Annotated in this window: 54 protein-coding genes and 1 pseudogene (2 of these 55 running past the window's edge); 25 read left to right on the forward strand and 30 right to left on the reverse strand. The window is 65.1% G+C overall.

The window, feature by feature from the left end:
* The 4 genes in view from CSC74_RS00255 to CSC74_RS00270 are tightly spaced (at most 21 nt apart) and all read right to left on the reverse strand, a layout consistent with a single transcriptional unit that may run on beyond the window.
* Window positions 1–255, reverse strand: partial view of an alpha/beta hydrolase gene (locus CSC74_RS00255; RefSeq protein ID WP_162312437.1) — the 5' portion only. It extends 1047 nt beyond the left edge of the window; only the first 255 of its 1302 coding nucleotides appear in the window; the start codon lies at window positions 253–255; its stop codon lies beyond the left edge, outside the window.
* 1 nt (window position 256) lies between these two features.
* Window positions 257–427 carry a DUF4177 domain-containing protein gene (locus tag CSC74_RS00260; protein WP_162312438.1) on the reverse strand — a complete coding sequence of 57 codons (171 nt, stop codon included), beginning with the start codon at window positions 425–427 and terminating at the stop codon, window positions 257–259.
* The gene (locus CSC74_RS00265; protein WP_162312439.1) at window positions 424–609 is read right to left on the reverse strand and encodes a type II toxin-antitoxin system antitoxin; all 186 of its coding nucleotides are present in this window, start codon (window positions 607–609) and stop codon (window positions 424–426) included. Before CSC74_RS00265 ends, CSC74_RS00260 begins: the two co-directional genes overlap by 4 nt.
* Before the next feature lie 21 nt (window positions 610–630).
* Window positions 631–1431 (reverse strand): SPFH domain-containing protein, encoded by an 801-nt coding sequence (locus CSC74_RS00270; RefSeq protein ID WP_425501427.1) that lies wholly within the window; start codon window positions 1429–1431, stop codon window positions 631–633.
* Window positions 1432–1633: 202 nt separating this feature from the next.
* Between CSC74_RS00270 and purT the strand changes: the two genes are divergently transcribed.
* Window positions 1634–2818 (forward strand): formate-dependent phosphoribosylglycinamide formyltransferase, encoded by a 1185-nt coding sequence (purT, locus tag CSC74_RS00275; RefSeq protein ID WP_162312441.1) that lies wholly within the window; start codon window positions 1634–1636, stop codon window positions 2816–2818.
* A 16-nt stretch (window positions 2819–2834) separates the two neighbouring features.
* A complete protein-coding gene (locus CSC74_RS00280) occupies window positions 2835–3128 on the forward strand; it encodes a hypothetical protein (RefSeq protein ID WP_162312442.1) in 294 nt (97 codons plus the stop codon).
* Between the two features lie 66 nt (window positions 3129–3194).
* Here CSC74_RS00280 and CSC74_RS00285 read toward each other — a convergent pair.
* From CSC74_RS00285 to CSC74_RS00295, 3 genes and pseudogenes are all read right to left on the reverse strand, one after another.
* Window positions 3195–4298: pseudogene (locus CSC74_RS00285) on the reverse strand (endonuclease/exonuclease/phosphatase family protein); the annotation flags it as partial.
* Window positions 4299–4560: 262 nt separating this feature from the next.
* Window positions 4561–5286 (reverse strand): arginyltransferase, encoded by a 726-nt coding sequence (locus CSC74_RS00290; RefSeq protein ID WP_162312444.1) that lies wholly within the window; start codon window positions 5284–5286, stop codon window positions 4561–4563.
* Between the two features lie 3 nt (window positions 5287–5289).
* Window positions 5290–5868: a hypothetical protein gene (locus tag CSC74_RS00295; protein ID WP_162312445.1), complete on the reverse strand. Its 579-nt coding sequence runs from the start codon at window positions 5866–5868 to the stop codon at window positions 5290–5292.
* Between the two features lie 143 nt (window positions 5869–6011).
* On the opposite strand from CSC74_RS00295, the gene CSC74_RS00300 reads away from it, so the two are divergent.
* Window positions 6012–6587: an EF-hand domain-containing protein gene (locus tag CSC74_RS00300; RefSeq protein ID WP_162312446.1), complete on the forward strand. Its 576-nt coding sequence runs from the start codon at window positions 6012–6014 to the stop codon at window positions 6585–6587.
* 150 nt (window positions 6588–6737) lie between these two features.
* Here CSC74_RS00300 and CSC74_RS00305 read toward each other — a convergent pair whose 3' ends face one another.
* From CSC74_RS00305 to CSC74_RS00320, 4 genes are all read right to left on the reverse strand, one after another.
* Entirely contained in the window at window positions 6738–7925 is a 1188-nt protein-coding gene (locus tag CSC74_RS00305; RefSeq protein WP_162312447.1) for an RNA polymerase sigma factor, read from the reverse strand.
* Window positions 7926–8096: 171 nt separating this feature from the next.
* Window positions 8097–8609 carry a putative signal transducing protein gene (locus CSC74_RS00310; protein ID WP_162312448.1) on the reverse strand — a complete coding sequence of 171 codons (513 nt, stop codon included), beginning with the start codon at window positions 8607–8609 and terminating at the stop codon, window positions 8097–8099.
* A gap of 3 nt (window positions 8610–8612) precedes the next feature.
* Window positions 8613–9521, reverse strand: a complete 909-nt coding sequence (tesB, locus tag CSC74_RS00315; protein WP_162312449.1) for an acyl-CoA thioesterase II — start codon at window positions 9519–9521, stop codon at window positions 8613–8615.
* A gap of 450 nt (window positions 9522–9971) precedes the next feature.
* The gene (locus CSC74_RS00320; protein ID WP_162312450.1) at window positions 9972–10535 is read right to left on the reverse strand and encodes an N-acetylmuramoyl-L-alanine amidase; all 564 of its coding nucleotides are present in this window, start codon (window positions 10533–10535) and stop codon (window positions 9972–9974) included.
* 109 nt (window positions 10536–10644) lie between these two features.
* Here CSC74_RS00320 and CSC74_RS00325 point away from each other — a divergent pair, with 109 nt between their 5' ends.
* The 4 genes from CSC74_RS00325 to CSC74_RS00340 all read left to right on the forward strand — a co-directional run bounded on the left by CSC74_RS00325 (window position 10645) and on the right by CSC74_RS00340 (window position 15686).
* Entirely contained in the window at window positions 10645–11133 is a 489-nt protein-coding gene (locus tag CSC74_RS00325; protein ID WP_162312451.1) for an MOSC domain-containing protein, read from the forward strand.
* Window positions 11130–11678, forward strand: coding sequence for an alpha/beta family hydrolase (locus tag CSC74_RS00330; RefSeq protein ID WP_162312452.1), 549 nt, complete (start codon window positions 11130–11132; stop codon window positions 11676–11678). The genes CSC74_RS00325 and CSC74_RS00330 overlap by 4 nt, the downstream gene beginning before the upstream one ends.
* 121 nt (window positions 11679–11799) lie before the next feature.
* Window positions 11800–13935 (forward strand): bifunctional 23S rRNA (guanine(2069)-N(7))-methyltransferase RlmK/23S rRNA (guanine(2445)-N(2))-methyltransferase RlmL, encoded by a 2136-nt coding sequence (gene rlmKL, locus CSC74_RS00335; protein ID WP_162312453.1) that lies wholly within the window; start codon window positions 11800–11802, stop codon window positions 13933–13935.
* A gap of 116 nt (window positions 13936–14051) precedes the next feature.
* Window positions 14052–15686, forward strand: a complete 1635-nt coding sequence (locus CSC74_RS00340; RefSeq protein ID WP_162312454.1) for an ATP-binding protein — start codon at window positions 14052–14054, stop codon at window positions 15684–15686.
* A gap of 549 nt (window positions 15687–16235) precedes the next feature.
* Here the strand turns inward: CSC74_RS00340 and ald are convergent.
* Window positions 16236–17351: an alanine dehydrogenase gene (gene ald / locus CSC74_RS00345; protein ID WP_162312455.1), complete on the reverse strand. Its 1116-nt coding sequence runs from the start codon at window positions 17349–17351 to the stop codon at window positions 16236–16238.
* A 62-nt stretch (window positions 17352–17413) separates the two neighbouring features.
* Window positions 17414–18712, reverse strand: coding sequence for an omega-aminotransferase AptA (aptA, locus tag CSC74_RS00350; protein WP_246192975.1), 1299 nt, complete (start codon window positions 18710–18712; stop codon window positions 17414–17416).
* A 247-nt stretch (window positions 18713–18959) separates the two neighbouring features.
* On the opposite strand from aptA, the gene CSC74_RS00355 reads away from it, so the two are divergent.
* The 3 genes from CSC74_RS00355 (at window position 18960) to CSC74_RS00365 (ending at window position 22801) form a co-directional block, all read left to right on the forward strand.
* Window positions 18960–19508, forward strand: coding sequence for a cupin domain-containing protein (locus CSC74_RS00355; RefSeq protein WP_162312457.1), 549 nt, complete (start codon window positions 18960–18962; stop codon window positions 19506–19508).
* Between the two features lie 387 nt (window positions 19509–19895).
* On the forward strand, window positions 19896–21398 hold the full coding sequence (locus CSC74_RS00360) for an aldehyde dehydrogenase (RefSeq protein ID WP_162312458.1): 1503 nt from the start codon (window positions 19896–19898) through the stop codon (window positions 21396–21398).
* 131 nt (window positions 21399–21529) lie between these two features.
* Entirely contained in the window at window positions 21530–22801 is a 1272-nt protein-coding gene (locus CSC74_RS00365) for an MFS transporter (protein ID WP_162312459.1), read from the forward strand.
* Between the two features lie 143 nt (window positions 22802–22944).
* On the opposite strand, the gene CSC74_RS00370 is transcribed toward CSC74_RS00365, so the two are convergent.
* Together CSC74_RS00370 and CSC74_RS00375 are read right to left on the reverse strand one after the other, a co-directional pair.
* On the reverse strand, window positions 22945–24234 hold the full coding sequence (locus tag CSC74_RS00370; RefSeq protein ID WP_162313661.1) for an NAD(P)/FAD-dependent oxidoreductase: 1290 nt from the start codon (window positions 24232–24234) through the stop codon (window positions 22945–22947).
* Window positions 24235–24376: 142 nt separating this feature from the next.
* Complete coding sequence (locus CSC74_RS00375) at window positions 24377–25771, reverse strand: glutamine synthetase family protein (RefSeq protein WP_162312460.1); 1395 nt, start codon at window positions 25769–25771, stop codon at window positions 24377–24379.
* Window positions 25772–25981: 210 nt separating this feature from the next.
* Between CSC74_RS00375 and CSC74_RS00380 the strand changes: the two genes are divergently transcribed.
* The 11 genes from CSC74_RS00380 to CSC74_RS00430 all read left to right on the forward strand — a co-directional run bounded on the left by CSC74_RS00380 (window position 25982) and on the right by CSC74_RS00430 (window position 37777).
* On the forward strand, window positions 25982–26737 hold the full coding sequence (locus CSC74_RS00380; RefSeq protein WP_162312461.1) for a gamma-glutamyl-gamma-aminobutyrate hydrolase family protein: 756 nt from the start codon (window positions 25982–25984) through the stop codon (window positions 26735–26737).
* 10 nt (window positions 26738–26747) lie between these two features.
* On the forward strand, window positions 26748–28130 hold the full coding sequence (locus tag CSC74_RS00385) for a glutamine synthetase family protein (RefSeq protein ID WP_162312462.1): 1383 nt from the start codon (window positions 26748–26750) through the stop codon (window positions 28128–28130).
* Between the two features lie 118 nt (window positions 28131–28248).
* The gene (locus CSC74_RS00390; protein WP_162312463.1) at window positions 28249–29628 is read left to right on the forward strand and encodes an aspartate aminotransferase family protein; all 1380 of its coding nucleotides are present in this window, start codon (window positions 28249–28251) and stop codon (window positions 29626–29628) included.
* A gap of 83 nt (window positions 29629–29711) precedes the next feature.
* Window positions 29712–30836 carry a polyamine ABC transporter substrate-binding protein gene (locus tag CSC74_RS00395; protein WP_162312464.1) on the forward strand — a complete coding sequence of 375 codons (1125 nt, stop codon included), beginning with the start codon at window positions 29712–29714 and terminating at the stop codon, window positions 30834–30836.
* Between the two features lie 75 nt (window positions 30837–30911).
* Window positions 30912–31544, forward strand: coding sequence for a DJ-1/PfpI family protein (locus CSC74_RS00400; protein WP_162312465.1), 633 nt, complete (start codon window positions 30912–30914; stop codon window positions 31542–31544).
* Between the two features lie 33 nt (window positions 31545–31577).
* Window positions 31578–32720 carry an ABC transporter ATP-binding protein gene (locus CSC74_RS00405; protein WP_162312466.1) on the forward strand — a complete coding sequence of 381 codons (1143 nt, stop codon included), beginning with the start codon at window positions 31578–31580 and terminating at the stop codon, window positions 32718–32720.
* Window positions 32717–33628, forward strand: a complete 912-nt coding sequence (locus CSC74_RS00410) for an ABC transporter permease subunit (RefSeq protein WP_162312467.1) — start codon at window positions 32717–32719, stop codon at window positions 33626–33628. Before CSC74_RS00405 ends, CSC74_RS00410 begins: the two co-directional genes overlap by 4 nt.
* Complete coding sequence (locus CSC74_RS00415) at window positions 33625–34467, forward strand: ABC transporter permease subunit (protein WP_162312468.1); 843 nt, start codon at window positions 33625–33627, stop codon at window positions 34465–34467. Before CSC74_RS00410 ends, CSC74_RS00415 begins: the two co-directional genes overlap by 4 nt.
* A gap of 202 nt (window positions 34468–34669) precedes the next feature.
* Window positions 34670–36031 carry an NAD-dependent succinate-semialdehyde dehydrogenase gene (locus tag CSC74_RS00420; RefSeq protein ID WP_162312469.1) on the forward strand — a complete coding sequence of 454 codons (1362 nt, stop codon included), beginning with the start codon at window positions 34670–34672 and terminating at the stop codon, window positions 36029–36031.
* 177 nt (window positions 36032–36208) lie between these two features.
* The gene (locus CSC74_RS00425) at window positions 36209–37072 is read left to right on the forward strand and encodes a pirin family protein (protein WP_162312470.1); all 864 of its coding nucleotides are present in this window, start codon (window positions 36209–36211) and stop codon (window positions 37070–37072) included.
* A gap of 57 nt (window positions 37073–37129) precedes the next feature.
* Window positions 37130–37777 (forward strand): NAD(P)-dependent oxidoreductase, encoded by a 648-nt coding sequence (locus CSC74_RS00430; protein ID WP_162312471.1) that lies wholly within the window; start codon window positions 37130–37132, stop codon window positions 37775–37777.
* Window positions 37778–37875: 98 nt separating this feature from the next.
* Here CSC74_RS00430 and CSC74_RS00435 read toward each other — a convergent pair whose 3' ends face one another.
* From CSC74_RS00435 to CSC74_RS00495, 13 genes are all read right to left on the reverse strand, one after another.
* A complete protein-coding gene (locus tag CSC74_RS00435) occupies window positions 37876–38340 on the reverse strand; it encodes a hypothetical protein (protein ID WP_162312472.1) in 465 nt (154 codons plus the stop codon).
* 246 nt (window positions 38341–38586) lie between these two features.
* A complete protein-coding gene (gene aqpZ / locus CSC74_RS00440) occupies window positions 38587–39327 on the reverse strand; it encodes an aquaporin Z (RefSeq protein ID WP_162312473.1) in 741 nt (246 codons plus the stop codon).
* Between the two features lie 249 nt (window positions 39328–39576).
* Window positions 39577–40440: a pirin family protein gene (locus CSC74_RS00445; protein ID WP_162312474.1), complete on the reverse strand. Its 864-nt coding sequence runs from the start codon at window positions 40438–40440 to the stop codon at window positions 39577–39579.
* A 213-nt stretch (window positions 40441–40653) separates the two neighbouring features.
* Entirely contained in the window at window positions 40654–41376 is a 723-nt protein-coding gene (gene nfi / locus CSC74_RS00450) for a deoxyribonuclease V (RefSeq protein ID WP_162312475.1), read from the reverse strand.
* Between the two features lie 63 nt (window positions 41377–41439).
* Window positions 41440–42303, reverse strand: a complete 864-nt coding sequence (locus tag CSC74_RS00455) for a DNA ligase (protein ID WP_162312476.1) — start codon at window positions 42301–42303, stop codon at window positions 41440–41442.
* Between the two features lie 277 nt (window positions 42304–42580).
* Window positions 42581–43033, reverse strand: a complete 453-nt coding sequence (locus tag CSC74_RS00460; protein WP_162312477.1) for a SixA phosphatase family protein — start codon at window positions 43031–43033, stop codon at window positions 42581–42583.
* A 127-nt stretch (window positions 43034–43160) separates the two neighbouring features.
* On the reverse strand, window positions 43161–43364 hold the full coding sequence (locus CSC74_RS00465; RefSeq protein WP_162312478.1) for a hypothetical protein: 204 nt from the start codon (window positions 43362–43364) through the stop codon (window positions 43161–43163).
* Window positions 43365–43504: 140 nt separating this feature from the next.
* Window positions 43505–47104, reverse strand: coding sequence for a transcription-repair coupling factor (gene mfd, locus CSC74_RS00470; RefSeq protein WP_162312479.1), 3600 nt, complete (start codon window positions 47102–47104; stop codon window positions 43505–43507).
* Window positions 47105–47231: 127 nt separating this feature from the next.
* Window positions 47232–47507, reverse strand: coding sequence for a DUF4242 domain-containing protein (locus CSC74_RS00475; RefSeq protein WP_162312480.1), 276 nt, complete (start codon window positions 47505–47507; stop codon window positions 47232–47234).
* Between the two features lie 36 nt (window positions 47508–47543).
* Window positions 47544–48596 carry a class I SAM-dependent methyltransferase gene (locus CSC74_RS00480; protein ID WP_162312481.1) on the reverse strand — a complete coding sequence of 351 codons (1053 nt, stop codon included), beginning with the start codon at window positions 48594–48596 and terminating at the stop codon, window positions 47544–47546.
* A gap of 188 nt (window positions 48597–48784) precedes the next feature.
* A complete protein-coding gene (locus tag CSC74_RS00485; protein ID WP_162312482.1) occupies window positions 48785–49330 on the reverse strand; it encodes a GNAT family N-acetyltransferase in 546 nt (181 codons plus the stop codon).
* Between the two features lie 77 nt (window positions 49331–49407).
* The gene (locus CSC74_RS00490; protein WP_162312483.1) at window positions 49408–50367 is read right to left on the reverse strand and encodes a DUF808 domain-containing protein; all 960 of its coding nucleotides are present in this window, start codon (window positions 50365–50367) and stop codon (window positions 49408–49410) included.
* A 155-nt stretch (window positions 50368–50522) separates the two neighbouring features.
* Window positions 50523–51377 carry a 23S rRNA (adenine(2030)-N(6))-methyltransferase RlmJ gene (locus CSC74_RS00495; RefSeq protein ID WP_162312484.1) on the reverse strand — a complete coding sequence of 285 codons (855 nt, stop codon included), beginning with the start codon at window positions 51375–51377 and terminating at the stop codon, window positions 50523–50525.
* On the opposite strand from CSC74_RS00495, the gene creB reads away from it, so the two are divergent.
* From creB to CSC74_RS00515, 4 genes are all read left to right on the forward strand, one after another.
* Window positions 51376–52101 carry a two-component system response regulator CreB gene (creB, locus tag CSC74_RS00500; RefSeq protein ID WP_162312485.1) on the forward strand — a complete coding sequence of 242 codons (726 nt, stop codon included), beginning with the start codon at window positions 51376–51378 and terminating at the stop codon, window positions 52099–52101. The two genes, CSC74_RS00495 and creB, sit on opposite strands and share 2 nt — an antisense overlap.
* 1 nt (window position 52102) lies before the next feature.
* Entirely contained in the window at window positions 52103–53533 is a 1431-nt protein-coding gene (creC, locus tag CSC74_RS00505) for a two-component system sensor histidine kinase CreC (RefSeq protein WP_162313662.1), read from the forward strand.
* Between the two features lie 175 nt (window positions 53534–53708).
* A complete protein-coding gene (creD, locus tag CSC74_RS00510; protein WP_162312486.1) occupies window positions 53709–55082 on the forward strand; it encodes a cell envelope integrity protein CreD in 1374 nt (457 codons plus the stop codon).
* Between the two features lie 14 nt (window positions 55083–55096).
* Window positions 55097–55489, forward strand: a complete 393-nt coding sequence (locus tag CSC74_RS00515; protein ID WP_162312487.1) for a hypothetical protein — start codon at window positions 55097–55099, stop codon at window positions 55487–55489.
* A gap of 396 nt (window positions 55490–55885) precedes the next feature.
* Here the strand turns inward: CSC74_RS00515 and CSC74_RS00520 are convergent, their stop codons facing one another.
* The gene (locus CSC74_RS00520; RefSeq protein WP_162312488.1) at window positions 55886–56437 is read right to left on the reverse strand and encodes a phosphatase PAP2 family protein; all 552 of its coding nucleotides are present in this window, start codon (window positions 56435–56437) and stop codon (window positions 55886–55888) included.
* Window positions 56415–56553: the 3' end of a glycosyltransferase family 4 protein gene (locus CSC74_RS00525; RefSeq protein WP_162313663.1), read on the reverse strand. Its footprint extends 1010 nt past the window's final position; 139 of the gene's 1149 nt are visible here — the last part of the coding sequence; the start codon falls outside the window, past its right edge; its stop codon occupies window positions 56415–56417. The genes CSC74_RS00520 and CSC74_RS00525 overlap by 23 nt, the downstream gene beginning before the upstream one ends.

The following is a 56553-nucleotide window of genomic DNA, read 5'->3' on the forward strand; positions in this document are numbered from 1 at the left end:
CGTCACCTTCGCTTCGCCACGCCCCTTGGCCGCACCGAGCTGCGCGGGCAGCGATTCCCAGACGGCCTTGAGCTTGTCGGCAGGCACGGCGGCGGCCATGTCGGGCGTGAACGATGCTTCGGCCGCGGCGTAATCCTTCGCGTCCATCTGGTCGAGCAGGCGTGTGGCAATGGATTCCGGCGCATCGGCCGCGTAGGCGGACGGTGCGGCGAAAGCCAGCAGGGTTGCGAACAGGACGGACAACAATTGTTTCATCTCATTGCTCCTTCTTCAGGTAAAGCCATGCTCCCAAACCGGCATGCAAGACGCTGACGAGTTCCCAGCCTTGCAGTCCCAATTGGTTGAGTTGTTCTTCGATCGATGCGCTCTTCAGGCCGGTGAAAGCCGGTTTGACCTCCATCACCTTGTAACTCCAACGTTTGCTCACGATTTCTGCTCCCTGGTTTTTTCATCCGTGCCTTTCGGCAACCGTCCAGCCTTGCGCAGCGCGTCGCGCAGCACGTATTCGATCTGCGCATTCATCGAACGAAGTTCGTCGTTCGACCAGCGTTGCAGTGCCTCCAGCACCTCGGCGCTGATCCGCAGCGGATAGGCTTTCTTTTCGGCCACGATAGGGTCCGTTGCGCCGGCTCAGTACAACGTGCCGGCGTTGACGATCGGCTGGGTGCCGCGTTCGGAACACAGCACCACCAGCAGGTTGCTGACCATGGTCGCCTTGCGCTCCTCGTCCAGGTCGACGACTCCTTTCTTCTGCAGTTCGTCCAGGGCCATTTCCACCATGCTGACAGCGCCGTAAACGATGCGCGTGCGCGCGGCGACCACCGCATTGGCCTGCTGGCGCTGCAGCATCGCCTGGGCGATTTCCGGCGCGTAGGCCAGGTGGCTGATGCGCGCGTCGAGGATCCGCACGCCGGCATCGGCCAGCCGATCCTGCAATTCGTCCAGCAGGTGCTTGGAGACTTCGGTGGCGTGGCTGCGCAGGGCCAGCTGGCCGTCTTCGTGCTGGTCGTAGGGATAGCTGGTGGCCATGGTGCGCAGGGCCGACTCGGACTGGATGTGGACGAAGCTTTCGTAGTCGTCGACGTTGTAGACGGCCTCGGCCGAATCCACCACCTGCCACACGATCACCGCGGCGATCTCGATCGGGCTTCCGTCCAGTTCGTTGACCTTGAGCTTGCCGCTCTCGAAGTTGCGCACGCGCTGGGAAACCTTCTTCTTGGAATAGAAGGGGTTGTTCCAGCGCAGGCCGTTGTCCTTGACCGTGCCCACGTACTTGCCGAACAGGCTGAGCACCGCGGCCTGGTTGGGCTGCACGGTGTACAGGCCGATCAGGCTCAGGAAGGCGAGGATGCCGACCACGATGCCGGCCAGGATCTTCACGGCCGACGTGACCCCCATGGCTTTCGAATCGGGGCCGATGCCGGTGACCATCAGCCAGCCGGCTAGCAAGCCGACCACTAGGACGCCAAGCAGGAAGGGAATGCCGGGAAGGGAGCGGAATGGGTTTTCTTTCATGGCGGTGTCCTCAGGGTTCGAACAATAAGATATCAATTTGATATCAAAACTCAACAGCCGTTCGTCGGCTGGCCAGGCAGGCCAGTAAAATGCCGCTCTTTCCACGTCCGGCTCGCCCATGACCACATTCGGTACTCCGCTTTCTCCCTCCGCGACCCGGGTGCTGCTGCTGGGATCGGGCGAATTGGGCAAGGAAGTCACGCTGGAGCTGCAGCGTTTCGGAGTGGAGGTGATCGCCGCCGACCGCTACGCCGATGCCCCGGCCATGCACGTGGCCCATCGTTCGCACGTGCTGGACATGCTCGATCCTGCCGCCTTGCGCGCCCTGATCACGCTGGAAAAACCGCACCTGGTCGTGCCCGAGATCGAGGCCATCCACACCCAGACCCTGGTCGAACTGGAAGCCGAAGGCGGCGTGCGGGTCATTCCCACCGCCCGCGCCGCGCGCCTGACCATGGACCGCGAAGGCATCCGCCGGCTGGCCGCCGAAACCCTGGGTCTGCCGACTTCGCCCTATCGTTTCGTCGACACTCATGCCGACTATCGCGAGGCCGTCGCTGCCATCGGCCTGCCGTGCGTGGTCAAGCCGGTGATGTCGTCCTCCGGCAAGGGTCAGAGCACCCTGCGCACGGAAGCGGACATCGACCCGGCCTGGGATTACGCACAGACCGGCGGCCGCGCCGGCGCGGGCCGGGTGATCGTGGAAGGCTTCGTCGATTTCGATTACGAAATCACCTTGTTGACCGTGCGCCATGCCGGCGGCACTTCATTCTGCGATCCGGTCGGACATACCCAGGAACACGGCGACTATCGCGAAAGCTGGCAGCCGCAACCGATGTCGACGCTGGCGCTGCAGCGCTCGCAGCAGGTCGCACGGGCGATCACCGACGACCTCGGCGGCTGGGGCGTGTTCGGCGTCGAGCTGTTCGTGAAAGGCGACGAAGTCTGGTTCAGCGAAGTCTCGCCGCGTCCGCACGACACCGGCCTGGTCACGCTGGCCTCGCAGGACCTGAGCGAATTCGCGTTGCATGCGCGCGCGATCCTCGGCCTGCCGATCCCGGCGATCCGCCAGCTCGGTCCCTCGGCGTCCTGCGCGATGCTGGCCCAGGGCCATGGCGTGCCGGTGTTCTCCAATGTGGAAGCCGCATTGCGCGAGCCGGATTCCGCATTGCGCCTGTTCGGCAAGCCACGCGTGGAAGGGCAGCGTCGCGTCGGCGTGACCCTGGCGCGCGGCGATACTCTCGACGCGGCGCGCAGTGTCGCGTGCGCCGCGGCCGCAGCGATTACCATCGAACTGGAATGACAAGGGAAGACGAGCGATGAATGGAAACGAGGGATATGCGGTGTTCTTCTTCCCGCCCGCACTGGAAGCGCTGGGCGAGGCGATCAAGCCTTACCTGGCCGAGGGCCCTGCCGGCGCGCATGTGTTGTGCAAGGAAATAGACACGGCCGGCGCCCTGATCGAGATGACCCTGGAAGCGCCCACTGTCGACGGCAAGACCTCACTGGTCGAACTGATGGTGCCCGGCAGCATGGTGCGCATGATCGTGTCGGCGCACAGCGACGGCAGTTTCGGCTTCGGCCCGCGCAAGGCGCCGACACCCGCGACGTAGGAGCGGGCCTTGCCCGCGATGCTTTTGCGCGATCTGGTCGAAAGGCATCGCGCCCAAGGGGCGCTCCTACAAAGACACGTCTACCCAGACCAGGTGATGGTCGCTGCCATCGGCGATAGCCGCATCGGCGTTGTCGTGCGCGGGCCAGAACACGCCGCTGTCGATCAATCCGAACCCGGTCGAAGGCAGCACGTAATCCAGCCGCATCGCCCCGGTCTTGGGGCCGAAATCGCCGGTCACGTGCTGCGGCGAGCCGCGATGCGCGATGCCCTTTGCCGCGTAGGCCTGTACGGTTTCGGCGCCGCCCTCGCTGCGCGGAGTGGCATGGCGCAGCACGCGTGGATGCTCGAGCAGCTCGACGATCGCTTCATGCAGCCCGTCGCCATCGACCGGGTCGTTGTTGAGGTCGCCGGCGATGACGAACCGCACATCGGCCGCCAATCCGCCGCAGCGTCCCTGGTCGTCGCACAGCCAGTCCTTGCCGCTGGGCGAAAGGTATTCCGACCACAGGCGGATCTCGTCGTGGTTGCGCTTGCCGTTGCGGTCCTCGGGCCCGTCGAACACCGGCGGCGTGGGATGCGAGACGAGGAAATGCACGACGCCGCTGGGAGTTTTCACCGGCACGTCCCAATGCGATTTCGAGGACAGCCGCAACTGCCTCCATATCGCATCGGGGTAGAAGAATCCGCCTGAAGCTGGGTCGGTCGGGCGCAACGCGCCGGGCATCGCGCTCCAGCGCAGCAACTGGAAAGTGCGGACCTGCGAAGCATCGATCGGATACTTCGACAACACCAGCATGCCGTACTGGCCGGGATGCAGGCCGTAACCCCAGGCATCATTGCCGCGTGCGCGGCCTTCGCCACCGGCCTCGCCATTGCCATCCAGGTCCAGTCCGCTGGCGACACCGGTATTGACCGGGGCGAGGTAGCGATAGGGGTACTTCAACGCTTCGCCGCCGCCGGGTTGCGCCACTTCCAGGTAGCGCTGCTGGAACAGGTCGGCCGCGCGGTGCGCTTCGTCGTAGTCGAATTCGTTCAACAGCACCAGGTCGGGCCGCACCCGCTGCAGCACGGCGGCGATCTTGCGCGCATGCGCACTGTCGCCTTCCAGCTCGCGGACCAGGCCGCCGGCTTCGTCGGAGAACAACGAGGTGTTGTAGGTGGCGACGCGCATGGGTTTTCCAGCAGTGTAGGCGGAAGGATCGCCATGCACGTTGACCCGCACGCAGGCGGCGAGGAGGGGAAGCAAGATCAGGAGGAAGGATAGTCGGCGCATGCGGCGATTCTGGCATGGTCGCGTGGACCAGAGATGACGAGTGCGGCTCGTGGGAACGGCGTCCCCGCCGCGAGCTCTCGATCCTGCATCTGCATCCCGCAACAACGGCAACGGCAAAAGCTCGCGGCGGGGACGCCGCTCCCAGGGACTTCGTGCATTACAGCGGAGTGCGGTTCCAGTTCCTGCCGTCGAACGACTCCAGCGGCTGGAAGCGTCGCTTGTAGTCCATCTTGCGGTGGCCCTGGATCCAGTAGCCCAGGTACAGGTGCCGGCGCGATTCGCGCCGCGCCCATTCGATCTGGCGCAGGATCGCCAGCGTGCCCAGGCTGCGGCGTTCCAGATGGGGATCGAAGAAGGTATAGACCGCCGACATCGCTCCCGGGGTGAGGTCGGTGACCGCCACCGCGATCAACCTGCCGTGTTCGCGCAACTCGAGGAAACGACCCTCGGACCAGCTGCCGACCAGGAACTGCTCGAACTCGATCGCGCCGTGGTCGTCCATACCGCCATCGCGATGGCGTGCGGTCAAATAGTGCTGGTAGAGCTCCAGGTGTTCCTCGGTACGTTCGGCGGCGACCACGCGCGCCTCCACTCCGGCATTGCGCGCGGCGCAGCGCCGCTGGCTGCGGTCCGGTTTGAAATCCGCCACCGGGATGCGCACCGCCACGCAGGCGCGGCAACCTTCGCAATGCGGGCGGTAGACCAGGTCGCCGGAACGGCGGAAGCCCCAGCCCAGCGCGGTCGGGTAGAACGCGGCCAGGCGCGGATCGCGCGGATCGAGGACCAGGTCGCGGGCGATGCGCTCCGGCCAGTAGCCGCAGGGGTGTTCGCCGGTGTGGAACAGGCGCAGGTCGTCGGACGGTTGCAGGGAGTCGGTGCCCATGGCTCAAGCCATCCCGGACGCCAGCAGGAAAGCGATGCCGGCCAGCAGTCCGGTGACTGCGCCGGCCAGCAGGTCGCGGGGCACGTGGCGTTGCAATTGCAGCCGCGACCAGGCGACCGCCGCGGCGCAGGCGAAACCCGCCAGCCCCGCCCACCACGCCACGCTCCACAGCAGGGTGGCGGCGAAGACTACGAAGGCCATGTGCAGCGACAGCTTCCACCAGCGCGCGGTCAGCATCGCCAGCGCGATCATCGCCGCCGACAGCCCGAGCCCGAGTGCGAGTTCGCGATTATGGCCGTAGCGCATCGCAAGGATCGCCGCCACGACCAGCGCCACCACCAGGAAACGGTTGAGCGATCTGCGCTCGCCCTTGTTGCTGGCATCCACATGCGCCCAGCGGCCGCGACGCACCTGCCACCACGAATACGCCATGACCACGGCCGCGAACAGGGCGAAGCCCAAAGCCATCCATGCCGCCGCCCAGCCTTGCCCTCGCGAAATGGCCACGGCCAGTGCCGCCAGCGGCAGCACCAGCATCGGGTGACCGAAAATGGAAACGGCGCGGGCGAAGGCCTGGTTCATGCGGTCAGCATACTGCGGGGGACGTATCGCGTGGGTTGCGACTGTCTGCCGAATGAATGCGCATGGGTCGCCGTCAACGCCTCCGGGGTAGGGGCGTTAACCGTGGCAGTGGCGGAAACGCGCCACGCCTCCCGGAGATCCACATGACCCGCAAGACCCTGCTTATGCTCGCCGTACTCACCGCGCTGTCCGCCGGCACCGCCTTCGCCGCGACCGCGCCCGCAAGCGATTCCCCGCACGCGCCGCGCGCCAGGCTCGACGCCAATGGCGATGGCGTCATCGACCGCAGCGAAGCGGCCCAGCATCCGCGCCTGGCCGGAAAATTCGATGAACTGGACAAGAACAAGGACGGCAAGCTGGCGAAAGAGGAAATGCCGCGCCGCCACGGTCGCGGCTTCGGCAAGAACGGCCATGGCCAGCATGGAATGATGACCAGGTTGGACACCGACAAGGACGGTCGTATCAGCCGCGCCGAATCGGCCGCTGGCGAAGGCAAGCTGGCTTCGCATTTCGACAAGATGGACGTCAACAAGGATGGCTTCATCGATCGCGCCGACCATGAGGCCCGTGCCAAGCAGCGCACCGACGAATGGTTCGCCAAGGCCGATGCCGACAAGGACGGCAAGCTCAGCCGTGCCGAAGTGGATGCGTCGCGCGCGCATCGGATGGAGCATCGCGGTCCGCGCGGACCGATGCCGGCGGAAAAGCCGGCTAACTGAAACCAGTTGCCTTGCGATCCCGACCCATGCCTGTGAAGGCATGGGTTTTTTGTGGCTCCCCCGTAGGAGCGCCCCTTGGGCGCGAGCTTTTCGTTCCGATCGCGAGAAGATCAAAAGCTCGCGCCCATGGGCGCTCCTACGGGGAAGCGGTCACCGCAGGAACGCCCAGCCCAGCGCCAAAACCACGAAGGCATTGGCGATGATCACGCCGGTGCGGCCATACATGCTTTCGTAAAGCCAGTGTTTGCCGGAGCGACCCTTCCGTTCGGCGTCGCGTGCCAGCAATGGCGTCATGATCCGTTGCAGCGGCACCAGGCACTGGTAGTTGATGACCGCCATGCCGGCCAGCGTATACAGCAGGAGCGGCAGCGGTTGGCGGGTGACGGCGACCAGTACCAGCACGCCCAGGCTGAAGAGCGCGGCGGTGGCGGGATTCATGAAAACGAAACCCTTGATCCGTCTGCGTTCGTCCGCTGTTTCGGCGAACCGCAGCAGGCACAAGCCGCCCAGGTAGGCACCCAGCATGCCGCCGACCAGCGCGGGTCCGACGATGTGCAACTGGCCGCCGAACACCGCTCCCAGTGCGCCGAACGTCACCCCGCCGTTGACGGCCGAGGCCCCCAATCCACCAGCGCCGAGCTTGCCCGCGCCCGAACCCACCGCGCCGGCGCCCAGCAACGCAGCGGCACTGGCGCCTGGCGCAGCCACCATCAATGCGCTGCTCACGGTCAGCGCGAAGGCCGCACCCGGCGCCGTGGTGCGCGCGAACTCTCCGAAACGTTTCAGCATTTCCTCGCGCACCGTGCCACGCGCGCGCGACAGGCGCTTGCGCACGGCTGCGTCGCTCAATCCGAGCAGGCTCGCTACCTGTTGCGAACTCTGTCCCTCGCGGTAATAGAGCAGCAGGGTTTCGCGACTCTCCTCGGGCAGTGCCGAGATGATCTCGGTCGCCACGATTTCCTCTTCCGTCTGCAACAGGCGTTCACCGGGCGTGGGTGAAGGATCGGCGGCCATCTGGATCGCCACCTCGGCGCCTCCGCCCGACAACGGCCGGTTGCGGTTCGCACGCAGGTGGTCGCGGGCCAGGTTGCGGGTGATCTGCCGCAGCCAGGGCAGGAAGCTGGCCGCATTCTTCAGCCGGTCCAATTGTTGCCAGGCCTTGAGGAAGGCTTCCTGGGCGATGTCCTCGCTGGCGGCCACGTCGCGGGTGATGGCCAGGGCGATGGCGGTGACCGTGTTCTGGCAGGCGGCGACGATGCGGCCGTAGGCGCCGTGGTCGCCACGGGCGGCGGCCGGCAACTCGGTCTGCAGCATCAGTTCAAGGGTTTCGGCATTCATCGGGTAGGCCTTGCTGGGCGATCAATGTTGCAAGGACGTATCCGCGCCGCGAATGTGACCGGCCTGACTTGTGGAAGCGGCGTAAGCCGCGAGCTCTTGCTTTCATCAGCACCATGGCAGGAGCAAAAGCTCGCGGCTTACGCCGCTCCCACAGATCCCACAGGTGCGGCTTCACGGTTTCGGAGGTGGATCGGCCGCGGGAGGCGTGATCCGCACGCGGATGGCTTCTTCTTCCTGTGCCGGCGGCTGTTCGGCTGCGGGCGTGGGAGCTTGTGCGGGAGGTGCTTGCGGTGGCGCGCGATGACGGCTCACCGTGATCAGCGCGGCAATGGCGATCGCGACCAGCAAACCGACCCGGATGCGCCAGGCCAGCGAGCGCTTCTTTGGCTCTTCCGGCAGCTCGGTACCGGAGAACACCAGCGGACTGCCCTGGCCGGGTCGGGTGCTGGCCAGCAATCCGGCCTGGCGCAGGATTTCGCGTGCGCGCGGCTGGTCTTCGGCACGGGTCACCCAGACGCTGGGTTGTTGCTTGAGCTTCATCGGTTCGGCATAGCTGAACTGGCCGCCGCGCTTGCTGTGATAGGAGCGGCCATTGGCCAGGTAGACCTCGATGCCGGCTTCCTTCAGCAACGCGGCCACGCCTTCCACGGTCTCGATGCGCAAACTGGTGAATACCTGGCGCATGGCCTATTCCTTCGCCGGGACCAGGGCGGCGGTTTCACCGTCGGGAACCACGCGGATGAGTCCTTCCTGCGCGGTGCTGGCCACCAGCTTGCCGTCGCGGGTGAAGATCTGCCCGCGCGCAAGTCCGCGCGAGTTCTGCGCGCTGGGACTATCGATGGAATACAGCAGCCAGTCGTCGGCGCGGAACGGGCGATGGAACCACAGCGCATGGTCCAGCGACGCCATCTGCACATTCGGCTGGTAGTAGCTGATGCCGTGCGGATAGTTGGCGGTGCCCAGCAACTGGAAGTCCGAGGCGTAGGCGAGCAATGCATGGTGCAGCTCCGGCGCGTCGCCGACCGGCTCGGTCAGGCGGAACCAGACCTGCTGGAAAGGAGGGCGCTTGGGCGGATTGAGTTCGTCGCGTGGATAGACGTGGCGGAATTCGAACGGTCCGCGCCGCGACAGCCAGCGTTGCACCTTCGGCGGCAGCGTGGCCATGACTTCGGCCGGTACCGCCGGCGCCGGTTCGATGTCCTCGGGGCGCGGCACTTCCGGCATCGACAGCTGGTGCTCGACGCCGGCTTCGTGCTCCTGGAACGAGGCGGCGCAGAAGAAGATGACCTTGCCGTGCTGGATCGCGGTCACCCGCCGCACCGAGAAGCTGCCGCCATCGCGGGTCCGGTCCACGTCGTAGACGATCGGGTGCTCGATGTCGCCGGCGCGCAGGAAATAGGCATGCAGCGAATGGGCCATGCGGCCGCCATCCACGGTGGCCTGCGCCGCCGACAGCGCCTGGCCCAGGACCTGGCCGCCGAACACGTACTTGGTGCCGATGTCGCGGCTCTGGCCACGGAACAGGTTGTCCTCCAGCCGCTCCAGCGAGAGCAGCTCGATCAGTTCGGAAACGACGGGTTCGGGTGTGGAAGACAAGGGGCGGCGCCTGTGCGGTGCGATGTCCAGGAATTATACCGGCCCGTAGGAGCGGGCCTTGTCCGCGATGCTCCTGCGCGATCAGGCCGAAAGGCATCGCGCCCAAGGGGCGCTCCTACACTTGCTTCCGTAGGAGCGGGCCTTGCCCGCGATGCTCCTGCGCGATCAGGCCGAAAGGCATCGCGCCCAAGGGGCGCTCCTACTCTTGCTTCCGTAGGAGCGGGCCTTGCCCGCGATGCTCCTGCGCGATCAGGCCGAAAGGCATCGCGCCCAAGGGGCGCTCCTACACTTGCTTCCGTAGGAGCGGGCCTTGCCCGCGATGCTCCTGAGCGATCTGGCCGAAAGGTATCGCGCCCAAGGGGCGCTCCTACACTTGCTTCGTAGGAGCGGGCCTTGCCCGCGATGCTCCTGCGCGATCTGGCCGAAAGGCATCGCGCCCAAGGGGCGCTCCTACGGGGTCAGGCGCTGCAGGGAGGTCGATTGCATCACCCGATCCCAGGGGAACAACGGCCCGGGATCGAGTTTTCGATGCACCAGCACGCCTTCGTCGTCGCTGGCCGCGACTTCGGTGGTGTCCAGATCCTCGTGGCCGGCGATGAATCGCAACGCAGGCAGTTCGCGTTGCAGCGATTCCAGCAGGCCGAGCAAAGCCACGATCTGCGCCTCCGTATAGGCCTCCTGCATCGACTGCTTGTCCGCCGCCAGCCAGTCCGGATAGCGGCCGATGTTGACCAGTTCGATGCCGACCGAACGCGGGTTGTAGCCGCGCACATGGTGGGCGATGCGTTCCACGCCCACGTACCGGTGCACGCTGCCGTCGCGGTCGATGTAGTAGTGGCCGCTGTTGCCGGTGCCGGAGTCGTAGCGCACTTCTTCGCCGAACCTGCGTGCAGTCTGCAGGTCGGGCAATTCGGTGCAGTGGATCACCGCCAGGTCGATATCGCCGCGTGGGCGTTCTTCCAGCAAGCGCTCATAGGGCAGGGGCGACAGGGTCACGGTCGGGGCGGAAGGCATGGCTGGAATGCTAGCACCCACCCGCCGCCCATCCGGCCGGTCGGCTGCAGCCGGCGGGGTCAAGTAAACTGGCCTCCATCGCGGACATCACCTCCGCCCGGACACGCCGATGCCGCTCAATCCCGATTCCGAACTGGCCAGGCTGATGGCCACGCTGCCACAGGTGGGCAAGGTCGAATGGATCGGCCTGCGTCCGGCCCGCGACGAATGGATGGTCGAGGTCGAATCCGCCCGGGCGGCGACCGAGGGCGGCCTGCAAGGCGACCGCTACAAGGGCGGTAGCGGCAAGCGCGGCGTGACCCTGATCCAGGCCGAGCACCTGCCGGCCATTGCCGCGCTGGCAGGCCGCGAAGTGGTGCCGGCGCTGCTGCGCCGTAATCTGGTGGTGTCCGGCATTCCGCTGATCGCATTGAAGCAGCGCCGCTTCCGGGTCGGCGAAGTGGTGCTGGAGGGCACCGATTCCTGCGATCCGTGCTCGCGCATGGAAGCCGCATTGGGCAGCGGCGGCTACAACGCCATGCGCGGCATGGGCGGCCTGTGCGCACGCATCGTTGCCGGTGGCGACCTGCGCATCGGCGATGAAGTGGTCGCGCTATGAGCCGGTCTTCGACAGGCGTGGGCCACTGCATCCTCTCGCATGGCTTCGAAAGCGGTCCGGACGCGACCAAGGTCACCGCGCTGGCCGAAGCCGCCGAGCGCCTGGGCTGGAGCCACGAGCGTCCGGACTACACCGGTTTCGATGCGCGTCGCGAGATCAGCGAACTCGGCGATGTCGAAGCGCGCCAGGCGCATCTGCTCGCGCTGGCGACCGCGGCCGCGAAGCGCGGCCCGCTGGTGCTGGCCGGTTCCAGTCTGGGCTCCTATATTTCGGCACGCGTGTCGCTGCAGGTTCCCATCGCCGGCTTGTTCCTGATGGCGCCGCCGATAACGATGGGACGCCTGGCCGATCTCGACGCAGCACGCGTGCCGACTTCGATCATCCATGGTTGGGACGATGAGCTGATCCCGGCGCAGGCCGTGGTGGACTGGGCATATCCGCGTCGTGCGCGACTATTGCTGGTGAACGATTCGCATCGGTTGTCGGCGCATGTGCAGGCTTCGGCCGAAGCATTTTCCTCTCTGCTGAAGAGCCTGCACTCTTAAACTCGTCATTCCCGCGCAGGCGGGAACCCAGCGACTTTGGCTTCATGGTCGCGCGAGGAGCAAAGTCACTGGGTCCCCGCTTGCGCGGGGACGACGATTCATTGTTATCGAGGTTTATCCTTTGAAATTCTTCGTTTCCTGCGGCAAAGGCCTGGAATACCTGCTCGTCGACGAGCTGCTGGCGCTGGGCGTGGCCAAGGCCACCGCCACCGTGTCCGGCGCCAATGCCGAAGGCGGACTGGTCGATGCGCAGCGCGCGGTGTTGTGGTCGCGCCTGGCCAGCCGGGTGCTGTGGCCGATCGGAGAATTCGATTGCCCCGACGAGTTGGCCCTGTACGACGGCGTGGCCGCGATTGCGTGGCAGCAGCACATGCGTTCCGACCATACCTTGTCGGTGGATGCGCACGTGTCCGGCGATGCGATCACCCACGCGCGCTACGCCGCGCAGCGGGTCAAGGACGCGGTGGTCGATACGTTGCGCGCGCAAGGACAGGAACGCCCGTCGGTGGATGTCGATCACCCCGACGTGCGCATCAACCTGTCGTTGCGCAAAGGCAGGGCCATGATCTCCATCGATCTTGGCGGCGGGCCGATGCATCGCCGCGGCTGGCGCAACGTGCAGAACGATGCGCCGTTGAAGGAGAACCTGGCGGCGGCGGTGTTGATGCGCGGCGGCTGGCCGAAGACCTACCACGAAGGTGGCGCGCTGCTGGATCCGATGTGCGGCAGCGGCACCTTGCTGATCGAAGGCGCGTTGATGGCGGCCGACGTGGCCCCCGGACTGCAGCGCCACGGGCGTAGCCTGCCTAGTCGCTGGCTGGGTTTCGATACGGACCTCTGGAAAGAGCTGGTCACCGAAGCGCAGCAACGCGAGGAAGCAGGGCGTTCGATCCTGAAAGAAGCGATGTTCGGCAGCGACATCGACCCGCACGCCGTGCGTGCCGCACGAGAGAATGCCGAGGTCGCGGGCGTGGCCGACCAGATCGCTTTCAGCGTGCGCGATGTCGCGGAATTGCAGGCGCCGCCATTCGAGCGCGGCACGGTGGTCTGCAATCCACCCTATGACGAGCGTCTTGCGGCGGACAACGCGCTGTACCGCAAGCTCGGCGACGCGCTGCGGCGCACGGTGCCGCAATGGCGCGCCAGCCTGCTGTGCGGCAATCCCGAGCTGGCCTATGCCACCGGCCTGCGCGCCAGCAAGAAGTACCAGATCTTCAACGGCGCGATCGAGTGCGCGCTGATCGTCTGCGATCCGGTAGGCCCGCCCAAGCAGGAAAGCGCGGTGACGCGCGAACTGTCGGAAGGCGCGCTGATGGTCGCCAACCGCCTGCGCAAGAACCTGCGCAAGCTCAAGTCGTGGACGACGCGCGAAGGCGTGACCTGCTTCCGCGCCTACGACGCGGACCTACCGGAATATGCGGCCGCCATCGACGTGTACAAGGAAGAATCCGGCGCCCTGCGCACGTTCCTGCATGTGCAGGAGTACGCCGCGCCGGAGGAGATCCCGGAGGCCGACGTGCGCCGCCGCCGCAACGAACTGCTGGCCGCCGCGCGCGAAGTGTTCGCGGTCCCGGCCGAGCAGGTCGCGATGAAGTCGCGCGAGCGCGGCAAGGGCGGCAGCAAGTACGGACGCTTCGAACAACGCGGCGAGCTGCTGCAGGTGCGCGAAAGCGGCGCGCTGCTGCAGGTCAACCTGTTCGACTACCTGGACACCGGACTGTTCCTGGACCATCGTCCGCTGCGCCGGCACATGGCGGTCGAGTCGCGCGGCAAGCGCTTCCTCAACCTGTTCTGCTACACCGGCGTGGCCAGCGTGCAGGCGGCGGTGGCAGGCGCCGATTCCACCACCAGCGTGGACCTGTCGGGGACTTACCTGGAATGGTGCGCGGCCAACCTGGCCTTGAACGGTTTCGCCGGTGCCCAGCATCGTCTGGTCCAGGCCGACGCGATGCGCTGGCTGGAAGCGGAGAAGAACCGCTACGAGGTGATCTTCTGCGATCCGCCGACGTTCTCCAACTCGGCCCGCGCCGACGACTTCGACGTGCAACGCGAGCACGTGCGCCTGCTGCGTGCCTGCGTGGATCGCCTGACCACCGAAGGCGTGCTGTACTTCTCCAACAACTTCCGCCGCTTCAAGCTGGACGAGGAAGCGGTGGCGGAATTCGCCAGCTGCGAGGACATCACGGCGCAGACCATTCCGCCGGATTTCGAGCGGAATCCGCGGATACATCGGTGCTGGCGGTTGACCAGGAGCTAATCGTCGAGGCGAATGGGTGTCTGCTTTCGACCCGGAGGCGTACGCGCACCGCGTCTTCCCGCCTCCGCATGGGATCGCGGATAGAATCAGCATCCCACTATTCTTCAAACTGCGAAATGAAAGATACCCCCGGCTGGGCCAATGACTGCTACATCACCGTACACGACGATGACGACTCTCCTTTTGAGGGCGTAGTCGAGTTGCTGCGTCGTTGCGTCGGGTTTGGACTGGATAACGCGCAGGGTTGGGCGCGGCAAATCAGTCGCAGTGGAAGCGCCCGGCTGGGGCCTTGGACGTCGGCAATCGCACATTCCATCCGTGATGAGATGGCGCGTCTGGCGCCGACTTATGGTTGCCGTAAGCTTCGTGTGGCACTGGAGGACCAGTCGGAGCAGGCTGCGCCCGCCATGACCAGTCTGGCCCAGAAAGCGCATCACGTCCTGAGCGAACTCTTTGGCGAGTGGCCGGCCGACAGTCTCGTTATTGTCAGGCGCGAATTTCCCGCTTACCTGCGCGTGGATGTGCAGAGCGCGCTGGATTCGCTGACGACCGGCGCTCGTCGCGTGGGAATCCATAGCCGCAATCGCTATGACGCATCGGACATGGCTGCTCTGATCTCCGAACGCGACCAGGCCAAGCTGGTCGGGGCGCTTCAGTTCGAGGACATCGACATAGGTGAGGGGCAGCCGATACGCCTCGCGACGAACTGTCTTTCGCTGATCAATGACGAAAAAGTGCCGCTAGCGGTTTGGGTCAACTTGCGTTCCGACTATTCGGAGAGTTTGCAGCTAAGCGTAGAGGTTCTTGCGCCTCCGGGCGAAGAGGCGGCCGCAAGGACGGTCGCGATGCTTGAGGCGATCGAGGCGGCCGTGGCGCAGGGCCGAAGCTATCGCGGCAAGATACTCTCGCTGGAAGCGAACGAGACTTTTCGCGGTACGGCCGCGAATGCCTTGACTGTCCACTTCCGCACTCCGGTCGCAGAGCACGAACTTATCCTGCCGGATGTCGTGAAGAATGCGTTGGATAGGCATATCATCCGGTTTGCGGCTGAACGCGACGCCCTTAAGTCGCTAGGCCAGTCCGGACGCAAAGGTGTGCTGTTGTATGGGCCGCCGGGTACGGGCAAGACCCACACCATCCGCTATCTCGCTGAACGCTTGCACGACCACACGACGTTCCTCGTCACGGCTGAGCAAATAGGGTTGATCGCAGTCTATTTTCGGCTGGCCCGGTTGTTCGCGCCATCGATCATCGTGATCGAAGATGCCGACCTGATCGCACGTCAACGCGAAGACATGAATTCGGCTTGCGACGAGGTGATGCTTAACCGTCTCTTGAACGAGATGGACGGCCTGAGGTCCGACGCCGATATCTTTGTCGTCATGACCACAAACCGGCCACGGACGCTGGAAACCGCCTTGATCCAGCGCCCAGGCCGCATCGACCACGCCATCGAAGTGCCGGTTCCGGATGCTGTCTGCCGAGGACGCCTGCTGCATCTTTACGGTGGTTCCTTGGCCATCCAGCCGAAGGAGCATGAGAAGCTGATCGAGCGTACCGAGGGAGTGAGCGCGGCCTTCATTAAGGAAGTTGCACGCCGTCTTGCGCAGCAATCCATCAGTGCAAGGCATCCTGGTCAAATCGACGCGGATGACCTTGAAGTCGTCCTGGAGGAAATGCTTTCCGAACGCGACGGACTGAACTTGCGGCTTCTCGGGGGCGATGTGGAAGCGATTGCGCAGCCGGGTTGATCGTCAGCCAGCATAGCCCGGGTAAGCGCAGCGCACCCGGGGCGCTTTGCACCCTCGGAACTCCAGGAGCCGCGGGTGCGGCCGTTGGCCTTACCCGGGCTGCGCCCGCCCACGGCAGCTGCGAGCCCGCTCCTGCGATGCTTTCAGCGTCTGCGCCGCCCCCCAAGCGCTTCCGCCGACGCTTTTAACGTCATCGTCGAGGTGAAAGGCCTCATCGATGGCGCTTTTTCATCGTCGCCGACGTTTTCCACATTGAAAGCAACGTCGATACCCCTCTCCGCTGACGTTTCAGCGTCGGCAGAGGCGCTCAAAGGGTCGCGGGTGACGCTTTTTTCGTCAGCAATGACGGTAAAAGCTTCGACGCTGAAGTTTTTTCGTGGAGGGCGTCGCAAAAAGCGCCGGCGCTGGCGCTTTTTTACCGGATCAGGCGACCGAGGACAGGAAGCGCCTTGGGCGTTGTGGGAGCGACGTCAGTCGCGAAGGCTTTACCGATTGAGTCGCATCGCGACTGACGTCGCTCCCACAACAACCGCTACGCGATCAGGCGGATCAGCCCAGCGCTTTCGCCGCAGGCACGTATTCGTAGCCCAGCACGTCGGCGACAGCCTTGTAGGTGACCTTGCCGTCGTGCACGTTCAAGCCGTTGAGCAGATGCTCGTCGTCCAGCAGCGCTTGCCGGGCGCCCTTGTTCGCGAGTTGCACGGCGAAGGGCAGGGTGGCGTTGGTCAAGGCGAAGGTCGAGGTGCGGGCCACGCCGCCGGGCATGTTGGCGACGCAGTAGTGGATGATGCCGTCCACTTCGTAGGTCGGATCCTGGTGGGTGGTCGCCTTGCTGGTTTCGAAGCAGCCGCCCTGGTCGATGGCCACGTCCACCAGCACCGATCCGGCGCGCATCAGCTTCAATTGCGAGCGCGCGATCAGCTTGGGCGCGGCGGCGCCGGGGATCAGCACCGCGCCGATCACCAGGTCGGTTTCGGGCAGACGCTCCTCGATCGCGTCGTGGGTGGAATAGATCGTGGTCAGGCGATCGCCGTACAACTCGTCCAGGTATTTCAGCCGGTCCAATGAACGATCCACGACGGTCACGCGGGCGCTCATGCCCATGGCGATGCGCGCGGCATTGATGCCGACCACGCCGCCGCCGATCACCAACACTTCCGCCGGCTTCACCCCGGGTACGCCGCCGAGCAACATGCCGGAACCGCCCTGCGCCTTTTCCAGCGCATGCGCGCCGGCCTGGATCGACATGCGCCCGGCCACTTCGCTCATCGGCGCCAGCAGCGGCAGGCCGCCCTTGCGGTCGGTGACGGTTTCGTAGGCGATGCAGGTCGCGCCGGAGGCCACCAACGCCTTGGTCTGCTCGGGATCGGGCGCGAGGTGCAGGTAGGTATAGAGCACCTGGCCGGGGCGCAGCATCGCGCATTCCACCGGCTGCGGTTCCTTGACCTTGATGATCATGTCGGCGCGCTGGAATAGTTCCGCCGCGCTATCGACGATCTGCGCACCGGCGCGCACATACATCTCGTCGACCAGGCCGATGCCCTTGCCGCCATCGTGCTGGACCAGGACGCTATGGCCATTGGTGACCAGCTCGCGGGCACCGGCCGGGGTCAGGCCGATGCGGTACTCGTTGTTCTTGATTTCCTTGGGGACGCCGATCAGCATTTTTCTCTCCAGTTGCGGTAAGGGCATGCGCGTGGGGAGCGCTGGGCGGACTGTCCGATAATTTACGCCGTCGCGCGCAGGGTGTCCGCCAGCACTTCGAAGATCCGGTCGATGTGCGGCTTCTCCACGATCAGCGGCGGCGACAGGGCCAGCACGTCGCCGGTGAGGCGGGTCAGCAGGTTGCCGTGGTTGAAGGCGCGGGTGAACACGTCGTAGCCGCGGGTGCCGGGCGCGTCCGGGCGCGGGGCCAGTTCGATGGCGCCGATCAGGCCGTAGTTGCGGATGTCGACGACGTTGGGCAGGCCCTTGAGCGAATGGATGGCTTCCTGCCAGTAGTCGCCCAGTTCGATCGCCTTGTCGAACAGGTTTTCCTCGGCATAGGTGTCCAGGGTCGCGATCGCCGCGGCGCAGGCCAGCGGGTGGCCGGAATAGGTGTAGCCATGGAACAGGTCGATGGCGTTGTCCGGACCCTGCATGAAGGCATCGTGGATGTCGTCGGAAACCAGCACCGCGCCCATCGGCACGCAGCCGTTGGTCAGGCCCTTGGCGGCGGTGATCATGTCCGGCTGCACGCCGAAGCGTTGCGCGGCGAAAGCGTTGCCGACGCGGCCGAAGCCGGTGATCACTTCGTCGAAGATCAGCAGGATGCCGTGTTTGGTGCAGAGTTCGCGGATGCGCTTGAGGTAGCCGTCGGGCGGGATCACCACGCCGGCCGAGCCGGAGATCGGTTCGATGATGACCGCAGCGATGGTGGAAGCATCATGCAACGCAACCATGCGTTCCAGGTCCTCGGCCAGTTCGATGCCGTATTCCGGCAAGCCTTTGGAAAACGCATTGCGGCCCAGGTCCAGGGTGTGGCGCAGGTGGTCCACGCCAGGCAGGCCGGGGCCGAACCACTTGCGGTTGTTGGGCAGGCCGCCGACCGAGATGCCGCCGAAACCGACGCCGTGATAAGCCTTCTCGCGACCGATTAGGCGCGTGCGCTGGCCCTCGCCGCGTGCGCGGTGGTAGGCGATGGCCATCTTCAGCGCGCTGTCCACCGACTCGGAGCCGGAGTTGGTATAGAAGACGTGGTTGAGGTTGCCCGGCGCCAGTTCGGCCAGGCGTTCGGCCAGCACGAACGGCAGCGGCGAACTCATGGAGAAGTTGGGGGCGAAATCCAGGGTCTCGATCTGGGTCTTGACCGCTTCGACGATCCGCGGCCGCGAATGGCCCGCGTTGCAGCACCACAGCCCGGCGGTGGCATCGAGGATCTCGCGTCCGTCCACGGACTTGTAGTACATGCCCGAAGCGCTGGCCAACAGGCGTGGCGCGGCCTTGAACTGCTTGTTGGCGGTGAACGGCATCCAGAAGGCGTCCATGGACGCGGGTGCTCGGGTCGCCTGGCTGGCGTAGTGCTCGGCGAAAGCGTGTTCGGCCAGGACGGCATTGCCGGGGGAGGAATCTGCGCTCATCGGACGGGCTCCGTGGGGTGCCGGGGGAAAGGTTCGCGCAGCTTATCGCGTTGAAAAAACTTTACAACTGGCCCGATATTCGACTGGAAATTGACCGTATCCTTACGCCATGTAAAGTATCCAGCAACATTGGTTCAAGCATGAAAGGGCGGGGATGGACATCGGCGCGCGCCTGCAGCTGGTTCGCAAATCCAAGGATCTCAGCCAGCGCGAGCTGGCCAAGCGGGTCGGCGTGACCAACAGCACCATCTCCCTGATCGAACAGAACAAGGTCAGCCCGTCGGTGAGTTCGCTAAAGAAGGTGCTGGACGGCATCCCGATCTCGCTCGCCGACTTCTTCACCCTGGATCTGGACATCGGCCTGCCCGACAGCCCGTTCTACAGCGCCGACGAACTGCCGGACGTGGGCAGCAACGGGGTCCATTATTTCCTGGTCGGCCAGCACCGCCCGCAACGGCAGATGTGCATCCTGCGCGAGGTGATGCCGCCGGGCACCGACACTGGCGCCAGCATGTTGTTGCACGAAGGCGAGGAAGGCGGGGTGGTGGTGGAAGGCGAGGTCGAAGTGACGGTGGGCGACCAGGTGCGGGTGCTGCGTGCGGGCGAGGCCTATTATTTCGAGAGCAGGGTGCCGCACCGGTTCCGCAATACCGGTGAGGTGGAGGCGGTGATCTTCAGTGCGAATACGCCGGCGACTTTCTAGGTTCGTCATCCCCGCGAAGGCGGGGATCGCTCTTCGCTCTTCGCTCTTGTCTAGGCATAAAGCGTTTCGCGCGATGCGCGAGTCACTTTCTTTGCTTGTGCAAAGAAGCGCTCCACAACAGCCGAATGGCTGGTCAAGTAACCAAAGAAACACACCCTGCGGCGCGCCCGGCGATGAAGCCGTTGGGTTCGCAAGCGGGCCGGGACAACCGTAAGACACATCCTGTGTCTACGGAAACGGCGCACATCCATGTGCGCCGCCCCTACGGGGTTTTACCCGGCCCGCTTGCCGCGCCTCACGGGATTCTTGGCAACAGCAACAGCCACAGCGTTCTTGCACTTGTTCGTGTAACTTACTTTTGTCGGCATTTCATTCGAGGCATCCCCCATGAACGCACCCCGCACCCGTGACAGCTGGCAGGCTCTTGCCGATGGTTTGAAGATCCGCACCCAGGCTTTCATCGATGGAAAGTACGTCGATGCCGCGTCGGGCAAGGCCTTTGATTGCATCAGTCCGATCGACGGACGTTCGCTGGGTCGCGTGGCCGAGTGCGCGGCCGAGGACATAGAGCGGGCGGTGATCGCCGCAAGGCGCAGTTTCGACTCGGGGGCGTGGTCGGAAGCGAAGCCGACCTATCGCAAGAAAGTGCTGCTCAAGTTCGCGCAGTTGATCGAGCAATACGGAGACGAGCTCGCGCTGCTCGAATCGCTGGACATGGGCAAGCCGGTGACCGACGCGCGCCAGGTCGATGTCGCCGCGACGATCCGCTGCATGGCCTGGACCGGCGAGGCGCTGGACAAGGTCTATGGCGAGGTCGCGGCGACCGGTCCGGGCGAACTGGGGCTGGTCACGCGCGAGCCGCTGGGCGTGGTCGGGGCGATCGTGCCGTGGAATTTCCCGCTGCTGATGGCGACGTGGAAACTGGCGCCGGCGCTGGCCATGGGCAATTCGGTGGTGCTGAAGCCTTCGGAGAAATCGCCGCTCACTGCGATCCGGCTGGCGGAAATCGCGATGGAAGCCGGCCTTCCCGCGGGCGTGTTCAACGTCGTTCCCGGATTCGGCAGGGAGGCGGGCGAGCCGCTGGCATTGCACATGGATGTGGACGGGCTGGTGTTCACCGGTTCCACCGCGGTCGGCAAGCAACTGCTGCAATGCGCGGGGCGCTCCAATCTCAAGCGCGCCTACATGGAGTGCGGCGGCAAGAGTCCCAACCTGGTGTTCGCCGACGCGCACGACCTGGACAAGGCGGCCGAGGCGGCGGCCAGCGGCATCTTCTACAACCAGGGCGAGGTCTGCACCGCCGCGTCGCGGTTGCTGGTGGAGCGTTCGATCAAGGACGAATTCGTCGCCCGTGTGGTCGAGGCCGGAAGGAAGATGCAGCCGCGCCATCCGTTCGAACCCGGCGCGCCGATGGGCGCGATGGTCGACGAGACGCAGACCGGGCGCGTGCTCGGCTACATCGAAAAAGGCGTCGCCGAGGGCGCGAAGCTGGTGCTGGGCGGCAAGCGCGCCGACACCGTGCCCGGCGGCAGCTATATCGAACCGACCGTGTTCGACGAGGTTTCGCCCGAGCACACCATCTCGCGCGAGGAAATCTTCGGCCCGGTGCTGTCGGTGATCGCCTTCGACAACGAAGAGCAGGCGCTGCGCATGGCCAACGACACCGAGTACGGCCTGGCCGCCGGCGTATGGACCCGCGATATCAGCCGCGCCCATCGCGTCGCGCGCAAGCTGCGCGCCGGCAGCGTGTGGGTGAACTACTGGGACGGCGGCGACATGACCGCGCCGTTCGGCGGCTACAAGCAGTCCGGCAACGGCCGCGACAAGTCGCTGCATGCCTTCGACAAGTACACCGAGATGAAGGCGACCTGGATCAACCTGGAAAGCTGATTCAAACTGTAGGAGCGGCCCTTGGCCGCGATGCTTTTGCGCGACGGGAGGAAGAGCATCGCGGCCAAGGGCCGCTCCTACACGGCGCTCTGATCTGCCAGAATCCGACGGTCTCCGCCTGATCATCGCCAATGACCACTGCCGCCCTTCCTGCCAACTCCCCGCGCCGGGTCCTGTTCGCCAGCCTGATCGGCACCACCATCGAGTTCTTCGATTTCTACATCTACGCCACGGCGTCGGTGATCGTTTTCCCGATGCTGTTCTTCCCGGAAAGCGATCCCGCCACCGCGACGCTGCAGTCGTTGGCCACGTTCGCGTTGGCTTTCTTCGCGCGCCCGGTGGGCTCGGCGCTGTTCGGGCATTTCGGCGATCGCATCGGCCGCAAGGCGACGCTGGTGGCGGCGTTGTTGACCATGGGCTTGTCCACGATCGCCATCGGCCTGTTGCCGACCTACGACAGCATCGGCGTGCTCGCGCCATTGCTGCTGGCCTTGTGCCGTTTCGGCCAGGGCCTGGGCCTGGGTGGGGAATGGGGCGGCGCGGTGTTGCTGGCGACGGAAAACGCGCCACCGGGAAAACGCGCCTGGTACGGCATGTTTCCGCAGCTGGGCGCACCGATCGGCTTCCTCTGCTCCACCGGCATCTTCCTGCTGCTGACCGAGGTCATGGACGACGCGCAGTTCCTGGCCTGGGGCTGGCGCATCCCGTTCCTGGCCAGCGCCGCGCTGGTGTTCGTCGGCCTGTGGGTGCGCCTGCGCATCGCCGAGACGCCTGATTTCCAGAAGACGCTGGACCGGGGCGAGCGCGTGCGCCTGCCGATGCTGTCGGTACTGCGCGATCATCCGCGCGCATTGCTGGCGGGGACCTTCGCACTGGTCGCCACCTTCGTCCTGTTCTACCTGATGACCGTGTTCACCCTGGGCTGGGCGACCGCGAAGCTGGGCTATACCCGCGAACAGTTCCTGCTGATGCAGATGGTCGCGGTGCTGTTCTTCGCCGCGGGCATCCCGGTGTCCGCGCTGTACGCGGATCGGACCGGGCGACGCGCGGCGATGATCGTGGCGACCCTGGCGATCATCGTCTTCGGTCTGGCTTACGGGCCGCTTTTCAGTTCCGGAAGCCATGCCGTGGTCCTGTTGTTCCTGATCGTGGGCATGGTCATCACCGGCCTGACCTATGGGCCCTGCGGCGCTTTCCTCGCTGAAATGTTCCCGACCGCGGTGCGCTACACCGGCTCCTCGCTCGCCTTCAACCTGGCCGGCATCCTCGGCGCTTCACTGGCGCCATACATCGCGACACTGCTGGCCGGGAAATACGGCGTGGCCTACGTGGGCTATTACCTGTCGGCGGCGGCGCTGTTGACCCTGGTCGCGCTGCTGCTTTCGCCGAAAGAGAAAGCGTAACGATTTGTCCCCCAAGGGGGCTTCCTTCGGGGCGTAGATCCGAGCTTGCTCGGATGCTTTTGCTTTGTAGGTCCGAGCTTGCTCGGATGATTTTGATCCTGCGCCGAGAGCATCCGAGCAAGCTCGGACCTACAAGGCTATGGCTACCACAGCGCGTCGCGCAGCTTGTACCAGGCCATGGCCGCGACCAGCATCGGTGTGCGCAGGGCGCGGCCGCCGGGGAAGGGCAGATGCGGGATCCTGGCGAACAGGTCCAGGCGTTCCGACTGTCCGCGTATCGCTTCGGAAATCAGCTTGCCGGCGAGTCCGGTCGCGATCACGCCGTGGCCGGAGAATCCTTGGGCGAAGTACACATTGGGCGTCAGCCGTCCGAAGTGCGGTGCGCGGTTGAGCGAGATGTCGATGTAGCCGCCCCACACGTATTCGATCTCCACGTCGGCCAGTTGCGGGAACACGCGGCGCATGCGCCGGGTCATGGTGCCGCGCAGGTCGGGTGGGGGCAGGGTGGAATAGCTGGCGCGGCCGCCGAACAGCAGCCGGTGGTCGCGACTGCGCCGAAAGTAATCCAGCGCCCAGTTGGTGTCGGCGACGGCCATGTCGTTGCGGATCAGACCGCGCGCGCGCTCCTCGCCCAGCGGCACGGTCGCGCCTATGTAGGTGCCGACCGGCATGATCTTCGAATCCAGTTCCGGCGCGACGCCATGCACCAGCGCGTTGCCGGCGAGGATCGCGAAGTCGCAATGCACTTCGCCTTCGGCGGTCTTGAACACGGGTCTCGTGCCACGCACCAGCTGCGTCACCCGTGAGTGCTCGCAGATCCGCACGCCCGCCGACATCGCAGCCCGCGCCAGGCCCAGCGCGTATTCGAGTGGATGCAGGTGGCCGCTTTGCGGGTCGTACATCGCGCCGAGATAGCGGTCGCTGGCGAGTTCGGCGCGCAAGCGTTCGTGGTCCCACCATTCGACCGGATAGTCGTAGCGATGGTTGAAATCCTCGATCGCCGATCTGATTTCATGTTCCTGGCGCGGCTTGATCGGCACCGTGGCATGGCCATCGCGCCAGTCGCACTGGATGTCGTGCCTGCGGATGCGCTCGCGCAGCCACTGCAGGCCTTCGCGGGAGAGGTCGAACATTTTCCGCGCATCGTCGAAGCCGACCAGCGATTCCAGCTTGGCCTCGCCGCAGCCGAAACCGGCGATGGCCTGGCCGCCGTTGCGCCCGGAAGCGCCCCAGCCGACGCGCTCGGCTTCCAGCACGACGACCTTGTAGCCGGCTTCGGCCAGCTCCAGCGCTGCGGACAGGCCGGTGTAGCCGGCGCCGAGGATGCAGATGTCGGCGTCGATGCGGCCTTGCAACGCGGGTTGCTGCGGCAGCGGGGTGGCGCTGGCGGCGTACCAGGAGGGGGGGTAGGCGGACTGCTCTGCGGACACCATCAATCTCTCGGTATCGTCGTCCCAGCGAAAGCTGGGATCCATTTTGATCTTGCTCTGCGCAAGGCGTTTGGAAAGGCAAGATCAAAATGGGTTCCAGCCTGCGCTGGAATGACGGCAACAAAGCAGGCGGCTATCGGTTCCATCACACCGCGCGCAGATACCAGTCGTATTCCAGCGTCGTCACCTGGGTTTCGAACGTCAGCATTTCCTTGAGCTTCTGCTGCCCATAGATATGCCGGAACGATTCCCCGAACTGCTCGCGGATGAAATCGCTGTCCATGAAATCGCCGATGGACTGGCGCCAGTACGGGGTGCGGATCTCGGTCTGTTCGTAGGCGTTGCCGACCACCGGCGTGCCGGGATCGAAACCCTTCTCCAGGCCGTGCAGCATGCCGGCGAGGACTGCGGCGGTGACCAGATAGGGGTTGGCGTCGGCGCCGGCGATGCGGTGTTCGATGCGGGTATTGGCCTGGTTGCTGTGCGGGATGCGCATGGCCACGGTGCGGTTGTTGTAGCCCCAGGCGTCGTTGAGCGGGACGAAGGCATTGAGCACGAAGCGCCGGTAGCTGTTGGCGTGCGGGGCGAACAGCAGCAGGCTGTCCCTGGCGCTGCGCTGCAGGCCGCCGATGGCGTGTTTCAAGGTGTTGGCCGGCGCATCCGGAGTGGAAGCGAAGATGTTGTCGCCCTGCTGGTCCAGCACGCTGACGTGGATGTGCAGACCGTTGCCGGCCTGTTCGACGAACGGCTTGGCCATGAAACTGGCCTGCATGTCCTGCTGCTGGGCCACCGCCTTGATCGCGCGCTTGAGCATGATCGCGTCGTCGCAGGCCAGCAACGCGTCGTCGCGGTGCTTGAGGTTGATCTCGAACTGGCCGGGCGCGTATTCGGCCACGGCGGTGTCGGCGGGAATTCCCTGTGCCTGGCACGCCGACGACACCGCATCGGTGAAGCCGCGGTAATCGTTGAGGTCTTCCATGTAATAGACCTGGGTACTGCTGCTGCGCCGGCCGGTGACCGGATTAACCGGCGTGCGCGGCTTGCCGTCGGCGTCCAGGCGGGCATCGAACAGGTAGAACTCCAGCTCCACCGCGACCACCGGTTTCAGGCCGCGTGCGCTGTAACGCTGCAGCACGCGCTTCAGGACTTCGCGAGGGTTGGCTTCGAAGGTCCCGCCTTGCGCATCCTCCATCGACAGCAGCAATTGCGCCATCGGTCGCGGCGACCATGGCACCGGCCGCAGCGAGCCCGGCACCGGCCGGCAGATCCGGTCCTCATCGCCGATGTCGTAGCCCAGGCCGGTTTCCTCGACCGTGTTGCCGGTGATGTCGGTGGCGATCAGCGACATCGGCAGGCATACCCCGTCGGCATAGACCTTTTCCAGCGCATCGCGGGTGATGCGCTTACCGCGCAACAGGCCGTTCATGTCCGGCAGCAGCAGGTCCACCAGCTCGCAGTCTGACAACCGTTGCAGGGTGGTCGCGTCCATGGCGGGAAGCGCGGATCCGTCGGAAGAGAGAGCGTCTGGATTGCGGGTCATGATGGCGTCGCGGGCGGTTCGCGGCAGCTTAGCAGAGAACCTGCGCCGTCAAGAATACTCAACGCGCCGAAAGACGGGTGAGGCCCGAAACGACCTGAAATGGTGCGGCAATGCAACATTACGGGGATAAAAACGGTAATCCGGAAGCCCGTGTTGTAAAAATAAAACGGGCAGGTTAAGTTGCGGGCAAGCTTTTTCGAGCCTCCCCCGATGACCAGCCCGCCGCTGGTCGGCCTGCCCACCGACCGTAAGCAAATCGGTCCACACCCGTTCCTCGCGGTCGGCGAGAAGTACGTGCGCGCCGTGGTGGAAGGGGCGCAGGCATTGCCGATCCTGCTGCCGACCCTGCAACCCGCCTTGCCGCTCGAACAATGGCTGGAACGGGTCGATGGGATCCTGCTGACCGGTTCGACCAGCAACATCGAGCCCCACCATTACAGCGACGAACCCAGTTACGAAGGCAACGTCCACGACCCGGCGCGCGACGCCACCAGCCTGCCGCTGGTGAAACTGGCGGTGGAAAGGGGCGTGCCGCTGCTGGCGGTCTGCCGCGGTTTCCAGGAAGTGAACGTCGCCTTCGGCGGCAGCCTGTACCAGAAGGTGCACGAACATCCCGGCTATCTGGATCATCGCGAGAATCTCGACGATCCGCTCGACCAGCAATACGCGCCGGTGCATGCGGTGACCTTCAATCCGGGCGGCCTGCTGGCCGGCATCGCCGGAACGCCTTCGGAGCGGGTCAATTCGCTGCACGGGCAGGGCGTGGCGCGTCTGGGCAAGGGTTTGAAGGTGGAAGCAGTCGCGCCCGATGGCCTGGTCGAGGCTTTCCGCCATGAAGGCCCGGGTTTCCTGCTCGGCGTGCAATGGCATCCGGAATGGCGTGTCACCGAAAATCCCTTTTACCTCGGCATATTCAAGGCCTTCGGCGATGCCTGCCGGGCGCGTGCCGCACAACGCAACCACTGAAAGTGAGCCTATGAGCCAACGCCCGACCCGCAAGAAGGCCGTCTCCGAGAAACCCGAAAGCTCGTTGCGGCGCTGGCTCAAGGAGCGCCACATCACCGAGGTCGAATGCCTGGTGCCGGACATCACCGGCATCGCCCGCGGCAAGATCATCCCTGCCGACAAGTTCTCCCACGATTACGGCACGCGCCTGCCGGAAGGCATCTTCGCCACCACGGTCACCGGCGATTACCCGGATGACTACTACGAACTGACTTCGCCTTCGGATTCGGACATGTTCCTGCGCCCGGACCCGGACACGGTACGCATGGTGCCGTGGGCCACCGATCCCACCGCGCAGGTGATCCACGACTGCTATACGAAAGACGGGAAGCCGCACGACCTGGCCCCGCGCAACGTGTTGCGGCGCGTGCTGGCCGCCTACGACGAGGCGGGCCTGCGTCCCGTGGTGGCGCCGGAGCTGGAATTCTTCCTGGTGCAGAAGAACACCGATCCGGATTTCCCGCTGCTGCCGCCGGCCGGCCGTTCCGGGCGCCCGGAAACCGCGCGCCAGTCGTATTCGATCGACGCGGTCAACGAGTTCGATCCTATCCTCGACCTGATGTACGACTATTGCGATGCGATGGAACTGGACGTGGACACGCTGATCCACGAATCCGGCGCCGCGCAACTGGAAGTCAATTTCCTGCATGCCGATGCGTTGTCGCGCGCCGACCAGGTGTTCCTGTTCAAGCGCACCATGCGCGAGGCGGCGATGCGTCACGGCATCTACGCCACCTTCCTGGCCAAGCCGATGGAGAACGAGCCCGGCAGCGCCATGCACATCCACCAGAGCCTGCTGGACAAGAAGGGCAACAACGTTTTCACCGGCAAGACCGAAGGCACCCAGAGCAAGGTCTTCGGCCAGTACCTGGGCGGCCTGCAGAAATACGTGCCGATGGCGATGGCGTTCTTCGCCCCCAACGTGAATTCCTACCGCCGCCTGGCGTTGGGCCAGGTGGCGCCGATCAACGTGCAGTGGGGCTACGACAACCGCACCTGCGGCTTGCGCGTGCCGATGGACACGCCGGAGAACACGCGCGTGGAAAGCCGCTTCGCCGGTTCCGACGCAAATCCTTACCTGGCCATGGCCGGGACCCTGGCCTGCGGCTTGCTCGGCATCCAGGAAAAACTCAAGCCGACCGCGCCGCTGTCCAGCAGCGCGCAGGACGTGGGCTTCGAGCTGCCCCGTTCGCTGGGCGAGGCGCTGGACGAACTGGAAACCTGCGAGCCGCTGAAGGACCTGATGGGCGCGCGCTTCGTGCGCGCCTATGTTTCGGTGAAGCGCAAGGAATACGAAACCTTCTTCCGCGTGATCAGCTCGTGGGAGCGGGAGTTTCTGCTGTTGAACGTTTGATTTTGTAGGAGCGCCCATGGGCGCGGGCGGGAATTTCCCGTCTCTACGGAATTTTCCGCGTAGTGTTATTCGTACGGTCGCGCCCATGGGCGCTCCTACATGAACTTTTGGAGTCTCCATGGACCACCTCGACACCCGCACCCTGCAACAGCTCGATGCCGCGCACCATTTGCATCCGTTCAGCGACAATGCGGCGCTGGCGAAGAAGGGAACGCGCATCCTGACCCGCGGCGAAGGCTGCTATGTCTGGGATGCGGAAGGGCACAAGCTGCTCGATGCCTTCGCCGGGTTGTGGTGCGTCAATGTCGGCTACGGCCGCAAGGAGCTGGGCGAGGCCGCGTCGAAGCAGATGACCCAGCTGGCCTACTACAACAGCTTCTTCCAGTGCACCACCGAGCCGACCATCCAGCTCGCCGCCAAGCTCGCCGAGCTGACGCCCGCCGACCTCAACCACGCGTTCTTCACCAACTCCGGTTCCGAGGCCAACGACACCATCCTGCGCCTGGTCCGGCATTTCTGGGCGGTGCAGGACCAGCCGCGGAAGAACATCTTCATCGGCCGCCACGACGGCTACCACGGCACGACCATGGCCGGCGCCAGCCTTGGCGGGATGAAGGGCATGCACAAGCAGGGCGGGCTGCCGATTCCCGACATCCACCACATCGATCCGCCGTTCTGGTTCGCCGATGGCGGCGACCTGGACCCGGACGAATACGGCCTGGTCGCGGCGCGGCGGTTGGAAGCGAAAATCCTCGAACTCGGTCCCGAACGCGTCGCCGCCTTCATAGGCGAACCGATCATGGGCGCGATCGGCGTGTACATCCCGCCGATGACCTACTGGCCGGAGATCGAACGCATCTGCCGCAAGTACGACGTGCTGCTGGTCGCCGACGAAGTGATCTGCGGCTTCGGCCGCACCGGCGAATGGTTCGCTGCGGATTACTTCGGTTTCACCCCCGATGTCATGACCCTGGCCAAGGGCATCACCTCGGGTTACATCCCGCTGGGCGCGGCCATGTTCAACGACCGCGTGGCGGGGGTGCTGGCCAACCAGGGTGGCGAGCTGGCCCACGGCTGCACCTATTCGGGGCATCCGGTATGCACCGCGGTGGCGCTCGAGAACATCCGCATCCTGCAGGACGAGAAGATCGTCGAGACCTGCAAGGCCGACACGGCGCCGTACCTCGCCCAGCGCTGGTCAGAGCTGGGCGAACACCGCCTGGTCGGCGAGGCGCGCATCGCCGGCATGGTCGGCGCGCTGGAGCTTGTGCCGGACAAGAACGCGCCTGGAAAGAGCGGGCGTGCATTCTTCGATGATCGCGGTAAAGTGGGTCAGCTGTGTCGCGACAAGGCATTGGCCAACGGGCTGATCCTGCGTGCGACCTACGATGCCATGCTGTTGTCGCCGCCCTTGATCATCAGCCGGGCCCAGATCGACGAGTTGTTCGAGAAGACCTGGAAAGCGTTGAACGAGACCGCCGCGGAGCTGGGCCTGTAGTCGGGAAAGGAAACAACGTGCATCCGCGTTTCGCGGGATGCGAATGCCAACAAGCAAGCCCTTTGGGCCATTGGGAGAATGCGATGAAGCTGCGAGTGCTGGGTGCAATCATCGCCGCCTGTACGCTGGTTGCGTGCGGCGGCAAGGACGACGACAAGGCGGCGACGGCTGCCGCAGGTGGCGAGAAGAGCGTCAACGTCTACAACTGGTCCGATTACATCGCCGAGGACACGATTCCCAACTTCGAGAAGGCGACCGGGATCAAGGTCACCTACGACGTGTTCGACAGCAATGAAGTGCTGGAGACCAAGTTGCTGGCCGGCGCCAGCGGCTACGACGTGGTGGTGCCGACCCTCAACTTCCTCGGCCGCCAGATCCAGGCCGGCGTGTTCCTGCCGCTGGACAAGTCGAAGATCCCCAACTACGCCAACCTCGATCCGGAAGCCATGAAGCGCCTGGAATCGCAGGACCCGGGCAACAAGTACGCCGTCCCGTACATGTGGGGCACCACCGGCATCGGCTACAACGTCGACAAGGTCAAGGCCGCGTTCGGCAGCACCGACGTCACCAAGAGCCTGGACCTGGTGTTCAAGCCGGAGAACATCTCCAAGCTCAAGAGCTGCGGGGTGACGTTCCTGGATACGCCGTCCGAGCTGATCCCGATCACGCTCAACTACCTGGGCGAGGATCCGAACAGCACCGACCCGGCGGTGATCAACAAGGCCGCGGTGTTGCTGAAGAGCATCCGCCCTTATGTCAGCAACTTCCATTCCTCGCAGTACATCGATGCGCTGGCCAATGGCGACATCTGCCTGGTGGTGGGCTGGTCCGGCGACATCATCCAGGCGCGCGACCGCGCCGAGGAAGCGGGCAATGGCGTGCACATCGCCTATTCCATTCCCAAGGAAGGCGCGCCGCTCTGGTTCGACATGCTGTCGATTCCCAAGGATGCGAAGAACCTGGACAGTGCCTACGCGTTCATCAACTACCTGCTGGACCCGCAGGTGATGGCCAACAACTCCAACTTCATCAGCTACCCCAATGCGGTGCCGAAGTCGAAGGCCCTGATGGACAAGAGCATCACCGAAGACCCGACCATCTATCCGCCGCCGGAGGTGGCTGCGAAGCTGTTCACCTTCGCCATCATTCCGCCGGAAGTGGACAAGCTCTACACCCGGATCTGGACCGAGCTGAAGACCGGGAAGTGAATGTGCGGACGGGGCAGGCAGCGATGCCTGCCCCGATTCGTTGTTGAGGCATCAAACAGGTCGGGTATCGTTTCCATGCATATCGCCATCCTCACTTTCCAGGGTTTCAACGAGCTCGATTCCCTCATCGCCCTCGGCGTGCTCAATCGCATCAAAAGGCCGGGCTGGCGGGTCACGCTGGCCTGTCCCGAGCCGGCGGTCACGTCGATGAACGGTGTTGTCGTGCATGCCCAGGCCACTTTGGCCGAGGCTTGCGCGGCGGATGCGGTCATCGTCGGAAGCGGCATCCAGACCAGGGAGATCGCAAACGATCCGGAGCTCATGGCGCAGCTCAAGCTGGATCCCGCGCGCCAACTGATCGGCGCCCAATGTTCCGGCACGCTGCTTCTGGCGAAGCTCGGTCTGCTTGGCGGTGTTCCCGCATGCACGGACCTGACAACCAAACCCTGGGTGCAGGAAGCCGGCATCGAGGTCATCGATCGGCCGTTTCATGCGCGGGGGAATGTGGCGACCGCGGGGGGCTGCCTCGCATCGCAGTACCTCGCAGCCTGGATCATCGCGCGCTTCGAGGGAGAGGAAGCGGCGAGGAATGCGCTTCACTACGTCGCCCCGGTCGGAGAGAAAGAAGAATATGTCTCGCGTGCCATGAGGAATATCGCTCAGGCCGGCGAATCGCTTGCGTCGGAGCGGACTCGAAGGTCGGCTTGATTTTTTGGGCGTCACGACATTCTGGGGACAACGATGGCAATCGAACAGTTGAACGGAACCAAGGACACGGCCGGCAGCGCCAAGGCTGCTGAGGACTACCTGCGCATCGTCGACGTGCGCAAGGAATTCGACGGCTTCGTCGCGGTCGAGGACACCGACCTGTCGATCCGCAAGGGCGAGATCTTCGCCTTGCTCGGTGGCTCCGGTTGCGGCAAGTCGACCCTGCTGCGCTGCCTGGGCGGGTTCGAGACCCCCACCTCCGGCAAGATCTACCTCGACGGCCAGTTGATGAATGGCCTGCCGCCGTACGAGCGCCCGATCAACATGATGTTCCAGTCCTATGCGCTGTTCCCGCACATGACCGTGGAGCAGAACATCGCCTTCGGCCTGAAGCAGGACGGCATGGCCAAGGACGCGATCAGGAAACGCGTGGAGGAAATGCTCGCGCTGGTGCAACTGGGCAAGCTGGCCAAGCGCAAGCCGCATCAATTATCCGGTGGCCAGCAGCAACGCGTCGCCCTGGCGCGATCGCTGGCCAAGGGCCCGAAGCTGCTGCTGCTGGACGAGCCGATGGGCGCGCTGGACAAGAAGCTGCGCTCGCAGATGCAGCTGGAGCTGGTCAACATCATCGAGACCTCCGGCGTGACCTGCGTGATGGTCACTCACGACCAGGAAGAGGCCATGACCATGGCCACGCGCATCGCCCTGATGGATTCCGGGCGCATCCGCCAGGTCGGCACCCCGGACGAGATCTACGAATCGCCGACCAGCCGTTTCGCCGCCGAGTTCATCGGCTCGGTCAACATGTTCCAGGGCAAGGTCGACGAGGACAAGGCCGACTACGTCACCATCGTCTCGCCATCGCTCGATGCGCCGATCTACGTCGGCCACGGCATCTCCGGTTTCGAAGGCCAGGATGTGTCCTTCGGCGTGCGCCCGGAGAAGGTCCACATCAGCAAGGAAGAACCCGCGCAGCCGTACAACAAGGCCCGTGGCAAGATCGAGGACATCGCCTATTTCGGCAGCCACTCGGTGTTCCATGTGCGCCTGCCCAGCGGCTTCAAGTTCATGGCCAACTTCGCCAACCAGCAGCGCTGGGCCAGCGAAGGCATGACCTGGGGAGACGAGGTCTGGGTGTCGTGGGGCGACAACGAAGGCGTGGTGCTGACCTCATGAACGCCACGATGCTGAAGAAAATATTCCCGCATCCGCGCTGGGCGGTGATCTCGGTTCCCTACCTGTGGCTGCTGGTGTTCTTCGCCATCCCGTTCCTGATCGTACTGAAGATCTCGTTCTCCAAGCTGGCCATCGCCATGCCGCCGTACACGCCGATCATGGAGTACGTGGACAACGCGGTGTCGCTTAAATTGAACCTGACCAACTACATCGGCCTGTTCACCGATTCGCAGTACGTGCAGGCCTACCTGAGCTCGATCAAGATCGCCGCCATCTCCACCTTCCTGGCGTTGCTGATCGGCTATCCGATGGCCTACGTGATTGCAAAATTACCGCCGTCGGCGCGCAACATCGCGATGATGCTGGTGATCCTGCCGTCATGGACCTCGTTCCTGATCCGGGTCTATGCCTGGATCGGAATCCTCAAGCCCAACGGCCTGCTCAACGACGTGCTGTTGAAGCTGCACCTGATCAGCGAGCCGCTGCAGATCTCCAACACGCCGACCGCCGCCTATATCGGCATCGTCTATTGCTACCTGCCGTTCATGGTGCTGCCGCTGTACACCAACCTGGTCAAGCACGACCACCGGTTGCTGGAAGCCGCCTACGACCTGGGCGCCAAGCCGTGGAAGGCGTTCCTGAAGATCACCTTGCCCCTGTCCCGGGCCGGCATCATCGCCGGCTGCATGCTGGTGATGATTCCCGTGGTAGGTGAGTTCGTCATCCCCGAATTGCTCGGCGGCCCCGACACGCTGATGATAGGCCGGGTGTTGTGGAACGAATTCTTCAACAACCGCGACTGGCCGACCGCCTCGGCGGTGGCGATCGTGATGCTGTTGCTGCTGATGATCCCGATCCTGATCTTCAACCGCGTGCAACAGAACGAGATCGAGGGGAGGCTGACATGAGCGGCCTGCTCAAGCGCTGGCCGACCTGGCTGGTCCTGGGGCTGGGATTCGCCTTCCTGTACCTGCCGATCCTGGTGCTGATGTTCTATTCGTTCAACGAGAACAAGCTGGCCACGGTCTGGTCCGGCTTCTCGCTGAAGTGGTACGCCAAGTTGCTGCAGAACGACCAGATGCTGGGTGCGGCGTGGATCAGCATCAAGATCGCCTTCTTCACCGCGACCGCCGCGGTGATCCTGGGCACATTGGCGGCGCTGGTGATGACGCGGATGCGGCGCTTCCCGGGCAAGACCCTGTTCGGCGCGCTGATCACCGCGCCGCTGGTGATGCCGGAAGTGATCCTGGGGCTGTCGGTGCTGATGCTGTTCATGTCCTTGGGCGAGGTGATCGGCCTGGCGCCGCGCGGGGTGGTTTCGATCTGGATCGCGCACGTCACCTTCACCCTGGCCTTCGTCACCGTGGTGCTTTCCTCGCGCATGGCCGAGCTGGACAAATCGCTGGAGGAAGCGGCGATGGACCTGGGCGCGAACCGGGTCAAGGTGTTCTTCCTGATCACCTTGCCGATCATCGCGCCGGCGATCATTTCCGGCTGGCTGCTGGCTTTCACCCTGTCGCTGGACGACGTGGTGGTGGCCAGTTTCGTCTCCGGGCCCAGCTCGACCACCTTGCCGATGGTGATCTTCTCCTCGGCCCGGCGCGGCCTCAATCCACAGGTCAACGCCCTGGCCACGATCATGATCGTGGTCGTCTCCGCCGGCGCCTTCCTCGGCTGGTGGCTGATGTATCGCGAAGAGAAGCGCAAGCAGCGGGATATGCAGTTGGCGTTGCAGGGGAGCGAGTAGCGAGTAGTGAGGAACGAGTAGCGAGGAACGAGGGGCGAGTAGTGAGAAGTGAGTAGGGTTCCGGGCTCTCTTGCTGCCCTTTTCAGGGTGTGGTTCTGTTTTCAGTATTAGGTTCTCGCTCCTCACTCCTCACTCATTCCTCACTCCTCGCTCCTCGTTCCTAGCCACAATACTGATTCCTCGATTACCCCTGCAAAAGCCCATGACCGTCGAAACCATCAATCCCGCCACCGGCAAGATCGAATACACCCTCGAGCTGATGGACGCCGCCGCCATCGAAGCCATCCTGGCGGCTTCCGCCTCCGCGTTCCCGCAATGGTCCGCGCGTCCGTTGCCTGAGCGCGGCGATCTGTTGCGCAAGGTGGGCGCGCAACTGCGCATCCGCCGCGACGATATCCAGAAGATCATGACCGCCGAGATGGGCAAGCTGCGCAAGGAGGCGCTGGCTGAAATCGACAAATGCGCCGATGCCTGCGACTACTACGCCGAACATGCGGCCGTTTATCTCGAGGACCAGCCGATCGCCACCGAAGCCAGCAGCAGCTATGTGCGTTTCGAGCCGATCGGGTGCGTGCTGGCGGTGATGCCGTGGAATTTCCCGATCTGGCAGGTGTTCCGTTTCCTTGCCCCGGCGCTGATGGCGGGCAACGTGGCAGTGCTCAAGCACGCGAGCAACGTGCCGCGCTGCGCCGACGTCATCGCCGAAGCGCTGCGCGATGCCGGCATTCCGCCGGGCGTGTTCGCCGCCTTGCATATCGACAACGACCAGGCCGCCGACGTGCTGCGCGACAAACGCGTCGCCGCGGTGACCCTGACCGGCAGCGAGCGGGCGGGGCGCTCCATCGCCGCCAATGCCGGCGACCAGTTGAAGAAGTGCGTGATGGAACTGGGCGGCAGCGATGCCTTCGTGGTGCTGGAGGACGCCGACCTGGACAAGACCGTGGCCGGTGCGGTGGCCTCGCGCTTCGGCAACGCCGGCCAGACCTGCATCGCGGCCAAGCGTTTCATCGTGGTCGAGGGCATCGCCGATGCCTTCGTGCAGCGTTTCGTCGAAGCGGCCGCGAGGCTGGAGCTCGGCGATCCGCAGGACGAGGCGACCACGCTGGCGCCGATGGCGCGCCAGGACCTGCGCGACGAACTGCACAAGCAGGTCCAGGCCAGCATCGCCAGGGGCGCCAAGCCTTTGCTCGGCTGCGAGCCTAGTGCTTCGTATGCGGGTTATCCGGCCTCCATCCTCGATGCGGTGGTGCCAGGCATGCCGGCCTATGAGGAGGAACTGTTCGGGCCGGTCGCCAGCATCCTGCGGGTCGCGGACGAGGCCGAAGCGGTGCGGGTGGCCAACGACACCACGTTCGGCCTGGGCGGCAGCGTCTGGACCGGCGATCGCGAACGCGGCAACCGGGTGGCGCGGCAGCTGCAATGCGGCGCGGCCTTCGTCAATGCGGTGGTCAAGAGCGATGCGCGCCTGCCGTTCGGCGGGACCAAGCGTTCCGGTTTCGGCCGCGAACTGGCCGAGCATGGCATCCATGAGTTCATGAACATCAAGTCGGTCTACGTGGCCTGACCTTAGCGTTGTAGGAGCGGGCCTTGCCCGCGATACTCTTCCCCCGCGATCAGGCTGAAAGGCATCGCGCCCAAGGGACGCTCCTACGAGGATATGGATGGAACAGAGGGTTACGACAGTCGCCATTCCATAGCGACCTGACCGGGGCCATCTTCTGCTCACCGAAAAGGAGCCGCCATGAACACCACCGCCACTTCTTCCACACCCGCCCGCGTCGCCCGCAAGATCCGCGGCCGCCCCACTTCCGATGGCGCCGGGGTCAAGCTGACGCGCGTGATCGGCGGGCCCGACCTACCGGAACTGGATCCGTTCCTGTTGCTGGACGAATTCGGCACCGACCGCGCCGAGGACTACATCGCCGGTTTCCCCAGCCATCCGCATCGCGGTTTCGAGACCGTCACCTACATGCTGGACGGGCGCATGCGCCACAAGGACAACCACGGCAACGAAGGCCTGCTCACTCCCGGCAGCGTGCAGTGGATGACCGCCGGGCGCGGCCTGGTCCATTCGGAAATGCCGGAACAGGAATCCGGGCGCATGCGCGGCTTCCAACTGTGGGTGAACCTGCCCGCGCGCGAGAAGATGACCGATCCGAAGTACCAGGAATTCGCGCCGGAAAACATTCCCGTGGCCAAGCCGTCGGCGGGCGTCAGCGTCAAGGTGATCGCGGGGAAGGTGGGCGAAGTGATCGGTCCGATCGCGCAGCCCGCTACGGACCCTGTGTACCTGGACATCTCGCTCGACGCCGGAAAGGCATGGGATTACGCATTGCCCGAAGGCCACAATGCCTTCGCCTATGTGTTCGAAGGCGCGGCCACGGTAGGTGAGGGCGATGAAGCCCGCGCACTGGAGACCCATGAGATGGCTGTGCTCGGCGGCGGCGACCTGCTGCAACTGCGTGCAGGCGCGCAGGCAGCACGATTGATCGTGGTCGCCGGCCGGCCGTTGCGCGAGCCGGTGATGCGCCATGGCCCGTTCGTGATGAACACCAAGCAGGAACTGATGCAGGCCTTCGTCGATTTCCAGGAAGGCCGGTTCTGATCGGTCCATGTGCGTCTACGCTGGATTTCGATTTCTTCTCCTGCAAGGAATGACCCGATGAGAATTGCCCTGATCGGCGCCAGTGGTTACGTCGGCGCAAAATTACGCGAGGAAGCGCTGCAACGCGGCCACCACGTGGTTGCCATCGTCCGCGATCCCTCCAAGCTTCCCGCACACGACGCGCTCACCACCAGGCAGGCCGATGTCTACGACTCGGCCAATGTCGCGGCCGCGGTAGCCGGCAGCGATGTCGTGCTCAGCGCCTTCAGTTCGGCCGGTGAAGCCGAAGACGTGCAGGCCAGGCATGTGCGCGCCTATCGATCCATCGTGGCCGGCACCAAGCATGCAGGCATCAATCGGCTGGTCGTGATCGGCGGCGCGGGCAGCCTGTTCGTCGCTCCCGGCGTGCAACTGGTGGACACCGATGAATTTCCCGCCGAGTGGAAGCCTGGTGCGCGCGGCGCACGGGACGCGTTGGCGGACCTGCAGAAGGAAACGGAGCTGGATTGGGCATTCGTCTCGCCACCGCCGATGCTGGTTCCCGGGGAGCGCACCGGCAAGTTCAAGCTGGGCGGCGATGAAGTGCCGCCCATGCGTAACGGGCAGCCGGCGAGCATTTCCACCGGCGACCTGGCGGTCGCGGTGCTGGACGAGATAGAGAAGCCGAAACACCATCGGCAGCGTTTCAGCGTTTTCGCAGCCTGAGTGGTCGCATGAAAAAAGCCGGGCGATGCCCGGCTTTTTGTTGCAGCGTCGCCGATTGTCGGGAGACGCGGAGGGGATTCACCGAGCGGTAACGTCGGTCACTTTCCCGAAACCAGGTAGCTGGCGCCTGCGCTGACGTCCAGTTGGCTCGCCATGGATTGCAGCCGGTCCAGTTCCTCTGGCGATTCGGCGTCGATCCAGATCTGCGCATACTGGTCCTTGCCGAGCTTGACCACGGTGATCCGTCGCGAAGCAGCGTAGGCCTCATCGCGTCCGGCGAGTTCGGGCACGTACCAGTGCAGCGATTCGCCGGAGAAGACGCCGGATTCCGCGCGCTGCGAGCGGCTGAAGCGTATATCCGGGTCGCGCGTGGTCAGCATCACGTTGAGCGAATGGCGGCCATCATCGGAACGGGCCTTGCAGGCAAGGAAGCCGGTGTTCGCTTGTTCGTCCCACTGCAGGCCCGAGCCAGGCGGCAGTGCCGGACAGCGTGAAGCCGCCTGCTGGGCCAGGACGGTACCCGGCAGGCACAGCAGGGCGGCAAGGAGGTAGAGGGTCTTCATTGGCGGTTCCCCTGGAAGGGCCAGCGCGTCATGCGGATGGCCGGGTTCAATGGTTGCGGATGCCCCAGGGCGTCGCGTCCTGCCCTGGCGTTCATGGGCCCGGAGACCACCCAGGAGCCCGGTTCGACGGTCTTCCCCACCATCGGACCGTCCCGACCTTAGCCCAGCCTCCGCTTGATGGCAATGTCGCAGTGCTCAAAAAAGCCGGGAAATCCCCGGCTTTTCCATTGCGTGGATCCAACCCGGTCAGGGATTGCCGACGATGTCGGGCTCGTCGCGCCCCAGCCAGCCATAGAGCATGCCGCCGATCAGGCCGCCCAGGATCGGTGCCAGCCAGAACAGCCAGAGCTGGCCGATGGCGCCGGAACCGGCGAACAGGGCCACGCCGACCGAACGCGCCGGGTTCACCGAGGTGTTGGTGATCGGGATGCTGATCAGGTGGATCAGGGTCAGGGCCAGGCCGATCGCGATCGGGGCGAAGCCGGAGGGTGCGCTCTTGTGGGTCGAGCCCATGATCACGATCAGGAAGAACGCGGTCAGCACCACTTCGCACAGGAACGCCGCGGCGACCGTGTAGCCGCCTGGCGACAGCGCGCCATAGCCGTTGCTGGCGAAGGCGCCGGCGGTGTCGGGGACGATGGCGAAACCGCCGCCGCCCTTGGCGATCTGCAGCAGGATGAAGCCGGCCGCGATTGCGCCCAGTACTTGCGCAACGATGTAGGGCAGCAGGTCCCTGGCCGGGAAGCGCCCACCGGCCCACAGGCCGAAACTCACCGCCGGATTGAAGTGGGCGCCGGAGATGTGCCCGAACGCATAGGCGCCGGTCAGCACGGTCAGGCCGAAGGCCAGGGCCACGCCGACGAAACCGATGCCCAGTGGATTGCCGTCGCCGCCGAACTTCGCTGCCAGCACCGCGCTGCCGCAACCGCCCAGCACCAGCCAGAACGTGCCGAGGAACTCGGCCACGAGTTTCTTCCCAAGATTCATGCTGCCCCCAGAGGATCGTGAGCCGCCAAGCGGCGGCTCACGCAAAATAGCGCAGGCATGGGGAGGGATTGTTGTGTTTTCGTTAGTGGCTTGGCCCTGTCACTTTGTAGGAGCGACGCCCCCCCAAGGGGACCTCCTTCGGGCCGCAAGTCGCGACCGGGCAGCGGCAATGCACGGGATTGTCCAATGCGGCCCAGGTGTATGGGTTCGCGACTTGCGTCGCTCCTACAGTCCCCGATATCGGCTTGACTACCGCTCCGGCAGCGGGATGAATTCGGTCTCGCCCGGGATCTGGCCGAAGTTTCCATCCAGCCAATCCTGCTTGGCCTGCTCGATGCGTTCCTTCGAACTGGAGACGAAGTTCCACCACATGTGCCGTGGGGCATCCAGCGGCTCGCCGCCCAGCAGCATCGCCTTGAGCGGTGTCTTCGCGCGCAGCACGGGCCGCGTGCCCGGGTCCAGCAGTACCAGGTGCTTGTCCGGGATGTCCGCGCCATCCAGTTGCGCTTCGCCTTCCAGCACATAGAGCGCGCGCTCGACAGCGTGGTCGTCGATGGCGAGTTCGGCATCGGCTTCCAGGTCGATGGCGACGTTGAAGGTGTCGGCGAACACCCGCACCGGCGATTCCTCGCCAAAGGCACGCCCGGCGATCACCCGCAGGAAGGCGCCATCGCGACGCCATTGCGGCAGGCTGGCGGCGGCGTGATGGTGGAATTCCGGTGCGGTTTCCTCGTCCGTTTTCGGCAGCGCCACCCAGGTCTGCATGCCGTGCACGTCGTGGCCGCGTCCGCGCTCATCGGCAGGGGTGCGTTCGGAGTGGGCGATGCCGCGTCCGGCGGTCATCCAGTTGACGTCGCCGGGCCGGATCACTTGTTCCGAGCCGAGCGTGTCCTTGTGGTTGATCGCGCCGGCCCAGAGGAAGGTGACCGTGGCCAGGCCGATATGCGGATGCGGGCGCACATCGATGCCGCGACCGGGCTCGAACAGCGCCGGGCCCATGTGGTCGACGAACACGAACGGGCCGACGCTGCGCGCCTGCAGGCTGGGCACGGCGCGGCGCACTTCGAAGCCGCCACCGAGGTCGTGGGTTCGGGGAGTGATGATCGTGGTCATGCGGGCCTCCTGGGGTTGGCGGCAGGATCGCACAGGAAGATGCAAGGCTCGACCCGCGCAAGGGAATGGATTGTTGCGTTGACGGGTAGGTGCAACCTTTGTGTGGGAGCGGCGTCAGCCGCGAACAGGAAATCACCAGCGCAAGAGTGGTGGTAATTCAAATCTGTAGCTTTCGCGGCTGACGCCGCTCCCACAGAGCCACTCATTCCCGAATCAGGCAGGGTCGTCGTGTTCCAGCAACGCCAGCTGCACCTCGCCGCGTCGCGATGCCAGGCGGTCGGCCAGGCGCGTCGGTTCCGGCAATCGATATTCACGCAGCGTGCGCATGACCCATTCGACCGAGGTATCCATCGAAATCCGGTGCCCCGGCGAAACGATCAGCGGATTGCAGCGCAGCTTGCTGCGCAGGGCCCAGCCGATCTGTTCCCCGCTATGGATCAAGGGCGTGCGGTCGCCGGGCGCAGGTCCCGGATCGTCATGGCGTCCGGCCAGCACCCTCTTGGCGACACCCAGCGTGGCGAGGCCGGTGGTCACGCCGAAATGCGCAGCGATCCCCAGCCGGCGCGGATGGGCGATGCCCTGTCCATCGACGAAGACCAGGTCCGGGGTGCGCGTCAGCATCGCCAGCGCGGCGACCAGCGCCGGCAATTCGCGGAAACTGAGCAGGCCCGGAACATAGGGCATGGAAGTCGCGACCCGTGCGATGTGCGATTCCAGCGGTTGCAGGGTATCGGCATCCAGCAGCACAGCGGCGGCGCGGGTGATCGTTCCTTCCCCCTCGAAACCGACATCGAATCCCGCCAGCAGTTTCGGCGCTGGAAAATCATCCTCCAGGGAAACACGTTTCGCCAGTTCGGCCTGCAAGCTGCGTGCCGCCGCGGAGCTGCCGTCCCAATCGCCGAATACGTTCGCGGCGGATTCCGTGTTCGCGTCCATGCACGCAGGTTAGCCGACGTGCGTTGGCATTGCGTGCAGGCCATGCGGGAAGGGCTCGCTTTCCTACTCGGGATCCGGTGGCGGTGGATCCAGGCGGATGCGCTGGAACCGCGCGAAACGCGGCAGGCCCTTGCTGGTCAGCCCGTTGTAGCGATAGGTCACCAGGCTGCCGATCGGCGGCGGGTTGGCGCGTTGCGCATCGCTGAAGCCGGAGCCCAGGCGGAACCGCCTGCCATCGGGCAGCTGCATCACCAGGGCGCCGAGCAGGCCCGTGTATTTGCCTTTTCCCGGCGCATGCGCGACGACACGCGCTTCGGCATCTTCGTAGAGCTTGTACTTTATCAAGTCGTCGCTACGACCGACCCGGTAAAGCGCTCCCCGCCGATGCAGGACCAGACCTTCGCCACCACCGGCGGCGACTTGCATCAGCCGTGCCTCGAGCTCAGTGGAATTGGCGAGGTGGAACTGGGTAACCGGTTGCAGCCAGGCGATGCCGGTCGCGGACAGCAGCGTACGCATGCGCAGGACCCGCGACTCGAACGTACCGCCCTGCGCGGGCAGGTCGAAGACCATGAAGCGCACCTTGCGCCAGGCACGATCATCGGCTGCACCCGCACGTACCAGGCCACTGACTTCGTCGAAACGTCCGCGTCCGATCCAGAGTTCGCCATCCATCGGAATATTCGGCCAGCCGGCGGTGAACCATCGCGGCGGAACGATCGGTTGCCCGGTGCGGGTGATCAAGCGTTGCCCGTCCCAGCGGCCACGCACGCCATCGAGTTTTTCGCTGACCCAGTAGTCTGGAACATCGAGGCCATCATGATAGGTCGTGGCCAGCATCAGCGGGGGCAGGTCGGCTTCACCTGCGCGTGATGGCAGCGACGGCAAGCACGACAACAACAGCAGCAAGAAGACGCGCAGGTTCATGTACTCGATCCTTGAGTTTGAGCCGATGGGAGGCGCATGCCTTGCGCCTGGTCAAAGCCTACGGTCCGGCGAGGCGGTGCCCAATCGGGATTGGACGAGTCGTCCTGTAGGAAAACACCGTGTCCTGCAAGCGCGCGGGGATGACGGACTCCCTGTTTTGTCCCCCAAGGCGACTTCCTTACGGGGCGTAGAGCCGAGCTTGCTCGGCTGCTTTTGATCTTCTCGCCAGGAGCAGCCGAGCAAGCTCGGCTCTACAAGAGCCCGTTCGATTTCTGGCTCAGTACCGGTCCCGGGTCAGCGTGGGTTTGCCGTCGGGTCCGGTGCCGACCCGGTAGACCAGGTCGTACTGGTCGTCGGAGATCGCGTCCACCGGCTGCCCCGACAGCGCCGCCACGATGTCCGGCACGGTGTTGCTGTGTCCGACCACCAGCACGGTGCCGTGCGCATGGGCCGCGCGCAGTTGCGATGCGAGCGCCGTTGCCGGAATTTGCGCATCGTAGATCGCGATCCCGATGCCGTGCGCGTCGGCGGCGGGTTGCGCGGTCTGTTGAGTGCGTCGGAAACCGGTGGCATAGGCGACGCTCAACGGCGCGTCCGCCAGCAATCGCGCGAGACTTCGCGCGCGTGCCTTGCCGGTTTCGCTCAGGGAGGGATCCCGTGCATCGTCGGTGCTTTTCTCTGCGTGTCGCACGATCACGAATGTGGCCGCGGCATCGATATCTTTCGCCATGGGGGTGCTGCTGCAGGCGGCCAACGCCAACAGCAACAGGCAGGCAGCGAGGCGGATCGGCTTAACGATACGGTCGACTGAGGAAATCATATGCATGCGGGCCTGTAGGTATTCAGAACTTTTGTGTTCAGAAGCGGATGAACCAGGGAATGACGATCAGCGCCATGCCGATGGCCACCATCAGCAGTGTGCTGGAGATGAAGTACGGGAAGATCATCAGGACCATGCCGCACAGCGCGGGCACCAGCGCTTTCTGGTTCTTCCCGTACCAGAAGAAGCCGAAGCCGATCGATCCGAACAACAAGCCCCAGAGCAGCGATGCGGTATCCATGGCGATCTCGTTCGATTCTGGTGCTGGGAGGATTAGACCAGAGAAATAGGGTAAGGATCGAATGGCACTTACTTGCGCCGTTGTAGAGCGATTCCCGCCTGCGCGGGAATGACGAACCCCTTAAGTAAGTGCCATTCGGGTCAGGACTTGGCCAGCGCCGCCAGCAGCCCGCGCGCCGCATTGAAGCGGTCGGCCGGTTCCGGCAGCGGCAGCTTGATCCGCAGCTTGTCCGATCCGTCCATAGCGTAGAGCTTCGGCTGTTTCTGGATCATCTGGATCACCGACATCGGGTCGATGTTGGGCTGCGCTTCGAACACGATGCGCCCGCCGTTCTCGCCCAGGTCCAGCTTGCGGATGCCCAGTGCGGTGGCGGCGAGCTTGAGTTCGGCGATGGCGAACAGGTGCTTGGCCGGATCGGGCAGCAGGCCGAAGCGGTCGATCATTTCCACCTGCAGGTCGCGCAGCTCATCGACGTCCTGCGCGCTGCTCACGCGCTTGTACAGGGTCAGGCGGGTGTGCACGTCGGGCAGGTAGTCGTGCGGGATCAGCGACGGCAGGTGCAATTCGACTTCCGCGCCATGCGCGGTGCCGGCGTCGGTGTCCGGCAACTTGCCCAGGCGGATCGAGCGCACCGCGCGTTCCAGCAACTCCGTGTACAGGCTGAAGCCGATCTCGGCCATCTGCCCGCTCTGGTCCTCGCCGAGCAGTTCGCCGGCGCCGCGGATCTCCAGATCGTGGGTCGCCAGAGTGAAACCGGCACCCAGCTCGTCCATCGCCGCGATCGCATCCAGGCGGCGCTGCGCGTCGCCGGTCATGCTGCGTTTGTCGGGCACGACCAGATACGCATAGGCGCGATGATGGGAGCGGCCGACGCGGCCGCGCAGCTGGTGCAACTGGGCCAGGCCGAAACGGTCGGCGCGATTGATGACGATGGTGTTGGCGTTGGGGATGTCGATGCCGGATTCGATGATCGTCGTGCACAACAGCACGTTGAAGCGCTGCTTCTGGAAATCCAGCATCACCTGTTCCAGCTCGCGTTCGGGCATCTGTCCGTGGGCCACGCCGATGCGCGCCTCGGGCACCAGCTGCTGCAGGTCGTTGCGCATGCGGCCGATGCTTTCCACGTCGTTGTGCAGGAAATACACCTGGCCGCCGCGGGCCAGCTCGCGCTGGAACGATTCGCGCAGCAGCGGTCCGTCCCACGGCGTGATGAAGGTCTGCACCGCCAGCCGGTTCGGCGGCGGGGTGGCGATGATGGACAGGTCGCGCAGGCCGGCCATGGCCATGTTGAGCGTGCGCGGGATCGGCGTCGCGGTCAGCGTCAACAAATGCACGTTGGCGCGTAGTGCCTTCAACGCTTCCTTCTGGCGCACGCCGAAGCGCTGTTCCTCGTCCACGATCACCAGACCCAGGTCCTTGAACTTCACGTCCGCCTGCAACAGGCGGTGGGTGCCGACGATCACGTCCAGGGTGCCTTCGGAAACCTTCTCCAGTTCTGCCTTGATCTCCTTGGCGCTCTTGAAGCGCGACAGCACCTCGACCTTCAACGGCCAGTCGGCGAAGCGGTCGCGGAAATTGCGGTAATGCTGTTCGGCCAGCAGCGTGGTCGGCACCAGCACCGCGACCTGCTTGCCGGCACTGGCCGCGGCGAACGCGGCGCGTACCGCGACCTCGGTCTTGCCGAAGCCGACGTCGCCGCAGACCACGCGATCCATCGGCTGGGCCGACTGCAGGTCGCGCAGCACCGCTTCGATCGCATGGTGCTGGTCGGGGGTTTCCTCGAACGGGAAGCCGGCCGCGAACGGTTCGTACATCGCCCGGTCCAGGTGCAGCGCGAGGCCGGCGCGCGCCTGTCGGCGCGCCTGGATCTCGAGCAGTTCGGCGGCCACGTCGCGGACCTTTTCCGCGGCCTTGCGCTTGGCCTTGGTCCAGGCTTCGCCGCCCAGCGAATGCAGCGGCGCGGTTTCCACCGACGCGCCGGAATAACGGCTGATCAGGTGCAGCTGCGCGACCGGCACGTACAGGCGATCGCCCTTGGCGTATTCGATTTCCAGGTATTCGCCGGGCGTGCCGCCGGCTTCCAGCACGACCAGACCGCGATAACGGCCGACGCCGTGGTCCTCGTGGACGATGGGCGCGCCTTCGCTCAGCTCGCCCAGATCGCGGATGATCGCTTCGGGTTCGCGCCCCGTGCGCCGGCGCCGGTGCGGCTGGGTGGCGCGTTCGGGGAACAGTTGGCGCTCGGTGAGCACCGCGATCCGCGGATGATCGAGGGCGAAGCCGTCTTCGAATGGGGCGACTGCTATCGCGAAGCGTGGACCTCCGATACCAATCGAATCGTCGTTCCCGCGAAAGCGGGAATCGAGTGACTTTGCTTTAGGTTTTGTTTCAACGGCAGAAGCGAAAGTCGCTGGGTCCCCGCTTTCGCGGGGATGACGACCTGAAAGAAAATCGGTAAAGCTCGCCACTACCTCCGGCACCAATCCCGCTGCCTGCATGACTTCCATCAACGCTTCGCGGCGTCCCGGCGAATCGGCTGCCACCATCACCCGTCCCGGATAACTCGACAGGAACGACTTCACCGCGGCCGCGGGCTCGACATCCTTGGCCGCCAGCGGCAACACCGGCACCGGTTGTTCGCCCAGTGCCTGCGCTTCCTCGCGTCGTGGGTGGTCGGGTCCGCAGACCTCGATGCGCGCGTTGCGGTTGAGGCGTTCGCGCAACGCATCCGGCGGCAGGTACAGCTCGTCCGGCGGCAGCAGCGGACGCTCGATGTCATGGCGGCGCTGCTCGTAGCGGTTGCCGGTCTGGGCCCAGAAGGCTTCGGCGGCTTCGTAGGCGCCTTCGGCGATCAGCGGCATCGCGCTGCCGTCGAGGTAATCGAACAAGGTCGCGGTCTGTTCGAAGAACAGCGGCAGGTAGTACTCGACGCCCGCGGGCGCGATGCCCGACTTGAGGTCCTGGTACAGCGAGCTGCGCCGGGTGTCCACATCGAAGCGTTCGCGCAGCGCATCCAGGGCGCGCTGCAGGGACGGGTCGTCCAGCGGTACTTCGCGCCCGGGCAGCATCTTCACCGCCTCGGTCTTTTCCAGCGAGCGCTGGGTTTCCGGATCGAAGGCGCGGATCGAATCGATCGTGTCGTCCAGCAACTCGATCCGCAGCGGCGCCTCGGCGCCCATCGGATACACGTCCAGCAATCCGCCGCGGATGGCGAAGTCGCCCGGGTCCAGCACCTGCGGCACGTTGCGGTAACTGGCGGCTTCCAGGCGGCGTTTTTCCTGGTCGAAGTCGAGTTTCTGACCGACGCGCAGGTCGAAGCTGCCGCCGACCACGTAGCGCAACGGTGGCAGGCGCTGCATCAGCGTCTGCACCGGCACCACCACGATGCCGCGTTTCAGCGTGGGCAGCGTGTGCAGGGCCGCCAGGCGCTGGGAAATGATGTCCGGATGCGGGCTGAAGCGGTCGTAGGCCAGGGTTTCCCAGTCGGGGAACGGGAACACCGGCAAATCGGAATCCGTGCCGAGCAGGGTCTGCAGGTCGGATTCCAGCTGGTGCGCGCCGTGGGTGTCGCGGGCGACCGCCAGCAACGGACCATCGTGGGCCCCGGCGGCGCGGGCGATGAACCAGGCCAGCGCCGTGGGCGAGGCCGGGGCCCGCCACCAGGCGCGCAGGTGCTTGCCCTTGGGGAGTGGCGGGAGGGGGGAATGCAGAGGTTTCGGGGATTTCGGATCGGAAGTCATCGGCACGCAAAACAGCAGCAGCGCCGGATGCGGTCGCACCCAGCGCGGGAAAGGGCGTGCAGTTTAACGTGCGGGTGGGTCAGGGCATGTCAGCAGTCATCGGCGGAAGGACGATCCGCTCTGTGCCCTAGGCTTCGGCGGTCACCGGATCGATGATCGTGGTCACCTCGGACACGCGGTTGGCGGGGAAGCCGCCCTGCCTGGCGTGTTCGCGAACCATCGCCTCGTCCGGTGCGATATAGACGCAGTACACCTTGTCGCCGGTGACATAGCTCTGCTGCCACTGGATCTGCGGGCCCATGCCCTCCAGCACGCTGCATGACTTCTGCGAGATGGCCTTGAGTTCGCTCGCCGACAATTTTCCGGCGCCGGGGATTTCACGTTCGATCAGATATCTGGGCATTGCGGTGCTCCTGTAGGATGGGTTCGCGGACCGCGTTCACGGCCGTGCTTCAAGGACCAGGTTGAAAGGAGTCTCGGTGGCGCGGCGGAAGCGGCTGAAACCGCCTTCGTCGACCATGATCGAACGCAGCCGCGCTTCACCGGCTTGCGCGCCGAGCGCGGGTCCGTGGCGGGCCAGCGACACCGGCACGCAGATCTGCGAGGACGCGCCGTAGTACACGCGGCCGACCGGATTGAGGTTGTCCTCGACCTTGTCGCCGGCGAACGGTTCCACCAGCAGGCAGTGGCCGTCGGCTTTCAGTGCCTGGTGGGCGTGGCGCGCGGCGCCGGCGGGGTCGCCCATGTCGTGCAGGCAATCGAAGAAGGCGATCAGGTCGAAGTCGCGGTCGGAATAACCCGTCGCGTCCGCGACCTCGAAGCGTGCGTTGTCCACGCCTGCGGCCATCGCGCGCTCGCTGGCGATGCGGATCGATTCGGGGTGGTAGTCGTAGCCGATGAACTGCGAATCCGGGAATGCCTTGGCCATCAGCACGGTGCTGGCGCCGTGGCCGCAGCCGACATCGGCGACCTTGCCGTTGCGTGCGAGTTTCTCCACCACGCCATCCAGCGCCGGCAGCCATTCGCCGAGCAGATGCGCGTGATAACCGGCGCGGAAGAAACGCTCGGTGCCGTGGAACAGGCAGGGGTGGTGTTCACCCCATTCCATGCCCTGGCCGCTGCGGAAATTCTCCACGGTGCGATCCAGCGTATGGAAGGTGTCCTCGACGATGTTGTAGGCGCCAGGCAGGTCGACCGGGCCATCCGGATCGGCCAGGCACAGGGCCTGTTCGTTGCTCAGCCTGTAGCGGCCGCTGCCGGCGTCGTAGCTGACGTAACCGCCAGCGGCCTGGTTGCCCAGCCACTCGCGGAGGTAGCGTTCGTGGGTGCCGGTGCGTGCGGCCAGTTCGGCGGGCGTGGCGGGCTCGCTGGCCAGTGCGCGGTAAAGGCCCAGGCGGTCGCCGACCAGCATCAGGCTGGCGCTGATCGCGGCGCCCAGGTCGCCGACCGCCTTGCCCAGGAAGTCGTTGAGTTTTGCTTCGTCTATGTTCATGCGCGGCTCTTCGCTGGAGCGCGGCAGGGCCTGCCGCAGGCTCCCCATCACAGGCAACGCATTGGCATGTAGGAGGCGGACAGGCGGGCCAGAGCCCTTGTAGGAGCGACGTCGGTCGCGAAGGGCCTTGCAAGGATGAAGTCGCATCGCGGCTTACGCCGCTCCCACAGCTCCCACAGCTCCCAGGGTCAGGACTCGTTTAGGTCCAGCACCATCCGCACCAGACCGGGAGTGTCGTCTTCACGCTGGCGCTTGAAGTTCAGGGACTGGGCCAGTTGCAGCATGGGGTGGTTGTGGTCCAGCACGTCGCCGTACAGGCGGTCCAGCTTCTTGGTGCGGGCCCATTTCACCAGTTTGCGCATCAACTGGCGGCCAAGGCCCTGGCCGGCGATGAAATGGCTGACCAGGATGGCGAATTCGGCCTCGCGGGTGCGCGGGACGATCGAGGTCCGCGCCACGGCGCCGACCAGGGCCTCGCCCGGCGGCAGGTTTTCTGCGGCGACCAGGGCGAACTCCGAACGCGGGTCGGGATGGCACAGGCGGTAGGCCATCTCCGGGGTCAGTTCCTTCAGGGTGTAGAGGAAGCGATGCCGTACTTCCTCCGGGCCCAGCAGCGGGAACGCGCCGAGGATCGGTTCGGCATCTTCGGGCCGGATCGGGCGGATCAGCAGCTCGCGGCCGTTGGGCAGGCGGAAGTGCTCGTGCCAGGGCGGAAGGCGTTTATGGCCGGTCATGAATTCATGCTCGCATGAAAGCCGGTTTGCGGGGAGTGACAGCGGGCATTGGCGGAGGCGTGGCGTAATGCATCGATTCAGCCGGCAGGCAGGGTCCGGGGCTTGCGCAGGCGCGACACCAGCTTCACCACCAGCAGTACGACGATGCCGGCCACGATGCCGACCGCGGCGTTGAACAGCATGGACACCAGCCCGCCGGCCGCGCCCTGCGCGTAGGGCTCGATGAAGTGGTGGAGCGGAGCCACGCCGTGGACCAGGATGCCGCCGCCGACCAGGAACATCGCCGCGGTGCCGGCGATGGAAAGGAATTTCATCAGGTAGGGCGTGCTGCGCAGGATGCCGGTGCCGAGGCTGCGCTTGAAACGCGCCCAGGCATCGCCGCCGCCGTCGCGGTTCAACGCCAGGCCGGCATCGTCCAGCTTGACGATGCCCGCGACCAGTCCGTACACGCCGATGGTCATGACCAGGGCGATGGCCACCAGGGTCAGCAATTGCTCCATGAAGGTGCGCCCGGCCAGCGTGCCCAGCGAGATCACGATGATCTCGGCCGACAGGATGAAGTCGGTGCGGATCGCGCCGCCGATCTTGTCCTTCTCGAACGCCACCATGTCCACTTTCTCGTCCTGCACGGCCTGCACCAGCTCGGCGTGGTGCTTGCCGTCCTCGTCCTTGTCGTGCAGGAGCTTGTGCGCCAGTTTTTCCACGCCCTCGAAGCACAGGAAGGCGCCGCCGATCATCATCAGCGGCGTCACCAGCGGGATGTTGTAGCCGCGGCCGTGCAGCCACGCTTCCAGCGCGCTGATCGCCAGCGCCGCGGGCACCAGGATGGCCTTGTTGACCAGCGAACCCTTGGCCACCGCCCATACCACCGGCAGTTCGCGGTCGGCGTTGACGCCGGTGACCTGCTGCGCGTTGAGCGCCAGGTCGTCGCCCAGTACGCCGGCGGTCTTCTTCGCGGCGACCTTGGTCATCAACGACACGTCGTCCAGCAGGGTGGCGATGTCGTCGATCAGGGCGAACAGGCTGGATCCGGCCATGTGGGGGTGTCGGTGCATTGAGCGGGAAGGGTGCGATTCTCGCATATGCATCGCTGGCGGCCGATGGCGTGCGCAGGAGCGCCCCATGCTTGTAGGGGCATGGGCGCGACGCCTTTGCCGTGTTTCCGGAAGAGCGGTCGCGCCCATGGGCGCTCCTACTCGGTCTTCAGCCACTCCAGCCGGGTCATCGCTCCGGCTTCGCCCAGCGCCTTCTTCAGCAGCGGCAACGCGGGCGCGATCTGCTGGTCGAACTGCCACGGCGGATTGAGGATCGCCAGCCCGCTGCCGTTCAGCCGCAGCGGCGAATCGTCGGGGCGGATCTGCAGTTCCGCCAATAGGACGGATTTTGCCGGTAGGGCCGCGGCCTTGCGGAAGAACGGCTGCAGGCTGCGGCGCTGCTTGATCGGGTACCAGATCGCATAGGTCGCCTGCGGCCAGCGTTCCAGCGCATCGCGCACGGTGGCGATGATCTGCGGGTATTCGTTGTCCTGCACTTCGTAGGGCGGGTCGATCAGGACCAGACCGCGGGCGAACCGGGCCGTGCCGATCTTCGGCGGCAGCATCGCCTTGATCGCGCCATAGCCATCGCGGGCATGCACGGCGACGCGCGGGTCATGGGCGAACAGTTCCTTCAGCGCCTGCGCTTCCTCCGGCTGCAATTCGCAGGCGGCCAGCCGGTCCTGTTCGCGCAGCGCCTGCGCCACCAGCAGCGGCGAGCCCGGGTAGGCGATCAACGCGCCGACCGGGTTGTTGGCTTCCACCGCGCGCAGGTAGCGTTCCACCACCTCGGGCATCTTCGCTTCGCCCATCAGCCTGAGGATGCCGGCGTCGGCCTCGCCGGTCTTGCGGCTCTCCGGCGCGGCCAGCAGGTAACGGCCGCGTCCGGCATGGGTGTCCAGGACGAAGAACGGCGCGTCCTTCTTCTTCAGCGCATCCAGCAAGGCCAGCAGCACGATGTGCTTGAGCACGTCGGCATGGTTGCCGGCATGGAAGGCGTGTCTGTAGTTCATGGTCGACAGGATAGCCGGTATCCTGCGGACCATGCCCCTGGTCCTGATCGCCGAAGACGAACCCGCCATTGCCGACGCGGTGCTGTATGCGTTGCGCAGCGAAGGCATGGAGGCCGAACACTGCCTGCTGGGACGCGAAGTCGCGCCGCGGGTGCGGGCCGGCGGCGTGGACGTGGTGGTGCTTGACGTCGGCCTGCCGGATCGCAGCGGTTTCGACGTGTGCCGCGAGCTGCGCGGCTCCAGGGAAGCATGGGTCAGCGAGGTGCCGGTGATCTTCCTGACCGCGCGCAACGACGAGATCGACCGGGTGCTGGGCCTGGAACTGGGCGCCGACGACTACATGGCCAAGCCGTTCTCGCCACGTGAGCTGGTGGCCCGCGTGCGTGCGCGCCTGCGCCGCAGCCATACCGATGCCATGCCGCCGAACGAAGTCATGCATGGCGATTTCCAGCTGGATCGCGAAGGCCACCGCATCCGCTTCCGCGGCAGGATCCTCGACCTGACCCGTTACGAATACGTACTGTTGGAAGCCTTGCTGCAGCGCCCCGGCGCCATCCTCAGCCGCGCGCAACTGATGGACCGCGGTTGGGACAGCGATGCCGACAGCGCCGACCGCACGGTCGATACGCATATCAAGACCCTGCGCGCCAAGCTGCGAGCGGCTGGTGCCGAATCCGATCCCATCCGCACCCACCGCGGCCTCGGCTACGCCCTGGAACCCTGACGTGCGCCTGGGCCTGCGCCTGTTCCTGGGATTCTTCCTGATCGTCGGGCTGGCCGCGTTCTTCGTCATGCGCGTGTTCGTGAACGAGGTCAAGCCCGGCGTGCGCCAGGCCATGGAATCGACCCTGGTCGATGCGGCCAATGTGCTGGCGGTGATGGCGGCGGACGACCTCAAGTCCGGGAATCTCGCCGATGGCCGCTTCGTGCGCGAGCTGGCCCTGGCCCGGCAGCGCGAGTTGAACGCCACGGTCTGGCAATTCCCGAAGCGTCGCATCGACTACCGGGTCAGCATCACCGATGCGCGCGGCATCGTCGTCTACGATTCGACCGGCCGCGATACCGGCCGCGACAATTCGCGATGGAACGACGTGTACCGCACCCTGCACGGCGAGTATGGCGCACGTTCCAGCCCCGAAGTGCCGGGCGACGAAACCCGCACGGTGATGCACGTCGCCGCGCCGGTCCGCGATGGCGACAAGCTGATCGGCGTGCTGACCCTGTCGCAGCCCAACCACACCTTCGAGCCCTTCATCGCCGCCAGCCAGCGCAACATCATCCGCCGCGGCGGATGGCTGATCGGTCTGTCGGCGCTGATCGGGGTGCTGATGACCTGGTGGCTGATGCGCGGCATCAACCGCCTCAACCGCTATGCGCAGGCGGTGAGCGCAGGCGAACGGGTCGCCCCGTTGCCGCCGCGTCGCGACGAGATCGGCGACCTGGGCCGCGCAGTCGAGGAAATGCGCCGCAAGCTGGAAGGCAAGGCCTACGTCGAGCAATACGTGCAGTCGCTGACCCACGAGATGAAGAGCCCGCTGGCGGCGATCCGCGGCGCGGCGGAACTGCTGCAGGAGCCGCTGCCGGAAGCCGAGCGCCAGCGCTTCGCCCACCACATCCAGACCCAGGAGCAGCGTCTCACCGAAACCATCGACAAGCTGCTGGCGCTGGCCGAAGTGGAGCAGCATGGCTGGCTGCAGAAGCGCGAGGCGGTGGGCATAGACGAGTTGCTCAGGCAGGTTGCGGAAGGCGTCGACGCGAAACTCGCTGCGGCCGGCCTGGATCTGTCGATGGAGGTGCACGATCCGCAGGCCACCGTGCAGGGCGATGCCTATCTGTTGCGACAGGCAGTGGCGAACCTGCTGGACAACGCGATCGCGTTTTCGCCCGTTGGCGGGAAAGTGGCCCTGTCCAGTGCGATTGACGAGGGCATGCTCGAAATCCACGTCGAAGACCAGGGTCCCGGCATCCCGGATTACGCGCACGAGCGCGTGTTCGAGCGTTTCTATTCGCTGGCACGGCCAGGCACCGGCTTGCGCAGCTCCGGTCTGGGTCTGCCGTTCGTGCGCGAAGTGGCGCGGTTGCATGGCGGCGATGCGGAACTGCGTAACCTGCAAACGGGTGGGGCAATGGCAATCCTGCGCCTGCCGACAGGCTGACCCCCCGTAGGAGCGGGCCTTGCCCGCGATGCTTTTCGGCCAGATCGCGGAAGAGCATCGCGGGCAAGGCCCGCTCCTACGTTATGGGATGACTTCACACAGGCTTCAAACTCCCCTCAAACCTCCTCCACACACCCGCTTCAGGCTGTGCCCCGTGTTCAACCCGGGGCAAACCATGAAATCTCTGAAACTGTTGTTGCGCTTCCTTACCGTCGGCGGCCTGGTGCTGCTGTTGCTGATTCCGCTGATGATGATCCGCGGCGCCATCCATGATCGCCAGGCATTCCGTGCCCAGGCCGTGCAGCGGGTTTCGCAAAGCATGGCCGGACCGCAGCAGCTGGTCGGTCCGTTGCGCGTGATCCCGTGGCGGGAATCGCGTCCGGTCAAGGAGACCGATGCCGAGGGCAAACCGGCTATCCGCAACGAAGTGGTCGAGGGCTATGTGCTGCAGACGCCGAAAACCATGCGCGTGCAGGGCGGGTTGAAACCCGATGTGCGCCGCATTGGCCTGTACAACGTGCGCGTGTTCGAGTGGCAGGCAGGACTGAAGGCGGGATTCGATCCGCTGCAACTCGCAGCGGTCCCCGGACGTACCTATGGGCAGCCCTATCTGGTGCTGGGCCTGGGCGACGTGCGTGGACTGGTCGGCACACCCGATTTCAAGGTCGATGGCGCTGCGGTGGCGCTGGAGTCCGGAACCCAGGCCATGTCCGAACGCCTGCATGGCATGCATGCCAACCTGCCGGTGATGATCGGCGAGTTGTTGCCCGCCAGCCGCATCGATGCGAATTTCCGTTTGAACGGCACCCAGTCGCTGGGCATCGCGCCGATTGCCGACAGCAACCAGATCAATCTGGGTTCCACCTGGCCACACCCTTCGTTCGCCGGACGCTTCCTGCCCAACCAGCGACGCATCCAGGCGGATGGTTTCAGTGCGGAGTGGGAGATCTCGTCGCTCGCCAGCGCCGCGCAATCGCAGTTGCTCAAGGGCGAGGGGCTGCTGACCAGGCGCGACAGCGCCGTTGCGGGAGAATACGGCGAGTCGCAGGGCGCGGGCGCCAGCGCGATAGACAGCGTGGAAGTCAGTCTGGTCGATCCGGTCGATGTCTATACCCAGGCCGACCGCGCCAGCAAGTATGGAATCCTGTTCGTGGTACTGACCTTCGTCGGCTTCGCCTTGTTCGAACTGATCAAGCGCCTGCCGATCCATCCGCTGCAGTACCTGCTGGTCGGACTGGCGCTGGCGATCTTCTTCCTGCTGCTGCTCAGCCTGTCCGAGCACATCGAGTTCGTGAAGGCGTACCTGGTCTCGGCGGTGGCCTGCATAGGGCTGCAGTTCGTGTACCTGTCCGGGGTGCTGAAGAGTTGGCTGCGAGCGGCGGGATTCGCGGTGATGCTGACCGCGCTGTACGGGGTTCTCTACAGCCTGCTGATCTCCGAGGACAACGCTTTGCTGATGGGATCGCTGTTGCTGTTCGGCATCCTCGCTGCGATCATGTGGATCACGCGCAAGGTGGACTGGTACGAACTGGGCTCCTCGCTGCGTTGAGCCGGATGGAAACCATGCTCAACGCAGAAGCCGTGCACAAGCGCGCCTGCCGCGTACTGCCGGAGGTCCTCGCGACCTCCGGCGTATTGCTGGAGGACGAAAGCCCGAACGGGATCGCCGCCTTGCTGTTTCCCCTGCGACGCAAGTCCAATGGTGCGGTGGCGTTCCACCTGTCGATTGAAACGATGGACGCATTGCGAGCCGATCCACGTAATTTCCTGATGGCCGCACTCGAAGCACGAGAGAAGCTCAGTCGGCACGGAGCGCGATCCGCCTACCGGCCCTGGCGGTCGGTACGGATGCCTGATCCGGGCGAGGCCGCATATTTCACATCGAGGACCGACGGAAGGGCATCCATCGTGGTCATTCCTTCGGAACGCCTCGCGGTCTATTTATGGCGCGATTGACCGGACCCAGCCCCGGCCGGTGGCGTGCGTGGGCATCCATGGAAGAAACCGCGCACGTCATCGGCCTTCGTAGGAGCGCCCCTTGGGCGCGATGCCCTTCGGCCAGATCGCCGCAAGAGCATCGCGGGCAAGGCCCGCTCCTACGAGATGCTGTAGGAGCGCCCCTTGGGCGCGATGCCCTTCGGTCAGGTCGCCGCAAGTGCATCGCGGGCAAGGCCCGCTCCTACGAGATGTTGTAGGAGCGCCCCTTGGGCGCGATGCCCTTCGGTCAGGTCGCCGCAAGTGCATCGCGGGCAAGGCCCGCTCCTACGAGATGTTGTAGGAGCGCCCCTTGGGCGCGATGCCCTTCGGCCAGATCGCCGCAAGAGCATCGCGGGCAAGGCCCGCTCCTACGCGTCATGCGAACAGGTTCACGCCCGGTACCAGCCACAGCGAAACCCCGGCCAGTGCCGTGCCGATGCCCAGCGCGGCGAGCACATCGCTCGGATAGTGCAGTCCCAGCACCACCCGCGAAACCGCCACGCTGGCGGTGAACGGGATCAGTAGCGCCGCCAATGCCGGGTAATGCGCTATCGCCACGATGCTGAAGGCCACTGCGTGCAGCGTATGCCCCGAAGGGAAACTGAATTCATCCAGCGGCGCCACCCATGCGCGGATGCGTACGTCGGATGCGAAGGGGCGCGGCCGGCGGGTCCAGCGCTTGAGCAGCTTGTACAGGGTCAGCGCGATCACGCCGGTCGCGGCCATGTGCGCGGAAGCGGCCAGCCCGTCCATGCCGTCGGCCCCGACCAGCGCAGCCATCAGTACATACCAGAACACCCCGTCGCCGAGGCGACTGATGGCGGCAAAGAAGCGACGAAGGCCCTTCCACTCGCCCCAGTGGTTGGCGCGCAGGCACCAGCCGCTGTCGCGGCCGCGGAGCAGTTCACGCGATGGCAATGGACGCATGGGCTTTCCTCGAGTCGGCGAGTCCGCAGAGCAGGGCATCGAAATCGGTGGCGACCTGTTCCGGGTGCAGGGCCTGCATGGCCCGGTGCGCGTTCCCGGCCAGCGTCCGGCGCAGC

It is taken from the genome of Pseudoxanthomonas yeongjuensis (assembly GCF_010093345.1).
Lineage (GTDB): Bacteria > Pseudomonadota > Gammaproteobacteria > Xanthomonadales > Xanthomonadaceae > Pseudoxanthomonas_A > Pseudoxanthomonas_A yeongjuensis.

Coding starts and splice junctions, on each gene's coding strand:
- CSC74_RS00270 (WP_425501427.1), bottom strand. CDS start 1,431: ATGGTCACCGGCATCGGCCCCGATTCGAAAGCCATGGGGGTCACGTCG.
- purT (WP_162312441.1), top strand. CDS start 1,634: ATGACCACATTCGGTACTCCGCTTTCTCCCTCCGCGACCCGGGTGCTG.
- CSC74_RS00280 (WP_162312442.1), top strand. CDS start 2,835: ATGAATGGAAACGAGGGATATGCGGTGTTCTTCTTCCCGCCCGCACTG.
- CSC74_RS00290 (WP_162312444.1), bottom strand. CDS start 5,286: ATGGGCACCGACTCCCTGCAACCGTCCGACGACCTGCGCCTGTTCCAC.
- CSC74_RS00295 (WP_162312445.1), bottom strand. CDS start 5,868: ATGAACCAGGCCTTCGCCCGCGCCGTTTCCATTTTCGGTCACCCGATG.
- CSC74_RS00300 (WP_162312446.1), top strand. CDS start 6,012: ATGACCCGCAAGACCCTGCTTATGCTCGCCGTACTCACCGCGCTGTCC.
- CSC74_RS00305 (WP_162312447.1), bottom strand. CDS start 7,925: ATGAATGCCGAAACCCTTGAACTGATGCTGCAGACCGAGTTGCCGGCC.
- CSC74_RS00310 (WP_162312448.1), bottom strand. CDS start 8,609: ATGCGCCAGGTATTCACCAGTTTGCGCATCGAGACCGTGGAAGGCGTG.
- CSC74_RS00320 (WP_162312450.1), bottom strand. CDS start 10,535: ATGCCTTCCGCCCCGACCGTGACCCTGTCGCCCCTGCCCTATGAGCGC.
- CSC74_RS00325 (WP_162312451.1), top strand. CDS start 10,645: ATGCCGCTCAATCCCGATTCCGAACTGGCCAGGCTGATGGCCACGCTG.
- CSC74_RS00330 (WP_162312452.1), top strand. CDS start 11,130: ATGAGCCGGTCTTCGACAGGCGTGGGCCACTGCATCCTCTCGCATGGC.
- CSC74_RS00340 (WP_162312454.1), top strand. CDS start 14,052: ATGAAAGATACCCCCGGCTGGGCCAATGACTGCTACATCACCGTACAC.
- ald (WP_162312455.1), bottom strand. CDS start 17,351: ATGCTGATCGGCGTCCCCAAGGAAATCAAGAACAACGAGTACCGCATC.
- aptA (WP_246192975.1), bottom strand. CDS start 18,712: ATGGACGCCTTCTGGATGCCGTTCACCGCCAACAAGCAGTTCAAGGCC.
- CSC74_RS00355 (WP_162312457.1), top strand. CDS start 18,960: ATGGACATCGGCGCGCGCCTGCAGCTGGTTCGCAAATCCAAGGATCTC.
- CSC74_RS00360 (WP_162312458.1), top strand. CDS start 19,896: ATGAACGCACCCCGCACCCGTGACAGCTGGCAGGCTCTTGCCGATGGT.
- CSC74_RS00365 (WP_162312459.1), top strand. CDS start 21,530: ATGACCACTGCCGCCCTTCCTGCCAACTCCCCGCGCCGGGTCCTGTTC.
- CSC74_RS00370 (WP_162313661.1), bottom strand. CDS start 24,234: ATGGTGTCCGCAGAGCAGTCCGCCTACCCCCCCTCCTGGTACGCCGCC.
- CSC74_RS00375 (WP_162312460.1), bottom strand. CDS start 25,771: ATGACCCGCAATCCAGACGCTCTCTCTTCCGACGGATCCGCGCTTCCC.
- CSC74_RS00380 (WP_162312461.1), top strand. CDS start 25,982: ATGACCAGCCCGCCGCTGGTCGGCCTGCCCACCGACCGTAAGCAAATC.
- CSC74_RS00385 (WP_162312462.1), top strand. CDS start 26,748: ATGAGCCAACGCCCGACCCGCAAGAAGGCCGTCTCCGAGAAACCCGAA.
- CSC74_RS00390 (WP_162312463.1), top strand. CDS start 28,249: ATGGACCACCTCGACACCCGCACCCTGCAACAGCTCGATGCCGCGCAC.
- CSC74_RS00395 (WP_162312464.1), top strand. CDS start 29,712: ATGAAGCTGCGAGTGCTGGGTGCAATCATCGCCGCCTGTACGCTGGTT.
- CSC74_RS00400 (WP_162312465.1), top strand. CDS start 30,912: ATGCATATCGCCATCCTCACTTTCCAGGGTTTCAACGAGCTCGATTCC.
- CSC74_RS00405 (WP_162312466.1), top strand. CDS start 31,578: ATGGCAATCGAACAGTTGAACGGAACCAAGGACACGGCCGGCAGCGCC.
- CSC74_RS00410 (WP_162312467.1), top strand. CDS start 32,717: ATGAACGCCACGATGCTGAAGAAAATATTCCCGCATCCGCGCTGGGCG.
- CSC74_RS00415 (WP_162312468.1), top strand. CDS start 33,625: ATGAGCGGCCTGCTCAAGCGCTGGCCGACCTGGCTGGTCCTGGGGCTG.
- CSC74_RS00420 (WP_162312469.1), top strand. CDS start 34,670: ATGACCGTCGAAACCATCAATCCCGCCACCGGCAAGATCGAATACACC.
- CSC74_RS00425 (WP_162312470.1), top strand. CDS start 36,209: ATGAACACCACCGCCACTTCTTCCACACCCGCCCGCGTCGCCCGCAAG.
- CSC74_RS00430 (WP_162312471.1), top strand. CDS start 37,130: ATGAGAATTGCCCTGATCGGCGCCAGTGGTTACGTCGGCGCAAAATTA.
- CSC74_RS00435 (WP_162312472.1), bottom strand. CDS start 38,340: ATGAAGACCCTCTACCTCCTTGCCGCCCTGCTGTGCCTGCCGGGTACC.
- aqpZ (WP_162312473.1), bottom strand. CDS start 39,327: ATGAATCTTGGGAAGAAACTCGTGGCCGAGTTCCTCGGCACGTTCTGG.
- CSC74_RS00445 (WP_162312474.1), bottom strand. CDS start 40,440: ATGACCACGATCATCACTCCCCGAACCCACGACCTCGGTGGCGGCTTC.
- nfi (WP_162312475.1), bottom strand. CDS start 41,376: ATGGACGCGAACACGGAATCCGCCGCGAACGTATTCGGCGATTGGGAC.
- CSC74_RS00455 (WP_162312476.1), bottom strand. CDS start 42,303: ATGAACCTGCGCGTCTTCTTGCTGCTGTTGTTGTCGTGCTTGCCGTCG.
- CSC74_RS00460 (WP_162312477.1), bottom strand. CDS start 43,033: ATGGCGAAAGATATCGATGCCGCGGCCACATTCGTGATCGTGCGACAC.
- CSC74_RS00465 (WP_162312478.1), bottom strand. CDS start 43,364: ATGGATACCGCATCGCTGCTCTGGGGCTTGTTGTTCGGATCGATCGGC.
- mfd (WP_162312479.1), bottom strand. CDS start 47,104: ATGACTTCCGATCCGAAATCCCCGAAACCTCTGCATTCCCCCCTCCCG.
- CSC74_RS00475 (WP_162312480.1), bottom strand. CDS start 47,507: ATGCCCAGATATCTGATCGAACGTGAAATCCCCGGCGCCGGAAAATTG.
- CSC74_RS00480 (WP_162312481.1), bottom strand. CDS start 48,596: ATGAACATAGACGAAGCAAAACTCAACGACTTCCTGGGCAAGGCGGTC.
- CSC74_RS00485 (WP_162312482.1), bottom strand. CDS start 49,330: ATGACCGGCCATAAACGCCTTCCGCCCTGGCACGAGCACTTCCGCCTG.
- CSC74_RS00490 (WP_162312483.1), bottom strand. CDS start 50,367: ATGGCCGGATCCAGCCTGTTCGCCCTGATCGACGACATCGCCACCCTG.
- creB (WP_162312485.1), top strand. CDS start 51,376: ATGGTCGACAGGATAGCCGGTATCCTGCGGACCATGCCCCTGGTCCTG.
- CSC74_RS00495 (WP_162312484.1), bottom strand. CDS start 51,377: ATGAACTACAGACACGCCTTCCATGCCGGCAACCATGCCGACGTGCTC.
- creD (WP_162312486.1), top strand. CDS start 53,709: ATGAAATCTCTGAAACTGTTGTTGCGCTTCCTTACCGTCGGCGGCCTG.
- CSC74_RS00515 (WP_162312487.1), top strand. CDS start 55,097: ATGCTCAACGCAGAAGCCGTGCACAAGCGCGCCTGCCGCGTACTGCCG.
- CSC74_RS00520 (WP_162312488.1), bottom strand. CDS start 56,437: ATGCGTCCATTGCCATCGCGTGAACTGCTCCGCGGCCGCGACAGCGGC.